This is a genomic window from Neosynechococcus sphagnicola sy1 (assembly GCF_000775285.1).
Classification (GTDB): domain Bacteria; phylum Cyanobacteriota; class Cyanobacteriia; order Neosynechococcales; family Neosynechococcaceae; genus Neosynechococcus; species Neosynechococcus sphagnicola.
In genome coordinates this window covers 1-57671 of sequence record NZ_JJML01000004.1, presented here as the reverse complement: position 1 = coordinate 57671, position 57671 = coordinate 1, and the positions used below count along the sequence as shown (strand labels likewise).

Sequence of the window (57671 nt, the reverse complement as noted above, 5' to 3'; positions counted from 1 at the left end):
AAGTGCCTTTGCCGAATTGATGATCGAGGGGACTGCTGCCCGCCCGTTCTGTTCCATGTTTCCGTAGCACTTCAAACTGTTCTGGGGTTAAAATTTTCCGCCACTCTGCTTCAGTTTTGGTGATGGAAAACGGCCCCTTTTTAGTTGTCATGGCGTTTGCCTGCCGGGACAGATGGGGAGATAACCAGGCTGAACCAACCATTGCCGCACCAGCCGTTAAGAAATGTCTTTTTTTCATGATTCACCTCGGATCATTCATGTAAATAGCATCGACTGACGCTTTGGGATCATCCACCGCTAGATGCAGTCGCTCGGCGGGGAAGTAAATAGTGTGGTAGGCATGGATAATGGCTTCCGGGGATAAATCCTCCTGATTGCGCTGGAGTGCTCTCTCTAGGGCTGTCTCAAAGGAACACTCAACCCACACGGTTAGATCATAGTGGTGGCGCAGCGATCGCTTGAGTAGAAAGATGCCTTCTAGGACAATCACATCCACATCTTGAAAATCATAGGTTTGGGTGAAGGGAGTGCCAAATTCTCCCGTCAATGTGGTTTTCAGATGAATGGATCGATGCTGCTTTAGGGGATGGATTAACTGTTGGAACAGGTCTTCAAATACAAACGCATGGTGATAAAAATGCTCTCCAGGATTTTCTGGGTTAAACCGCTGCTCTGGGAGAGCAAGCCACGGGTCAATGTTAATAGCGATCGCCTTCACACCCTGCTGATTTATTTCACTGACTAATTTTTGGGTAATGTAACCTTTTCCCGAGCCATCAATGCCACTGACAGCGACCAGCACACTTTTATCTGTGGAAATTTCGGCACGTTTGTTGAGAATTTTGAGAACCAGATCAGTCAAGTCGGTCATGTCTACCTCCTCCAGATTGGAAAAATTGCCATGGCTGCGATCGCTTGAGTAGGGTCTTAAATCAAGAATGTATGATCAACCGCGCTCCATCCTAACGGAGGAAAAAACTTGGCAGCAGGTTCATGCCATTCTCTCTATTAAGTGATCACCAACTCGGAGAGCATTGGCAATAATCGTCAATGTTGGGTTGACCGCCGCACTGGAGCGGAAGAAACTACCATCTACCACGTAGAGGTTATCTACGTCATGAGTTCGGCAGTTGAGATCCAGCACCGAGGTTTCGGGGTCGTCTCCAAACCGACAGGTGCCACACTGGTGCGCTACCCCCTGCAATGGCAACTTTTTCTTGAAATAGAAGGAACAGGGAAGAATTTGTTCGCCACAATCAATTGATTTCAAAACCTGTGTCCAGCGATGCAGCAGACGATCGTAGGCTTCGGTGTTGTTTTCGGAATATTGAAGCTGAATTGCATCGCCCTGCAAACAAACTCGATTATGAGGATCAGGTAAATCTTCCGTCGTTAACCACCAATCCACCGAGTGATTCGCCATCACCGTAAAGGCAKTTTTTTCTTGGAAGGAGATACCAGCGATCGCGGGAGATTCCATGGCAATCATGTCTGCATTAACCTTACCCAAGAGCTGCACATGACCCATCGGGTATTCAAATCCGGCCTCACCCCAATAAAAGTCATTCACCCCCATGGTTTTTTGAAACACAGTTGGATTCAGTTTTTTGCTGATGCCAATAATGGCTCCGTTTTGATGTTTCATCAAATTACGCCCCACCTGGTCGGAACGGTTTGCCAATCCATGGGGATGTTGATCATTGGCAGATCGCAATAGTAATGCCGCTGAGTTAATGGCACCACAGGCTACCACCACAATATCTGCAGAAAACTGCCGCCGTTCCCCAGCAATTTCTGCTTCCACAGCGGATACCTCTCGGCCAGACTCACTGGTGTGAAGACGCAACACCCTGGCTTCTGTGATTAATGTCAGATTATCAAAGGTCTCGGCTGGACGGATACAGGTAATATCCGCATCAGCCTTAGCATCCACCAGGCAAGGAAACCCATCGCAGGTATTGCAGCGAATACAGGCACTGAGGCGACGATTCACTTCATTGAGTTTGATGGCCAATGGGAGATAAAACGGGTGTAAGCCTTTGGCCTGAAGGGCATCATGAACTTCTTGGATGCGCGGCTCGTGGCTGATGGCGGGATGGGGATAGTCTCCCGTTCGCGGGGGGGGTCAGTGGGATCGACCCCATGCTCCCCGATGGACTGCATAGAGCTGCTCAGCCTGGGTGTAGTAGGGCTCAAAGTCACCATACCTCAGGGGCCACTCTGGGGAAATCCCCCCCTTATGAACCACCTGCGTAAAATCTCGTTCGCGCCAACGAAACAAGGCACCGCCAGTACACGTTTGGTATTGCCACCGACAAAGTAACCAACTCCCGGATGAATTTCATGACCGTTTTGATCATGCCAGACCTCCTTGGTGTGATAGCGGTCTTGTTGCACCACTGCCACTGTGTCCCAGTTGGCCTTTTCCCTGGGCAGAAACGACCCGCGCTCCAGTACCAGAATTTTCTTGCCGGTGGGGGCGAGTCGGTGGGCAAGGGTGCTGCCACCAGCCCCAGTGCCAATGATGATGATGTCGTAAGCATTGCTCGTCATGGCTGTACGTGATACCTGAATTTACCTTGAAGACAGGACGGACTCAGATTGCAGGCGATCGCCGACCTGTGATGCATTCGCTGGGATGCCCAGGGTTGGATTCACCACACCATTGGAACCAAGGAAGTTGCGATCAAAGGTCTTCCTGGGTGAGGGGTGTTGTGGTTCCTTCACCCTTCTGAATCAATACCCTCTCTGCAATTAGTGCAATTGACTCTCTAAAGTATCGACGCTGAATCCTAGGGTTGGCTAAGTAAGGGATTAATTCTGCTGAGTCTGGAATTAAGAATCGATGAGAGAAAAATGTCAGCAGAGGAGTAAAGTTTTCGTCAATTCTTAAATTTTGCTAAGAACTTCATAAGGATTTCCTCGCCAAAATATCAGGGTTCTGAGATTAACTCCTCACCCTACCATCATCTGCGAAGGTATTTCCCAAGCGAGAATACTTTCATCGGTGTTTGATTGTACATTTAAGGCATCCTGGATCACGAAGGACAACCAAGTTCCGTCAGGGTGTCATGTTTTTCCCATTAATTCACCTCCCAGTCAACTGAGAAAGGGATCGGAGAGTATTTATGAAGCTTGCAGGTAAGGTCGCTCTGGTGACAGGCAGCAGTCAAGGTATCGGGCAGGGAATTGTGCTCCGACTGGCTCAAGAAGGAGCCGATGTCGTGATTAACTACCGCTCTCACCCAGAAGGGGCAGAGGAAACACTAGCCAAGGTGCAGGCGACGGGTGGCAGTTGCTACACAGCGCTTTGTCCTCATTCTCAGGGACACACGATCCAAGCGAACTTAGGCAGTGTGGATGAGGTGAAACGACTGATTGCAGAGAGTATTGAGCACTTTGGCAAGCTGGATATCCTGGTGAATAACGCTGGGATTGAAAAACATGCTCCTTTCTGGGAAGTTGCAGAAGCAGATTATGATGCCGTGATGAATGTCAATCTCAAGGGGGTCTTTTTTGCCACCCAAGCTTTTGTACAACATCTGATTGCCACCCAGCGAACCGGAAAGATCATCAACATCAGCTCAGTTCATGAGGAACTCCCCTTCCCCAACTTCACGGCCTACTGTGTCAGTAACGGGGGGGATGAAAATGATGACTCGCAACCTGGCGGTTGAGTTGGGTGCATTAGGAATCACGATTAATAATGTGGCACCCGGAGCCATTGAGACACCTATTAATACCAAGCTATTAAACGATCCTCAGAAACTAGGTGCGCTGTTAACCAACATTCCCCTGGGGCGTCTGGGTCAACCCCAGGATGTGGCTTCCCTGGTGGCATTCCTGGCTTCCACTGATGCCGACTACGTTACAGGCAGCACCTTTTTTGTAGATGGTGGGCTGCTCTGGAATTATCAGGAACAATAGCGGTCAACCCTCTACCTCACCGCGATCGCTTGCAGTTGCAGACGATGCCATGAATTTCACCGCTAGAGAGGAAGTTGGCAATGCTCGAAGAGATCAGACAAATTCAAAACCCCCTCGTTAGAAGTGTGACGGCAGCCAGTGCAGCATTTGCCATGGCGACGATTGTCTCTGGTGCGGCAGTCGGTCTGGTCAATCCGCAAGATAGGGCGATGGTTGGGGTTTATGCCTCCTTGATTGGCTCAGGCTGTGGTGCGATCGCGGGGGTAGTTTCTGGGAAGAAAGGAAGTAAAACAGAACCTATAACAGGCGGCAATCTCAGCCAAGCCCCAACGCAGCCGCGCACCGAGGGCAAGACCTGGCAAGATTGGCGAAATTTCGTCGTCATGCGGAAGGTTAAAGAGAGTGAGGAGATTACCTCTTTTTACCTGCAGCCAGAAGATCGCGGCGTAATTCCCAACTTTCAACCAGGTCAGTTTTTAACCATCAAACTAGAGATTCCCGGACGACCTCAACCCGTCATTCGGACTTACTCCTTATCAGATTACCCTGAGCCCTGTGAATACTATCGCCTTTCGATCAAGCGGGAGCTGGCACCTAAAGGCTTAGAAGTCCCCCCTGGGGCTGCTTCTAACTTTATGCACGATCAGATTCAGGTTGGTTCTATCATTCCAGCGAAGCCCCCGAGTGGGAAATTTGTCCTCAATGTTCAGCAATCGAACCCGGTGGTGCTGATTAGCAATGGTGTGGGGATTACGCCCATGATCAGCATGGCAAGAGCCTGTAGTCGTCTCAATCCCCAACGACAGATCTGGTTTTTGCATGGAGCCCGAGATGGTCAATACCACGCATTTCGAGATCAGGTGATGGCAGTTGCCCAACAGAATGCCAACCTCCACCTGCATTTTGCCTACAGTCGCCCCCGCCCTGAGGATGCAGGTTTTTACCACAGCATGGGGTATGTCGATACGGCGTTGGTTGAGTCATTAGTGAGCAAGGATGCGGAGTTTTTCCTCTGTGGTTCTCCACCCGTTTTTGCGATCGCTGATGGAGGGGCTTAAGGGATGGGGGGTGCCTGAAAGTCGCATTTTCTTTGAAGCATTTGGACAGAGCATGAAGGCAACGCTTGAGAAGCCACCTGCTGTGCCCACCGCTGCTGTAGAAACGGTAACAGCGGAGATTACCTTTACGAAAACCAGTCAAACCCTGACCTGGAATCAGAATAGTGGCAGCATTCTGGAGTTTGCAGAAGCCCATGATCTTCATCCCGACTATAGTTGTCGCCAGGGCATCTGTGGTACTTGTATGTGCAAGATTCAGGAAGGTGCTGTTGAGTATCTACAACCCCCGACGGCGGAGATCGCGGCAGGTTCAGTGCTGATTTGTATTTCTCAACCCAAGACCGCCAAGATTGTTCTCGAACTTTAAATACCTCGCTAGTAACTAACAGCCCAGAAACATGGGTGCAAAATCATCATGACCATAAAACGCAGATTCCTATTGGGTCTTTTACTTGGATATACGTTGCTAGGGGGTTGGAACACGTCGGCTTCTGCCAATCAGCTGGCGGAGGCAACCTTTGCTGGTGGGTGTTTTTGGTGCATGGAAAAGCCCTTTGATCAGCTGCCAGGTGTCCTATCTACAACGGTTGGCTACACCGGAGGCACCACTGTCAATCCCACCTATAAGCAAGTTTCCTCCGGGACAACGGGACATGCTGAAGCTGTGCAAATAGTTTATGACCCGGCCAAAATTAGCTACGAACGGTTGCTTGATGTGTTTTGGCATAATGTTGATCCTTTGGATGCCGGAGGGCAATTTTGCGATCGCGGCAGCCAATACCGCAGCAGCATCTTTTATCACTCAGACGCACAGCGCAAGCTAGCAGAGAAATCTAAACAAGCATTAGTAACTTCGGGTCGATTTTCCCAGCCAATCGCCACCCAAATTGTCCCCGCAGGTAAGTTCTATGCTGCTGAAGGGTATCATCAAAATTTCTACCAGACAAATTCGATCAAATATAACTTTTATCGGTTTACCTGCGGTCGTGATCAGCGTCTTACCGAACGCTGGGGAAGTTCCCACTGAAGCAGAGAGCCAGCGGCAAAGTAATCCGTCTCCTGAATAGCCATAGGGTTCAGAGCAGAGGTTGCTTGAACCCTACTCAGTTCTTCCCTAGAATTAAATAGTCCTGGGCACTGAAACCAGAGACTTTTTTACATTTTAGTAGTAGAAAAAAGTTGATAAAAAGATTCAGACTTTTAGGAATGATCACCTTCTTTTGCCTGATCATTTCTTGTTCGCTAGCCCTTGCCCAGCCAAAACCTCAACCACCCCTATGGCAAGTCTATCAACAGTCCTTAAAATCAGCGAAATACGTTGACCTCACCCATACCATTACACCGACTATCCCCGTATGGACTGGTTTTGCAGCCGCTAAATTTTCGCCGACGACTGACCCTAAAACCAGCAAAATTTACACCTACTCCGCCGATGGTTTCGAGGCTACCCATTACGATCTGCCCACTGACCAGCTAGGAACGCAACTCGATCCGCCTGCCCACTGGAATCCTGACTATCCTGCCATCGACGAATTGCCACCCACATTTGCAGTGCGGCCCTTAGTGGTCATTCCGATTCAGGACAAAGTAGCGCAAGATCCCAACTATCACTTGCAAGTACAGGACATTGTGAACTGGGAAAAACAGCATGGCCGAATTCCTCAAGGTTCAGTCGTTTTTGTGCGATCCGATTGGTCGAAGGAATGGCCCAATCCAGCCCTGGCAACCCGCACGAAGTTTCCGGGTGTTTCGCTCGGGGCATTGAAATTTCTGCATCTAGAGCGGGAAATTCTGTTTCATGGACATGAACCCCTGGACACAGATAGTACTCCCACGCTGGAAGGAGAAGCCTGGTTACTCAAGAACGGTTACACCCAAGCAGAAGGCGTTGCCAACCTTGATCAAGTCCCTGAAACGGGCGCATTGGTGGTGATTGGATATCCCAAATTTCAAGGCGGTCTAGGGGGATATGCCCGCTATATTGCCATCTGTCCCCCCAGTTGGAAATATGGAGTTTCAGTCGGGCAACTACCCGAATCTCCCCTTCCTCAAGCGGCCAAACCCCTCCATTGGGATCAACAACTCGGTATGCGGGTGCGATGAGATCTACGGAGTGGATCAATGCTGTAACAATCATTCCAGGATGCAGTTCCCTCTCATCAACCTGATACGGGTCAGCGTCTGGGCTTGACCGTCAACACGGGGGTGTCACTGGGATGTTTTCTGGGGTGAGCACTGACGTGATCACCCGCCACAGCGCCTGGGCAGGGGGTTTTCTGGTTGGCACAGATATCAGAATTTGCCATGATCACCATCGTGGTGTCCTTCTCTGGCAAGTGAAACATGACGGTATTGTAGCCCGGTAGGCTGCCTGTATGTCCCAACCACCCTTGGTTGTAAACGATTCCTATCCCATACCTATAGTATTGAGTATTCGGCGGTAACGTTGCCCAGGTGAGCCGATATTGCTGCGTTGCGCTAGAAATTAGCCCTTTACCAGTGGCGATCGCCCCGGCATAAATTTTGAGATCCTCCAGGGTCGAGATCAGGTTACCCGTGCCCCAAGCCCAACTGGGGTTCCAGAAGCTAGCATCTCCTTGCTGACCGTCCAGCGTTTGTTCCGTATATCCGTGGGTATAGGGTGTGGGCAGGGTTGCTGTCGTCGGGAAAATTGTATGGCGTAGCCCTAAAGGTGTAAAAATCTGTTCCTGAAACACCTGCTGTAGCGGCTTTCTCGCCACCCGCTCCACCACCATCGCCAGCAGGACAGTGTTGGTGTTATTGTACTCCCATTTACTCCCCGGTGCAGCTTGTGGCCCATGGGTAAAGGCAATCTCAACTAGCTCACGAGGCTTCCATACCCGTGATGGATTACTTTTTAATTGATATTGGAAGTCTGGATCAAAGGTATAGGAATAAAGCCCGCTGGTCATATTCGCCAGCATCTCCAGGGTAATCTTCTCTCCGTTAGGGACGAAGGGCAGGTATTTCCCCACCGGGTCTTGAAGACTCAACTGTTGCAGCTCAGCCAATTGCAGGATAGCAGTGATCGTCGTGGTTTTGGTGACGCTGCCGATGCGAAAGTGATTGTCTAGCTGCATTGGAGTTTGCGTCCTTCGATCGCTGATGCCTTTTGCTGCCAGCCATCGGCCCTGCCCCGGCATCCACACCCCGATGATGGCACCAGGAATGTTGTCGCTGTTGAGTCTGCGATCGACCGCCTCGTTTAGCCGTCTTTGAATCTCAGGCGCAAAGTCAGCATCAGTCTGATTGCTGCTGAGACGCTGGGTTGCTTGATAGTCTTGAAAGTACAGAGAGGCTCCGACAGCGCCTAACCCCAACAGGAGCGATCGCCGATTCACTGATGCATGCATAGCTGATACCCACCCCGAGAGACTGATTGCCATTCATTGTCCCTTGGGGAAGACTGCCCAGCAAAGCTGGTGGCTTGATGAATGTGATCGCCCCAAAAGGTCGGGTGTCCTTTTCGTCTGAGCAAAGCTGATTCCCAAGTTTACTTGTTTTATCGTGATGATGGCGCGAAGCGTTGGGTTTGTGCCGTGGTAAAACGCTTAAATGGAGAAGGGTTTCTGATCACATCCTATCGAACCAGTGCAATTAAAAAAGGAGAGATTTTATGGCAGAAGTAAAAGTATTTTATGACTGTACAGGTAACACACTTGTCGTCTGATTTGGCAACCCTCAAGATGAGGTTGAAGCAGAAGAAACCGGCGACAAAGTGATTTTGATGAAAGATCAACAGGGTCAGGTGATTGGTTTTGAAAAACTCAACTTTTTACCCCCTTCTGATAGTCCTGTACGCATTGCCTTTGAAACAGTAGCTCTCTAAATCCCCAGTGTTCATGCCCGTGAGCTGAGAGGATGTTTTAAAAGTCTTTCAGGGTGTGTTTCACCACCCTAGCTACCTAGAAGCTAATACGAGAGAATCAGGGTTCCAGGGTTTGCGATCGCGCCTCTGAGTTGTATTTGAGGCTAAAGCCTACCCTTTTAAAACATCCTCTGAGGGCGACGATTAAAGTCGTCACTGCCAACCTTTTACCTTTTTACTTTTGCCTTAATGGTGATGGCGTCGCTGCTGCAAGAGTTTAAGGGCAAGGTGGATTTGATTTATATTGATCCGTCGTTCGATTTGGGCGCGGATTTTTCGATGACTGTGGCGGTTTCTCACAGTTAACATAGGAATGAACTCATGAATACTAAAGATCACCTAATCCAAGAAATTAACCAAGCACCAGAATTTTTGCTTCAGGAGGTGCTAAATTTCTTTCTGTTTCTTAAGCTCAGACTTTCTCAGAGATCTTTTTCCAATTCATCAATTAGCTCAGCGCAGACTAACCCCGAGCTATTTTTTTTAGCAGAAAGCGCAGGAAATCAGCCAGCAGCTATTCCATGATCAGACAGTAGAATTACCCGCTGATTTTGCCAAAAATCTGGATCACTTCTTGTATGGTGTACCAAAAACAGACGCATGAAAACAATATTTGCCGATAAGGGCTACTGGATTGCACTCCTTTACCCTAATGATGATTTACATAAAAATGCAACTCAATTAACCATCGAGATTATGCCCACTAAAATTGTCACTACCGAGTTGATTTTTGCTGAGTTGCTCAATGTGTTGTCGCGGCGTGGCGCACAATTTAGGCAGGCTGCTGTTCGCCTGATCGATTCTGTGCTAGAGGATCCAAAATTAGAAGTCATTCCCCAGACAACACAGTTATTTAGTGATGCGTTGCGCCTCTATGATCAACGTCCTGACCAATCATGGAGTCATACTAACTGTGCTTCATTTTGCATCATGCGGGAACAGGCAATGTTGGAAGCTCTAGCCTATGTTCGGCATTTTGAGAAAGCTGGTTTTGTTGCATTGCTGCATAATGACTAAGGAAAATTCCCCATAACTCAACGGCACCACAAAAATTGGTGGCGTATTTGAGGCCTTGCATACCCAGTTGAGATTTCAGGGCAGACGTAAATTCCTGGAAACCGTCACGCGAATCAATGACTTTCGCAATACTTACATTGCCCAACAGGAAAAAGAGCTAACCGATAGAAATATAGCTGAGCAAGAACTAAAAATTTGGATTGAGGCATTGCACATGCTTGGAAAGTAATCGAATGTACTTGCCAAGCGGGATAACAAATCGTTGGCGTAGCCTCTCCGTAGGAGTTAGGAGCCGACCTCCGAGAGGTTATCTGTGAGAGTCAGAAGTGATCTGCAGCGGATCATCTCAATCGTTGGGCGATCTCTCTCCAAATGCCGCCTGGATTCCCCAAGAAAAGTGGGATGCGCTAATGTCAGAACCACACCAGAGCTTTTTGCTGCTTTGTCCCAATTTTGTGATGGTATTGCTCTCTCCTTCAGATTCCTGGAAGCAAGGACAGGCAAAGACACAAGAATATTGAGTGCATGGTTGTCGCCTCGGCTGGCTATATAGATCTCAAGGGCAAGCGAATAGCGGTTTATCGACCTAGACAGCCCATAGAAGTGCTGACAGCCCCGGAATATCTATCAAGAGAAGAGGTCTTACCTAATTTTCTTGTGGATGTTCAGTTTCTGTCAGATGACACACACTTCACGAAGGTTAAAAGTTCTGAGGGCTGCCGACCCTGGGGAAAGTCCTATTGTTATGCCAAAGCTGCATGCACATTATGCATAAAAGTCATTAATTAGCAATATTTTGTAACCATAGATACGAATCTTTACGGCTGTCCCACCTACCTTGGCTTCATTAGGACTGCAACAAGGGTATTCGTTTCCCTGCCAGCAATCCAGCACGATTCAAAGGTAAGTCTATGGTTGGCACGGCTCCGGCGGCAGCAACACTCAACAAATTTGAAAAGCTCAAAGCCGAAAAGGATGGTTTAGCCGTCAAGGCTGAGTTGGCACAATTTGCTCAAATGGGCTGGCAAGCCATGGATGAGACCGATCGCGACCATCGACTCAAGTGGTTGGGGGTGTTTTTCCGACCCGTGACCCCCGGTAAGTTCATGCTGAGAATGCGAATTCCCAATGGAATTTTGACCAGCGGCCAGATGCGGGTGTTAGCCGAGGTGGTGCAGCGATATGGCGACGAGGGAAATGCGGACATTACCACCCGGCAAAATCTGCAATTGCGGGGGATTCGTTTAGAAGATATTCCTGATATTTTTCAGCGCTTTCAGCAGGCAGGGCTAACGAGCATGCAATCGGGGATGGATAATGTCCGCAACATTACGGGGTCACCCGTTGCTGGCATTGATGCGGACGAACTAATTGATACCCGAGGACTGATCCGCAAAGTCCAGGACATGATTACCAATAATGGGGATGGCAACCCCTCATTTACCAATCTGCCCCGCAAGTTCAATATTGCGATCGCCGGCTGCCGAGACAACTCGGTTCATGCGGAAATTAACGACCTCGCCTTTGTCCCCGCCTATAAACAGGACACCCTGGGATTCAATGTCTGGGTCGGTGGGTTTTTTCTCTGCCAAACGCTGTGATCCAGCCATTCCCATGAACGTTTGGGTAGATCCTCGAGATGTTGTGACACTCTGTGAAGCAATTCTGATTGTCTATCGTAACCATGGGCTGCGGGCGAATCGTCAGAAAGCACGACTGATGTGGCTGATTGATGAATGGGGACTGGAAAAATTCCGAGCTGCCGTTGAGCAGCATCTGGGGCATCCCTTACAAACCGCTGCTCCCAAGGACGAAATTCTTTGGGACAAGCGAGATCACATTGGCATTCATGCCCAGAAACAGCCGGGACTCAACTATGTTGGGTTACACGTGCCCGTGGGACGGCTCTATGCCGCGGATCTGTTTGATTTAGCCCGGATTGCGGAAGTCTTTGGCAGCGGCGAGATTCGCCTCACCGTTGAACAAAACGTGATTATCTCCAATGTCCCGGACTCGCGCTTGGCTCCCATGCTCAAGGAACCCTTATTACAGCGGTTCTCCGTCAGTCCCACGCCCCTCATGCGTAGTCTGGTTTCTTGCACGGGCAGTCAATTCTGCAACTTTGCCCTGACTTGAAACCCAAAAATCGTGCCTTGGCTTTGATCCAAGAGCTAGAAGCGGAACTGCATACCCCTCGTCCGGTGAGGATTCACTGGACAGGTTGCCCCAACTCCTGCGGTCAACCCCAAGTTGCTGACATCGGACTCATGGGCACCAAGACTCGCAAGGACGGTCAGACCTTGGAAGCCGTAGACATTTACATGGGAGGCAAGGTGGGCAAAGAAGCGGCCCTGGGTTCCTGTGTGATCAAGGCTGTCCCCTGTGATGAGTTGCAACCCGTGCTCCGGGATCTGCTGATCCAACACTTTGATGCCAAGCCGCGCCCCTCGACAGCAGGGGGGATAACAGGAGACTAGTCTAGCTCCAGCAGAGCGGCTCCGACCATCATCGTCATCAACCCTACTTTAAAACTCCTGAGGAACTGAGGAACTTCGATTCATGTCGCAACTCTCCCGACGCAAATTCATGATTACCGCTGGTGCAACCACTGCTGCCACCCTGCTGATCCACGGCTGTACCTCCGGCTCCAATTCCACCCCTGCTACCAGTCCTAACTCTACTCCTACAGCCTCACCCGTGGCTGGCACCGCCGATACCCCCGAAATCGCCACCGCTCGCTTAGGGTTCATTGCCCTCACCGACTCTGCCCCTCTCATCATTGCCAAGGAGAAGGGCTATTTCGAGAAATACGGCATGACAGGGGTTGAAGTCGTGAAGCAGACCTCCTGGGCCACGACCCGCGACAACCTGGAGTTGGGTTCCGAGGGATCGGGCATTGATGGGGCTCATATTCTATCCCCCATGCCCTACCTGATGGCAGAGGGCAAGATAACCAAGGGGAACAAGAAAATCCCCATGTACATCCTGGCACGGCTAAACGTCAATGGACAGGCGATTTCGGTTGCCAATACCTACAAAGATCTGAAGTTGGGTCTTAAGAGTGACCCCCCTCAAGGAATCCTTTGCCAAGGCCAAAGCCAGTGGCAAAGAGGTGAAATGTGCGGTTACCTTTCCCGGCGGCACCCACGATCTATGGATGCGCTACTGGTTGGCCGCAGGGGGGATTGTGCCCAAGCAGGATGTCGACATTATTGTGGTACCACCGCCCCAGATGGTCACCAATATGAAGGAAGGCAACATGGAAGCCTTCTGTGTCGGGGAACCCTGGAATGCCCAACTGGTAAACCAGCAACTGGGCTATACCGCCCTGACCACGGGTGAGTTATGGAACAATCATCCCGAGAAAGCCTTCGCCATGCGCGGAGAGTGGGTGGATAAGTATCCGAAAGCAGCCAAGGCGCTGTTAATGGCGATTCAAGAAGCCCAAATCTGGTGCGACAAACTGGAAAATAAGGCTGAGATGGCAGCGATTGTCTCCAAGCGGGAATGGTTCAAGGCACCCGCCAAGGATATTCTGCCTCGGGCTGAAGGGAAGTTTGACTACGGCGATGGCCGCGTGGTTGAGCATAGCCCCTACCTGATGAAGTTCTGGTCAGACAATGCCTCCTATCCCTATAAGAGTCATGATCTCTGGTTCTTAACCGAAGATATTCGCTGGGGTTATTTACCCCCTGAACTAGACACGAAAAAGCTGGTGGATACGGTTAATCGGGAAGATGTGTGGCAAGCAGCGGCGAAGGCCATCGGCCAAACGGCTGCCATTCCCAGCAGTAGCTCTCGAGGAGTGGAAACCTTCTTCGATGGGGTGAAATTTGACCCGGAGAATCCCCAAGCCTACCTCAACAGCCTCAAGATTAAGGCGATCGCCTAGCCCGATTTGCACAGCCCACCAAGAGAGAAACACCCATGACCGCAAGACTCAGCAGGGGGAACTGGTTACCTGCATTTTTCACCCAACTTCAAAAGCGACCGCAGAAAATTGTGGCTCCGCTGGTTGCCCTCGCCGTATTTTTGCTGTTGTGGCAACTGTTGTCCATGATGGGCAAAGCCACCCTCCCCGGACCGTTTCAGGTGTGGGAGGACACCCAAGAGTTAATCTTTCATCCCTTTCTCAATGAAGGTGGGGATAAAGGGCTGGGTTGGCAAACCCTGGCCAGCTTGCAACGGGTGGCCGTCGGTTATTCTCTAGCAGCGGTGGTGGGCATTGCCCTGGGGATTTTGGTGGGTGCCAGTCGCCTGATGTACGACGGTCTCGACCCCCTGTTTCAGGTGCTACGCACCGTGCCGCCCCTGGCCTGGTTGCCCATTGCCCTCGCCGTCTTCCGCAACTCTGAGCCAGCGGGACTGTTTGTGATTTTCATTACCGCCATCTGGCCGATTATTTTCAACACCGCGGTGGGGGTGCAGCAAATCCCCCAGGACTACCGCAATGTTGCCAAGGTTTTGCGCCTCTCGGGACAGGAATACTTCTTGGATATTTTGTTGCCCTCCATCGTTCCCTACATGTTTACCGGATTACGTCTGGGTATTGGGTTAGCCTGGTTGGCAATTGTTGCTGCTGAGATGCTCCGGGGGGATACGGGCATTGGCTTTTTTATCTGGAATGCCTACAACAGTAGCAATAATAGCGAGGTGATTCTGGCGCTGATCTACATTGGCGTAGTGGGCTTTTTACTGGATAAGCTGGTGGGTTTCGTGGCTAGTTTCGTTGCTGCTGAAGACAAGTAGGAGCATTCATCCATGTCTACATATGTCGAGATTGACCACGTTGATAAAGTTTTCCCCCTGCCCAAGGGCGATCGCTACATTGCCCTCAAGAATATCGATTTAAAAATCCAACGGGGAGAGTTTGTTTCCCTGATCGGGCACTCGGGCTGCGGTAAGTCCACCCTACTCAACATTCTGGCTGGTTTGGAACGCCCTTCCCAGGGCGGAGTGATTCTAGAGGGACGGCAGGTCACCCGACCTGGCCCTGATCGCATGGTGGTGTTTCAGAACTACTCCCTGCTGCCCTGGTTAACGGTCTACCAAAACATTGCCCTCGGGGTGAACAAGGTGCTGAAGCAGTTGCCTGCCGGAGAGCGACGGCTGATCATCCAGCACCACATTGATATGGTGGGGTTACGGGCTGCGGCTCACAAAAAGCCCCGAGAACTGTCAGGGGGCATGAAGCAACGGGTGGCGATCGCCCGAGCCTTGGCCCTGCGACCGAAAGTCCTGCTGTTGGACGAACCCTTTGGAGCCTTGGATGCCCTAACCCGGGGTAACCTGCAGGAACAGTTGATGCAGGTCTGCCAAGAAAGTCAGGTCACCTGTGTGATGGTCACCCACGATGTAGACGAGGCGCTGTTGCTTTCCGATCGCATTGTGATGATGACCAATGGCCCCGAAGCCCATATTGGTCAAATTTTAGAGGTGCCAATTCCCCGGCCCCGCGCCCGCATGGAGGTGGTCAACCATCCTAATTACTATGGGCTGCGGAATGAGATTATTTATTTTCTCAACCAGCAAAAGCGAGACAAGAAGCGCAGGAGTAGCCGGAAAATTGTGGCGATCGCTGGCAATGGTTTAGAGAAGGTCAACTTGGACATTGGCTTCATTCCCTTAACCGATTGTGCTCCCCTAGTGGTTGCCAAAGAAATGGGCTTTTTTCCAGAAGCACGGTCTCGCAGCCGTCAATCTCTGCCGCGAACCCAGTTGGAAAGCGATCGCCCAGGGGATTCGCAGTCAGCGTCTCGATGCAGCCCATATGGTTGCCGGGATGCCCTTGAGCATCACCCTCGGGTTAGGAGGGGAAACACCGCTGCCGATAGTCTCCGCCCTAGTGTTAGCCCGTAACGGCAACGCGATCACCCTCAGTCGCCAGCTTTACGACCAAGGGGTGAGATCCCTGAGGAGCCTCAAATCCGCCCTGATGGCTACCCCCGATCGGGTACCCACCTTTGGGGTTGTTCATCCAGATTCGATGCATAACTTGATGCTGCGCTACTGGCTGGCAGCGGGGGGAATCGACCCTGACCGGGACGTCAATTTGACCGTGATTGCCCCACCTCAGATGGTTGCCAATCTCAAGGCCGGAAATATTGATGGCTATTGCGTGGGTGAACCTTGGAACTCTCGAGCCGTGCAAGAACACTTGGGGTTTGTGGTGGCTACCGATCTGGACATCTGGCCCTCCCATCCTGAGAAAATCCTTGGACTGCGGGAAGATTGGATTCAGCAGCATCCCCAAACCCATCTTGCCCTGGTGCGGGCGTTGCTGGAAGCTTGTGAATATTGCGATGATCGCCGCCATCGCCCGGAAATTCTAGGGTTATTAGCCCAGCCTCAGTACGTGGGCGTCGATGCCCGCTACCTTGCCCCCGGTTTGCTTGACCCCTATGACACGGGCATCGGGGAGCCGATCCAGATGCTGCGTTTCAATCAGTTCTACGTCGATCACAGCACCTGTCCAGGGCGAGCCGAGGGGCTGTGGATTCTCACCCAGCTGGCCCGATGGGGCATGACCCCTTTCCCGAAAAACTGGGTGGAGATCCTGGAGCGGAACCGCCGCGTGGATCTCTACGGTGAAGCGGCTCGACAGTTGGGCTTACCCGATGCCGAACCCGACCGGGATCCCTTCCAACTTTTTGATGGAGTGGTCTTTGATCCCAACGATCCCATCGGATATCTCCAGAGTCTGCCCCTGAATCGTCCGATTCAGGTGGCCGAAATCATTCTCGATCCCCTCACTCCCGCCGCCTAAATCTGCATGACTGATTCGGCACCTTCTTCCGCCCTTCCCCCCTCTGAAGCGATGCAAACCCTTTCTCAGCTCCAGCCCTCCCCTGCTGCCCGCAACCGTGACCCCTTTCTGGTGATCGATCAGGTCTCGAAGGTTTATCCCACCGCCAACGGGCCTTTCACGGTGCTGGAAGACGTGAACCTGACGGTCTACGAAGGCGAGTTTGTCTGCGTCATTGGGCACTCAGGCTGTGGTAAAACCACCCTCCTGGATATGATTTCGGGCTTCCGGAAGCCCAGCAGTGGCGAGGTGCGTCTCCAGGGACGACGGATTACCCGACCGGGCCCCGATCGCATGGTGGTATTCCAGAACTATTCCCTACTGCCCTGGAAAACGGCGTTTGAAAATATTTATCTGGCCGTCCGAGCCGTCTATCCCGAAAAAACTACCGCCGAAAAACGCGCGATCGCTACGGAGTATCTCAACTTAGTGGGCTTGGAAGAAGCAGCCCATAAGCGCCCCAAAGCACTTTCTGGGGGGATGAAGCAACGGGTGGCGATCGCCCGTGCCCTAGCAATCTGCCCCCAGGTGCTAATTCTAGATGAACCCTTTGGAGCCTTGGATGCGATTACCAAGGAAGAACTCCAGGAAGAACTGCTGAAGATCTGGCACAACCATCAAGTCACGGTGATGATGATTACCCACGACATTGATGAAGCCCTATTTTTAGCCGATCGGATTGTGATGATGACCAATGGCCCCCAGGCCCAAATTGGGGAAATTTTGGAGATCCCCTTTCCCCGTCCCCGCGATCGCAGTCAATTGCTGGAAGACCCAGCCTATTACACCCTCCGTAACCATGCCTTAGATTTCCTCTTCAGTCGCCATGCCCTCAACCCCTAGGGTCATTCCCCACGGGTAACCCCCGTCAGCGTTGATCCCTGCCACTGCACTTTCACCTGTCGCTCCTCACCCCCCTCCTTCCCTATGTCTCAGACCTTTACGCCCCCCCTGCCCCGCTTCACGGATGGAATTCTCTGTTACTACGAGAATGTCACCACAGAAGTGCAACTAGCATCTATCGTCAACATTCCCAACTGGCATTTCCAGCGCATCGTTTTTCCCAGGGAACGGTTGCTCTTGGAGGTACCCGCCGATGCCCTCTTGGACGTTTATGGCGCCACGGAAGACAGTCAAGAGACCCTTTTAGAGCAAATTCCCTGTCAGCGCTTACAAGTGAGGGAAGAAAATCCCAGCGGAGATGGCTGGGAATCCACCCAGACGGGATGACTCAACCATGACCGTGACCCGAACCCTTTGCCCTTACTGTGGGGTTGGCTGTGGTTTAGAAGCCCTCCCTGCCCCTGGCAAGTCAACTTCCCCAGACGCTGCTTCTCATACCTGGATCGTGCGCGGCGATCGCGCCCATCCCTCCAGCCATGGCATGGTGTGTGTCAAAGGGGCAACCGTGGCGGAGTCCATGGGCAAAGACCAACTCCTCCATCCCATGCTCCGGCAGCGGTTGGATCAACCGTTTCAGCGGGTGAGTTGGGAGACTGCTCTGGAACACATCTGCGATCGCATCCGTACCGTCCAACAGACTCAGGGAGCCGATGCCCTTTGTATGTATGGCTCTGGACAATTCGTCACCGAGGACTACTACACCGCTCAAAAGCTGATGAAGGGCTGTCTCGGCACCAATAACTTTGATGCCAACTCCCGCCTGTGTATGTCCTCGGCGGTATCGGGCTATGTCCAGAGTTTTGGGGCCGATGGCCCCCCCTGCTGCTACGACGATCTGGATCTCACCGATTGTGCCTTCATTATTGGCAGCAATGCCGCAGAATGCCATCCGATTCTCTTTAATCGCCTCCGCAAGCATCACAAACGCCATCCCCACGTCAAACTCATCGTCGTCGATCCCCGTCGTACTCCAACCGCCGAGGTCGCGGATGTGCATTTGGCAATTCGTCCCGGCACCGACATTGATCTGCTCAATGGCATTGCCTATCTGCTCCTGCACTGGGGCTACGATCGCCCTGAATTTATTCAACACCACACCACAAACTTTGCTGCCTGTGCAGCGGTGGTGCAGCACTATACCCCCTGAAATCACGGCGCAGAAATGCGGCATCAGCATTGCCGATCTCGAACAAACCGCTCGCTATTCGGGGGGAATCCCAGCGAGTCCTCTCCCTCTGGTCCATGGGTATCAACCAGTCTCGGGAAGGGACTGCGAAAGTTCGCACCTTGATTAATCTGCACCTGATGACGGCGCAGATTGGTAAGCCCGGAGCGGGGCCGTTTTTCACTGACGGGCCAGCCCAATGCCATGGGGGGCGGGAAGCGGGGGGGCTGTCTCACCTCTTACCGGGTTATCGGTCGGTCAAAGATCCACAGCACCGGGCAGAAGTTGAGCAGTTTTGGGGGCTGCCCCCCGGACAAATTTCCCCCTATCCGGGGCGAACTGCCTGGGAGATGATTCTGGGTCTGGAAACGGGAGCCGTGGGCTTACTCTGGATCGCCGCCACGAATCCGGTGGTCAGTCTCCCCGATCTAGCGCGGACCAAGGCGGCGCTGCGGCAGTCTGCATTCACCATCTATCAAGAAGCCTACTATCCCACCGAAACCTCTGCCTACGCCCATGTGCTTTTGCCCGCAACCCAGTGGAGCGAGAAAACGGGAACCATGACCAACTCCGAGCGCCGCGTCACTCTCTGCCCTGCCTTTCAAGCCCCCTGCGGCGAAGATCGGGAGGATTGGGCGAGTTTTTGCCGACGTCGGACGGCGGCTCGGGTTTGGAGAGCAGTTCCCCTTTGAATCGGCAGCGGATGTCCATGCTGAGTTTGTCCAACTCACCCGTGGGCGTCCCTGCGACATGACCGGGATCAGTCACCAGCGACTACGGGAGGTCGGGCCGTTACAGTGGCCCTGTCCAGAGGGCGAACCCCTGGATTTGTCACCGAAACGTCTCTACACCGATTGCCAGTTCCAGACCCCCGATGGTCGGGCTAAATTCGCCGCCTATCACTCCCGAGGGTTGGCAGAACCCCCCGATCCGGAGTACCCCTGGGTGTTAACAACGGGTAGGCTCTACGGTCACTGGCATACCCAAACCCGCACCGGGCGTATTGATAAAATCCGGCAAATGCATCCAGCGCCCTTTATTGAAATTCATCCCCGTGATGCTGCGACCCTCCAGATTCAACCTGGGGACTTGGTAAAGGTTCAGTCTCGCCGGGGTTATGCGCAATTCCCGGCCAAGGTGACTGCGGCGATCGCCCCTGGCACTGTATTTGTGCCCATGCATTGGGGAGAACTTTGGGCTGAACAGGCGGAAGCCAATGCGCTTACCCATGCCGAGTCCTGTCCTGATTCGGGGCAACCAGAGCTGAAAGCCTGCGCCGTGCAGCTGCGATCCGCCCTGAGCTGAACCCGAGGGGTTAACTTTTCCAGACCACTAGCACCACGCCGCCCACAATTAATCCCAGTCCGAAGACACGACTGAGGGGGACGGGTTCGCGAAAGATCAGAAATCCAATCATCACCGAGAACACATAAACCAGGGCAATGGAAGGGGCGGCGACGCTAAGCTTGACCCGGGTGAGCAGCAAAATGTAGGCAAAGGCTCCCAAGCCATAGCAGGTCAGACCCGCTAGGAGTTCAGGAGTGGTGACAATACTCACGAGGTGGCTGATAATATTCGTGGAATTGACCTTTCCCAGACGTAGTGCCCCTGCCTTTAAGAAAAACTGCCCTGCCACACTCATCAGGATCGACATTAGTAATAGTGCAAGCTCTCGCAGGGTCACAAGGCAATCCTTCCATATCGCAGGTTCAGCTTTCCAGTTTACCGTTAGTTCACGGTGGTATCTCGGATAGGGGAAACTGGTATAGATGAGGAATTATTCTGACTAGCATTATGACGAGCGTCGTGAAACCTTCCTACAGCGATGAACAGATCGTGGCCTGGCTCCGGGGACTGCTGGCGATCGCCTGGGCCGATGGCAACTTCAATCCTGAAGAACAGCAGTTCATAGCCTCCCTCACCCACGGGGAACTGGCCGCCCGGACTGATTTAGAGAGATTGCAACCGATTACTGCCACCGAACTTGCCACAGCTCTAGGGCCTGAAAGCAACATCCGCGAAAACTTCTTAAGAACAGCGGTCATGGTAGCTGTGGCAGACGGCCTTTACTCCAGCCGTGAAGATCAGGTATTGCACCAGTTGGCAACGGCACTGGAACAAAAGCCAGAGGCACTGGAGGCGCTACGCCTCACCCTGTGTGTGCCGGATGAGGCAGATCCAGTGAATGCCGGAGAGGATAGCGAAAGCGCCAACCTCTTGGCTCGCCAACGCCTGGTAGCGGTAGACCCCCATGCAGACACCAAACCCGATCTGCTACATCCGGTAAGAGACTGGCTGGATCAACTGGAGATTCAGGATCCACGGGTGGCTCGTTTCCTCTGCAAGATGATCCCGTCCCAGTGTCCCTTTGAGCGAGATATCAACCTCTTCGGGCATAAAGTCGTCCATATCCCCCCCCTGTGTAAGCTGAATCCGCTCTATGAACAGCTCGTGTTTCTGCGATTCCGAGCCTTATCCTATCTGGCCGATGATTGCCAGGAAGATGTTTCAACTTACTGTTAGGAACGAGATTGCCCAGGGTCAATCCTCTAGGCGCTGAGCTGTCACCTCCACTGCCTGTACATCAATGGTTCCAGGTGGCGTCAGCCGCACAAACTGTCCTGATTCCACCTTCAGAGACTCTTGGCAATTGGGGCATTGGAATTGGGTACGGTTCAACCCCGTCAATTCAAACTGGCAGATGGGGCATTCACCTTGAACCAGATTGCGCTGGAGCCACCAACGAAACCCGAAAAAGGCTAGGACGGGAGCGATGAAAATCAAGCCCAGCAAAATCAACACAGAGTTCACCAGCCAGCCCAAGCCGACGGCTCCCAGAAGCCAGAGAATTCCGAGGAAGGTGAGCCAAAAACCCACACCGGATAGGTTGAGTTGTAATAGCTTAGTGCTATAGGGGTTCACAATCGCCTCCTGCAAAATCGATCGCTTGGGTAACCTCCATTTTGACACCCTCCCACTTCTTTGGGGGTGGGATTCCTAAACCGGATAATTTAGGTTGTTTAAATCTCTCTGGTGGTTCCTTCCAGTTCATCCAACCAGGACACCTAAATCAACCGAGAGGTAACCGATGCAACTTCTCGGTTGAGAGGATGAACGGATGTTCTGAATCTACTGAAGGACGATTTTTAGAGCATTCCAGCGTTCGTCAGCCCTAAAATAACACCCGCTCCTAACACATGGCCGAGGCTCACGGTTGCCAGAAGTTCGGGTAGGCCAAAACGCTTCCACAGTGCCGGAACTTTGCCCGGTAGGGATAGCCCTGCTTCCCCGGCGTTTTGAATGGCAAAGCGACCGACCGCGATCGCGAACAAGTTACAGCCAATCATCACCACTCCAACGCCCACGGACCAGTCAGCCAGACGACCCGTTGTATGTTGGGCAACCCCTAGTAACGTCGAGTCAAGCACGTTTTTTCTCCCGGATTTCAAACAGTAGTTACAAACACCTAGAATTATAAAAAGCACCTGGATCGGATGTGGTGCTTTGTTTTAAGAGTTAACATCCTCCGGTGCGTTGTATCGGGAGATCCAGAATGCGGGTAAAAATCTGCGGCATTACCAAACCAGACCAAGGACGGGCGATCGCCGAACTAGGAGCCACGGCACTGGGATTCATCTGTGTTCCGGGATCTCCTCGCTATGTGTCTCCCCAGCAAATTCGGGAGGTGGTCAATTGCCTGCCCCAAGGGCAAACACCAGACCGGATTGGGGTATTTGTCGATGCCAACCTGACGGTGATTTGCCAGACGGCAATTACTGCTGGACTCACCGGAATACAACTCCACGGTCAGGAGTCCCCTAATTTTTGTCAGCAATTGCGGCAGATGCTGCCTGGGATGGAACTAATTAAGGCACTGCGAGTTCAGACCTTGACAACCCTGCACCAAGGGAGTGCTTATCAAGACTGGATTGACACCCTGCTCTTGGATGCCTATCATCCCCAACGACTGGGGGGCACCGGACAGATCCTCGACTGGCAGCAGCTTCAGGATTACTCCCCGCCCCTGCCTTGGTTCTTGGCGGGCGGTCTCACCCCAGATAATGTGCTGGCAGCCTTGGGTCAGCTAAAACCCAATGGCATTGACCTCTCCAGCGGGGTAGAGCGCAGCCCTGGCGATAAGGATTTAGATCGGGTGGCGCGGCTGTTTGAGCAGTTGCGCCCATAGAGGAATGCGGTGGCCTGTCCAGCACTAGATATAAACAAACCCCCAGACATGCAGGGGGTTGTTCACAAAAAAAGTCAGGGCTGGTGGTGGTTATTCAGCCGTTACCAACTCCGTGCTACCACGGGAGCGCCGCCGCGTGATGCTATTGAAGAGCATTTGACCAATGGCTTTAACCAGATTGCCTTCTAGCTCTTGGAACATTTTCATGTTCATGCCAAAGGCGGCATTGGCTTCATCGACAATGCGATCGCAGGTTGCCTCATCAAAGGAAATATCATTCATGGCCTGACGATACTTGGCTTTGAACGCCTTCTCATCGGCGATCGCGGCAAACTCATAGAAGGCGGTTCCCTGCCCCTCGGATAAGTTCATGGCCCGTTGAGCAATCCCCTTGAGAATTTGCCCCCCCGGAGAGATCCCCTAAGTAGCGGGTATAGGAGTGGGCAATCAGCAACTCAGGCTCCGAGGCAGAGATCTCCCGAATCCGCTGCACATAAGCCTGAGCCGCCGGAGAGGGAGCGACTTGATCTCGCCAATGGGTGCCAAAGTAGAAACCTAAATCTTGCTCCAAACTAGCCTTGCGATTTAACTCGGGGAAGTAAATCTGAGACAGGATGGGGTGTTGACGATGGCGCTCCATCTCTTCTTCCATGGCCGTATAAACGAAGTAGAGATTGGCAACGAGTTTCCGATAGGAGGTTTTCTCAACGACCCCTTTGAGGAAACATTTCACAAAGCCAACATTCTCTGCCATCGTATGGGACTTTTTCGTTCCCTCACGTAACTTGGTTGCTAAATTACTGCTCATGCTAAAATTCCTGGCGCTAAAGTCAACTGCGTATAAAACCCATAATCCGCAACATCCACCTAAATTGCTACGTTAGACCGATTTGATGAGAATTTTTATTAAAATTTTTGAAGCCAAACCCCATCCCAGTCCGCAACTCCGGCAGTTGCCACCCCCTGGAGCGATCTTCAAATCAGCATCAAAGTTTGCAATTCAGTCATGCTGAGAACTTCTATGACCCCATTCCTGCCCCCTAACTCACCAGTGCCAGCAGTAATAGCACCACTCCTATCACAAGGGAAGCAATCATGCCATAAAACGAGTAGGTAATCACCCGTTGTGTGTCCTTGGCCAATTCATCCTCCGACTTCAGGGAAATCACAAACTTGCGACCAGATTCTGTGGGTCGGCGCAGGGTTAACTCCCCGGTCTCATCACTGGCGGTTGCCAAGACAAACACATTCCGACCCACGGGTAAAATCGACTCGGTGTAGCGATAGCCCAGAGTCCGACGTCCACCAGACCCCAGACTGACATTGAGGTCGATCGAGAAATTACCAAAGGAAAGACTGCCAGAACTTTGCTTGCCCTGACGAAATTCGTTCAGAATCTGGACTGTTTCAATATCGGCAGTGTCAGGACTGACCAGAATTTTGCCGGTTTTGTCCTGGACATAAAAAGGGGTGGATTGGGAGTTGCTAGCAATGGTTTCAGAACCGCGCTGAGTTTCCCGCACGGTTTTACCCTCACTGTCTTGGCGGGTGACGGTCTCTTCATACTCGCGGGTAACGTTCATGGAGTAATAGACACAGGGAGACTGCTTCAGCTCTGAGTTCAGGGGTTGATCACACTGGATCTTGCCATTGACCTTGACGTAATCTCGCCAGCTGCCCTGCCCCATTTCTTGCGCAATCTCAGCGGCAATGAGATTGAGATCGGCGATCGCCGCTGACCGAGCTAGCCGCACACTCCGCAGCTTTTCTTTGTGGTGCTTCTGAACAAAGAACAAAACAATGCCAACGACTAGCAAGATACCGCCAAAAATCCCCATACGTCCTACACCCAATAAATCGCATCAGCAGATCGACGAACTATCGATTAACTGTAAATCTCAGCACTATATTTAACTTCTCCAAGTTAAATATAGTGCTGGTCAGGCAGCATCGAACATTCACCAGGCGGTAGGTTGCCCTCCGGCAGAGCCTACTGCTGGCATTATTATCTGGCAGGTAAGGGTTGGCAAGCAGACAGCGATCGCAGGATAGATAGCAACTCATGCAGTTCATCCTGGTTCAACAACTGGTTACAGTCAGCAGCTCGATACGGATCACCGCCAACTTGAAGATGGCGTTGTCCTGCTACATCAAGCAGTTCCTTCATCCAACGTCTTCCTTCTGACTACCCCCAGAGTTTCCAGAGCATTCATCACAAGGTACTCTATCGCCGTTGGCTGCACTCTCACTCCCCACTCTCAGGCTTAATGGCCTCACGTGACTGAAGTCAAGTTGCAATTGCTTCCCAACCACGTATGCTGGTGCGTAAATTGGCCTATGTTCAATCCCACCCATGCGTGATATCAGCAGAGAGTCCATAACCTATCGTCGGTTGCTACTCTATGCCACCATTATTGGTTTTGGGGTTGGCTGGGTCGCCACCGCCTACTACTTGGCGATGGAACTAGGGTTTTGGTTGGTCGGATTGGTACTTTCCGGTGCCCCCGAACCCAATGCTCCCCAGGTGTTTACCTATGGGTGGTTGGTGACCATGGTCGGTGGGTTATTAGTGGCACTGACGGTTCGCTGGCTCGGTGCCCCGAGTTCGATGAATGAAGTGATTGATGAAATCCATCGGCAAGGGCGAGTGGATTACCGCCAAATTCCCGCGATGCTGACTACCTCTCTGATCTCAATTAGTTGTGGAAGTAGTGTGGGGCCTGAATCTCCCATTGTTGACATCAGCGGTGGCTTGGGCAGTTGGCTGGGAGAAAAGCTAAAACTACCGAACGAACAGCTGCGGATCTTGACCTTTTGTGGCGTCGGTGCGGGGTTAGGTGCCTTTTTCGGCTCCCCCGTTGGCAGTGCGCTCTTGGCGTTGGAGTTTCCCCACCGCAAGGGTTTGGAATATTACGAAGCGCTGGTTCCTACCCTGGTGGCCTCTACCTGCGGATTTATGGTTTTTCGCACCGCTACAGGTCTGACCATTGGCGGGGAGTATCTATTTCCCGCCTATCCCCAACTCCATGCGGTTGATTTTCTCTATGCCCTCTGTCTCGGCATCCTAGGCGCTGGGGTTGCGGGGTTCACCGTGGTGGTGTTTCGGGGCACGGGGTATCTAACTCAGGGACTTGCTGGCTCTCCGATCCTGCTGAATATGCTGGGAGGACTGGTAATTGGATTGATTGCCACGGTTGCTCCCCTGACGCTGTTCTTTGGTGAACCACAGATTCAAACCATGATTAATCAGGGTGCCAAGTTAGGGGTAGGAATGTTGTTGCTATCAGCCCTGGGGAAAATCCTTGCCTTTAGTGTCAGTCTCAATACGGGGTTTCGTGGTGGCTATGTGTTTAGTTTGTTCTTCATTGGGGCCGCGGTTGGCGAAGCCGTGAGTCTGCTGGTTCCGGCAATTCCGGCTACGGTTGCGGTTTCCTGCATGATGGCCGCGATCGCCATTGCCCTGCTGAGAACCCCGATCAGTATCATCTTAATTGTGGCGATTCTTTCCAGTACCACCCTGACTCCGATTATTACCATTGCAGCGTTGACAAGTTTTATCTTGACCCCTCGAGCTGCTTGCATCTCTACCCAACAGGCACGAAATTGATCAGGTTGAAATTTTTAACGACCGATCTAGAGAGGCTTCAGTCCGATCAGTAAGGCCATTTCCAGCCATTTCCAGTAGCAATCAACCTCTATAAATCCCATCTGCCGTAACCAATGCAACTGGGTTTCGACATCCAGCAGTTTGTTCGAGGGGTCTTCTGTTTCGGGGGTGTAGCCAATGCTCTCGAGAAAGTGAGCATGGAGTTTAGGGGTGGGAGATGCCACATGTTCCAGGTTGCAAAAAATTCCTCCTGGTTGTAGGCAGGCAAAAATTTCGGCATAGAGCGCCTGTTTACGGGGATGGGTGCAGTGGTGAATGGCAAAACTAGACACCACGGCATCAAATGTTCCCAAGTCTGGCAAGGGCAGGTCTAGATTGTGATCAACAATGGTCACGGTGGCATCCGCCGCAAAACGTGCCCCCACTTCTGCCAGCATCGTGGGCGAAAAATCTAAGGCCACTCCCTGGGCTTGGGGACGATCTACTTTCAGTAACGCCAGTAATCGACCATTCCCGGTTCCTAGATCAAGGATGCGCTTCACGGTTTGGGGGACGTGATCGAGGAGGACTGCTTCTCCCTCGGTGCGATGGGGAATGTTGTCCGCCCGCCGCAGATAATCGAGGGCGTGTTCAATATTAATCCACTGGTTGATCATGATGATTTTTTGGCGTTGCTTAATCCAAGTATGAATCGAAGATCTTGACAATGCCACCAGCCAGGTATAAGTGAATTTTGCGATCGCCAGAAGGAGTAGATTCATACCGCTAACCAGCAACGCCAAAAGCCAGCCTGAATAACCAGTTGGGACTGTTTTTAGATGCCCAAGGGCATGGGTTACCGGAACACACGCCGGTGAAGTCAGCCAGTTCATCGAGCAGATTTCCTCAAGAATCTGGCTTGTCGGATTAGATCTGGGGTTGAACGTCCGTCAGCGCCGAATTCCCCTAGAATCTGAACAGCAAGTGTCTGGGCGGACAACATCACCATGGAAATTCGGACAAGCACCGTTCATATCCCCAACCTGGATCTTCAGATTGAGGCGTATCTGGCTCAACCCATGGCTGCGGGAACTTATCCAGCGGTCATTGTCTTTCAGGAGGTATTTGGGGTCAATGCCCACATTCGGGAGGTGACAGAACGAATTGCCCAAGAAGGATATCTGGCGATCGCCCCGGCGATTTATCAACGCACCGCACCGGGCTTTGACGTCGGCTACAATGCCGCTGATCTGGAACTCGGTCGGTATCACAAGGATCAAACGACTGCGGCTCAATTATTGAGTGACACTACTGCCACGATTACCTATCTCCAGACCCTACCCAATTTCAAACCAGGGGCGATCGCCTGCCTGGGGTTCTGTTTTGGGGGTCATGTGGCCTACTTGGCCGCCACCCTGCCAGCCATTCGCGCCACTGCCTGCTTCTATGGAGCGGGCATCGCCACCTTTACCCCTGGGGGCGGCGCACCCACGATTACGCGCACCCCAGAGATTCAGGGAACGGTCTATGGCTTTTTTGGCACTCGCGATCCCTTAATTCCCGTAGAACAGATCGATCAAATCGAGGCCGCCCTAGCAACCCATCAGATTCCACACCAGATCTATCGGTATCCAGTGGGGCATGGATTTTTCTGTAACCAGCGACCTGATTACCATCCGGAAGCAGCAGCGGATGCCTGGATGCAGTTACAGCAGCTCTGGCGCACAGCGTTTGCTTGATAGACTACTAGGAATTCTGGGGGAGGAATCATGGATACAGCGGTGAATGCTCAGGCCGTTCTCAACCAGGTAACCCAAGTGATGGCATCAACCCCTATGGATCCCCCGATGGTGAGCTCCACTCCCAGTGACCCCGTTTCCCAGACCGTTGCCTACCAAGTCCTCCATAGCAGCCGGGGGCGAATGCGTTTGAGCATTCCGCGCCTGAAGTTAGATCCTACCTACCCGCAATCTTTACAAGCCCTCCTAGCATCTTTGGCAGGTGTGGCGGCGGTGCGCATCAATCCAGCGGCTGGCTCCGTTGTGATCAACTTCCAAGATCCAACCCTGGTTCCTGACGACTGGCTGCCCCAACTCATCGACATCATTCAGCAGGCGACGGATCCCACCGCCTCCGTTTGCAGGCTGAAGGCCGACTGGTTTGAAGTCACGGGGGCAATTACCGCCTACGAAGCCCAGCAAATCTTGGCTATTGATGACTGGGAAGCGGAACCGCCGGAAGCGATCTCCACGGCGGTGGCGACCGTCCTTTACCCGGTCAAGGTCTTGACCGATGTGCTGCTACCCCTTGAGGTGCTGCAAGCGACCCTGCGGTTGTGTGATCAGGTAACCACTCGCTGGCAGGATGATTGGGACTGGTTGCAAGCTGCGGCTGAAATCACCCATCATCACGAACTAGGCCAGAAATCCCTGGAGATCTGCGATCGCCTGACTCAGACCATTACGAACCGTGCCATCACCCTGTCCGATCTGGAGGGAGGCACCGTTGCTCTCCTAGAAACCTTTGGTGAGATGGCCGATATTCCGCTCTCGATTATTCTGGCGTTGCAAACCATCCACCAAGTGGGGTTATGTTATGGCTACAGTCCCCAAACTGCTTTAGAGCAGGAATTTGCCTGGCGAATTTTGGGGGTGAGCACCGCGATGACCCCCGAGGAAAAAAACTCAGGCGCTGCTCGCACTGCGGGATCTCCACCAGCAGCTAGATCGGCAAACCCTGGAGGATATTCTGGAAGGGGCGGTGGAAGATAACTTGGTAGAAGGCAGTATTGAAGCAATTTTCAAGCGGGCCGTCGAGAACTTGATCGAAAAATTTAGTGGCAGTTCCGTACCGATTCTGGGGATTCCCTTGGGGGTGATGGCAAATCACAGCTTTATGACAGCTGTTACCGTAGCTGCCCAGCGCGTCTTTCAATTCCGCTGGCTACGAGATCATCAACAGCTGCAGCTGATTCGTCAACCGCTACCCGGTGCAGAACTTGTATCCTAGTAGAGCGAGTTTTTGCTAAATGTTTGCATAGTGTCTATGACTTCTAAATCTGCCCGCTCCCGCGAAACTGCTGCATCGTTCTCGATGGAGGATTTTGCCAGGGCACTGGAACAGCACGATTACCATTTCCCCACTGGACAGATGGTAACTGGCAAAGTCTACAGCTACGAATCCGATGGTGCCTATGTTGATATTGGTGCTAAATCTCTGGCTTATTTGCCTGCTGCTGAGGTGGCTCTGAATCCCAACGTCAAGGTCACGGAGATCCTGCCCCTGCAATCTGAGCAGGAGTTTATGATTATTCGGGAGCAAGACGCCGAGGGTCAGGTCACCCTGTCCCGGAAGCGGATGGAAATCTTGCAGGTTTGGGAGCAGTTGAAACAAATGCAAGAAAACAACCAAACCCTGTCGGTGCGGGTTACGGGGTTAAATAAGGGCGGGGTGACCGTCGCCACCCGAGGTCTGCGGGGCTTTATTCCGCGATCGCACCTGGTAGCGCGAGAAAATCTCGAAGCCCTCAAAGGCCAAACCCTGACCGTGGGGTTCCTGGAAGTAGACTCCGAACGGGGCAAACTGGTGTTATCGCAGCGACAGGCAGCACGATCTGCCAGTGTCAGTCAGTTTGAGGTGGGTCAACTGATTGACGGCAAGGTTGCCAGCATTAAGCCCTTTGGCTTGTTTATCGACTTTGAAGGCACCACGGGACTGCTCCACATTAACCAGATCAGCAATCAGTTTGTGCGATCGCTCCCGGAGTTGTTTCAGCTGGGACAACCGCTGCAAGCCGTAATTGTAGATCGGGATGAAGCCAAAGGGCGGATCGCTCTCTCGACCAAGGTGCTAGAAAATTACCCCCGGTGAGATGATCGATGGCCGCATGGCTTTGGTCATGGCGGAAGCTGAGGAGCGTGCCAGCCGTTGGCGGCAAAAATCAGCGGCTGAATCACCAACCTAAGGGTCTACGTTCGTCAACCATGCGTTCCTATTGGAGCGCTCCCTGGCAACTGCTGTCAGCCACGGGGTCAGTCCTGAGAGCTGAAAAGGGGGCAAGTTTTTTGATCGGTGTTCAACCGCTGAAAAATGTCGTGACAGATCCCTAAGGCCAAGGCTTTCCCTCTACAGGCGAGGGGCGACAAGGTTGTCCCCAAGGCAAAATCTATGGCGGGAATCGTCAGCAAATAGGCAGTGGGTGCTGCACCGTAAAGTCGTTGGCTCAGACCTAACAGGAACTGGGGAGTGATTAGATGGGTTCTAAAGGTGGCATCCCTAGCCGCTATCAAGGATTCTACGGTGATATGGGGTGACGAGGGATGACTGACAATGGCGGCATCAATGAAGACGACCACGTCTACATCGGCGATCGCCGCTGCTAGTTCGGGTAGCAGTTGATGTACCGGCAGCGATCGCAGGTGGGGTCGTTGCCATGCTGCAACTGCTTCAGCCACCTGATAGCCGATGCCATCATCGCCTCTGAGGGTATTGCCATAGCCAATGACTAAAATTTGGGGTGGAACGGCTGTGGGTGTCATCAATTTGCAAAGCGTTCACTGACCACGTCGCCCTTCGCATTCACCAATTGCAGGTGCAGGGGCATCTGACCCGCCGCATGGGTGGAACAGGAGAGACAGGGATCAAAGCAGCGAATGCCCGCTTCAACCCGATTCAGCAATCCCTCGGAAATTTCATGACCATTGCTGGCGTTATGAATATATTCCTTGGCAATTTGGGCAACGGTTTTGTTCATCGCCAGGTTATTTTGACCCGTAGCAATAATCAGGTTCACTGCTTTGATCAGACCATCCTCATCCACCCGGTAGTGATGGAACAGGGTTCCCCGTGGGGCTTCGCTCACCCCAATCGCATGCAGTTGATTCACCCCGCCGTGGGCGCGCACGCGATGGGAAAGAATATCCGGGTCATCCATCAAGGCTTGAATGTGTTCTAAGCAGGCCAGAATCTCAATCAGGCGGGCGTAATGGTAGAGAAAAGAAGAGGTGGGTGTCCCCTGGGCGCGATCGCGGAGGTTTTGGAGTTCCTGATCCGCCCCTGGCATACCAATGCGATCGCAGACATTGAGCCGCGCCAAGGGGCCGACCCGGTAAATGCCATCGGGGTAGCCCCAGGGTTTGTAGTAGGGAAATTTGAGGTATGACCACGGTTCCACAGCTTCGCCGAGAAAGGTTTGATAGTCGTCTTCACTTAAATGATCGGCAACGATCTGCCCTTGGCTATCGGTAAAACGCAGATGACCCCCATAGTGCTCCCACTCACCCGTTGCCCCCACTAACCCCATAAATAAGGAAGGGAAGGCACCAAACAGATTCACCTCTGCTTGCAGCGGCCCATCCAGCATCCCCTTAAACAGGTCTAAGGCCAGGTGAAGGGTGGCGAAGGACTCCGGCAGTCGATCGCAAATCCATTGCCGCCCTTCCTCGGATAACGGCGATCGCACGCCACCGGGAACTGTCCAGGCGGCATGAATCTTCCGCGCCCCCAATAACTCAATGATGGTTTGACCAAATTGTCGCAGCCGAATTCCAGCTCTGGCTAAATCGGGATTGGCATCAATCAGGCCAAAGACATTGCGCTTTGCTGGATCACTGTCCCAACCCAGGAGAAAGTCCGGGCTACTGAGGTGAAAGAAGGATAGGGCGTGGGATTGGGTCAGTTGTGCTAGGTTCATCAATCGCCGCAATTTTTCTGCTGCTGGGGGAATCTGGACGGCGAGAATTTTATCTCCGGTTTTGGCAGCCGCCAGGAGATGACTGACCGGGCAGATCCCACAAATTCGAGCCGTAATCCCAGCCATTTCGGTGAAGGGGCGACCTTCACAAAATTTCTCGAAGCCACGATATTCCACCACATGGAAGCGAGCATCGGAGACTTCCCCTGCATCATCAAGAAAAATCGAGATTTTCGCATGGCCTTCAATGCGGGTCACGGGATCAATAACGACAGTTCTGGACATAATGGTTCCCCTGGGTTAAGCACGAAAAAATGTGGAGGGCAATCTGGTAAATGGCAACCATGGAAGGCTAGTAGGGGTTTGGCAATGCCAAACCCCTACTAGCCAAATTTGATCATCTCCCGCCCGACCATCAGGGGCAGTTCCCCCCGCAGTAAAGGTTCTAAGGTGGATTTAATGCGATCTGCCGAGGGCGGACATCCCGGCATAAAGATATCCACGGGCACGACTTCATGAACCGGTAACACCCGATCCAACAACTCCGGTACAATTCCTGGTTCATGGGGGAACTGCTGCCCGGTATCCGCCAGTTCTAGATAGGCGCGTCTTAACACCGAATCGGTTCCCCCCAGCATGTTTCGCATGCCGGGGACATTGGCCGTCACCGCACAATCCCCAAAGGAAATCAACAGCTTCGTGCGGTGACGCACAGCATGGATCAGTTCTAAATTGTCCTGATTGGCCACCCCCCCGTTCCACCAGACAGACATCCACCTGCTGCGGATAGATTTTAATATCCGACCCTACCGGGCTGTAGACCACGTCCACCTGTTGGGCTAAATCGATCAGCCACTCATCCAAGTCCAGAAAGGACATGTGACACCCCGAACACCCAGCCAACCACACGGTGGCAAACCTTATCTTGTCCATTGCTGCTTCTCCCGTGCGGTGGCTAAAAATTCCAGCTTGTCGCGATCGCGAACTTTTTCCCCGGTGGTCTCGCTCTTGCGGAAAATCGCCCCCGTGGGACAGGCATCCACACATTTGCCACAGGAGGTACAGGCGCTGACCTCGCCCCAGGGTTGGTTGAGTCCTGAGGTGATGTAGCAGTCTGCGCCCCGTTGCGCCACATCCCAAACATGGGCTCCCTCAATCTCATCGCAAACCCGCACACACCGGGTGCAGAGAATACAACGATTGTGGTCAATGGCAAACAAGGGATGGGACATATCCACAGGGCGATCGGGAAACCGGTAGGGGAAGCGGGAATGATCCATGCCAACTGCAACGGCGACATCTTGTAACTCACAGTTCCCATTGGCAACACAAATGGCGCAGACGTGATTGCCTTCGGCGAATAGCAACTCCACAATCATGCGGCGGTAGTCCTGGAGCTTGGGGCTTTGGGTGGAAACCTCCATCCCTTCTTCTACCTGGGTGACACAGGCGGGGAATAACCGGGGAGACCCAGCAAGCTCCACCATGCACAGGCGGCAGGCCCCCACCGCTGAAACGCCCTTGAGATAACACAGGGTGGGAATGGTAACCCCCGCTTCTGCTGCGGCTTGCAGAATGGTTGACCCTTCGGCGATCGCCACATCAATACCGTCTAGTTTCAGTGTTTTAACCGACATACCATCCTCACAAGATCTTTGAAACTGCGAGACTTCCATTCCCGTCTGTTGGGGCTTGCAACAGATCTAGGTATTCCTGTTTGAAATATTTCAGGGTACTCAGCACCGGATTCGGCGCGGTTTGCCCCAGGCCACACAAGCTCATCTCCTTGACCATGTAACTGAGAGATTCCAGTTGCGCCAGATCCGCCGCCGTAGCTTCCTGATTCATGATCTTGGTCAGCAGGGCATAGAGCTGCACTGTACCCGCCCGACAGGGAACGCACTTCCCACAGGATTCACCTCGACAAAATTCCATGTAAAAGCGGGCAATTTCCACCATGCTCGTCGAGTCATCCATGACAATCATGCCGCCGGAACCCATGATTGTTCCCAGCTTTTGCAAGGACTCATAATCCACCGGTGTATCGAAGAAGGCTGCTGGGACACAGCCACCAGAAGGGCCACCCGTTTGTACTGCCTTGACCTGGCTGCCCTCAGGAACGCCTCCGCCCATCTCCTCGACAATCTGGCGGATTGTTGTCCCCATTGGGACTTCAATCAGACCCGTATTCTGGATGTTGCCCGTCAGGGCGAAGACCTTCGTGCCTTTACTCTTGGTGGTGCCAATGCTGGCATACCAGTCCCCGCCATTGCGGATAATTGGGGCAATATTGGCAAAGGTTTCGACGTTATTAATCAGGGTGGGGCATCCCCACAACCCCGATACGGCGGGATAGGGCGGCCGGGGACGAGGATTGCCTCGCCCGCCTTGAATGGACTGCATCAACGCCGTTTCTTCCCCACAGACAAACGCACCCGCCCCAATCCGAATATCAATCTTAAAGTCAAAGGTGGAGTCAAAGATTTGGCTGCCGAGGAGTTCGTATTTTTTCGCCTGCTGAATCGCTTTTTGCAGGTGTTTGATCGCGAGGGGGTATTCGGCACGGACGTAGATAAAGCCATGGTTCGCCCCAATGGCATAGCCCGCGATCGCCATGCCTTCTAAAATCCGATGGGGATCGCTCTCTAGGACACTGCGATCCATAAATGCGCCGGGGTCCCCCTCATCGGCATTACAGACCACATATTTTTGGCCGGGGGGGCATCTTGGCAACGGTTGCCCACTTCAAACCTGTGGGATAGCCACCGCCGCCGCGACCTCTCAGCCCACTCTTTGTGACTTCCTCCAAGACTTGGGCGGGGGTGATTTCGGTGAGGGCGTGGTGTAATTGCAGATAGCCCCCCGTGGCAATATAGGCTTCAATCCGTTCTGGATCGATGTTGCCGCAGTTCTCCAGCACAATCGGCATCTGACGGGTGAGGAAGGGGTGGTTGCGATCGCCCTGATTCGCGGTGGCCGTTCCACCCTGGAGTGCAGCCACAATTGACGGAGTATCCTCCGGGGTGACTAACTCATAGAAGCTATCCGCTGGGTCTACTGCCACCAGGGGACCCCGGCCACAAAACCGCATACAGCCAACACTAGTGACTTCCACTGCTTCAGCTAGCTTTGCCGCCTGCACCGCGGCCTCTAGACCATTCTTAACGGCAGCAGCACCGGAGGAAAGACACCCAGCTGCAGTGCAACAGCGGATGCGAGTGGTTTTTTGGCGTTCTCGTTCTTTCTGGGCGATCGCATTCAGGTCGGTAATGTCCATAACGGTTTTCTAGCGTCATTGGGATAGGAGTTGAAGTCAGGGAGTGGGGTAAACCCAGAGTGACTAAAATTTCAGAACTCGAACCTTGTCAACAGCATCCTTGGGGGTTTGCTTGCCACTGACTGCCCCATCGATTACCATGGCCGGTGCAATGCCACAGGCTCCTAAGCAACGGGCGGCTAGCAGGGAAACCTGGCCATCCACAGTGGTTTCCCCCATTTGAATCCCCAGTTCCGCCTCTAAGGCTGCCACTAACTTGCTACTGCCCTTGACATGGCAGGCTGTCCCCAGGCAAACCACACAGGTGTGGACACCACTGGGTTTGAGGGTAAACAAATGGTAGAACGTGGCTACCCCATAGACACGGCTGAGGGGAAGTTGTAAGCCTCGGGCAACGTGGGTCAGGACATCCGCTTCCAGGTAGCCAAAGGATTCCTGGGCTTTGTGTAAAACCTCAATCAGCGCATCCGGGTTATGTTGATAGCGCTTCATCGCCATATCCAGAGCCTTAAAGCGGGGATCGCCGATGGCACAGGAGGTTGAAGTTGAGGCTTTGGGCTTAGCCTTAGTTATCAGGTTCTGTTGGGTTGGGGGTGCGGAGGAAGGCATCATAATTAACTAGCTGGCACAGATAGTACGGGGTAGCCATTGAATCGTCCTGTCCATAGGTTGCGATGCCTGTGGGAACGTGGACTAAATCTCTAGAGTCAGCGTCAACTTGAAGTCACAGGGACAGGGAGCGCCCCCATACTGGCTTCAACTTGGGCAATTTCCAGGTGGGTCTTAATCAAGGAATCGGGATTGAGGCTGATGGAATCAATGCCTTGTTGCACCAAGAACCGAGCAAATTCTGGATAGTCACTGGGGGCTTGGCCACAGATCCCAATTTTGCGACCTTGGGCTTTGGCGGCAGCAATCACTTGTTTTACCATCGCCAGTACCGCTTCGTTGCGTTCATCAAAGATATGCGCCACTAAAGCAGAATCCCGATCTAATCCCAGGGTCAGCTGGGTGAGGTCATTGGAGCCAATCGAGAAGCCATCAAAGACTTGGCTGAATTCTGCGGCCAGCATCACGTTACTGGGAATTTCACACATCATATAGACCTGCAAGCCGCGATCGCCCTGTTGCAATCCATTCATCGCCATTTCAGCCACAACCCGCCGCCCTTCAGCTGGGGTGCGACAAAAGGGAATCATGGGAATCACATTGGTTAACCCCATGTCTTCCCGAACCCGTTTCAGCGCTTGGCATTCCAGGGCAAAGGCTTCACGATAGGCGGGATCGTAGTAGCGGGAAGCGCCCCGCCAGCCAATCATTGGATTTTCTTCATGGGGTTCAAACTGGCGACCTCCCAGAAGGTTGGCATACTCATTGCTTTTGAAGTCCGACATCCGCACAATCACTGGATGGGGATAGAAAGCAGCGGCAATCATCCCCACTCCATGGGCCAGTTTTTCCACAAAGAAATCCGGTTTGTGGGGATACAAAGCCGTCAGCTTGGCAATTTCCTGTTTAACGGCGGGATCGGTAAGCTGATCAAACTTCAGTAAGGCTAGGGGATGGGCCTGAATCTGGTTGGCAATAATGAACTCTAACCGCGCCAAACCCACTCCATCGCAGGGAATAGCTGCTAAGCCGAGGGCTTCATCGGGATTGCCCACATTGATCAAAATCTGGGTGCGGGTGCGGGGTAACTGACTCAATTGCGTTTCAATGACTTCAAAGGGCCACAGTCCGGCATAAACCTGACCTGCTTCTCCCTCAGCACAGGAAATGGTGACATCTTGTCCAGATTGAATCAAACTGGTGGCATCGCCACAGCCGACGATCGCCGGTATCCCTAATTCTCTGGCAATGATGGCGGCGTGGCAGGTACGGCCCCCTTGGTTGGTAACGATCGCACTGGCTCTTTTCATAATTGGTTCCCAGTCCGGATCGGTTTTATTGGTCACCAACACCTCTCCGGGTCGGAAGTCAGCAATTTGATGCACATCCAAAATTATCTGGGCTGCCCCCTGTCCCATGCGTTCCCCCACCGCTCGACCTGAAACTAAAGGCGGTTGAGAAGGCTCATGCCCAGGGACAAAGCGATAGCTCCGTAAAACATTGGCGGCTTTTTGCGACTGCACCGTTTCCGGACGAGCCTGAACGATAAAGAGTTGTCCGGTTTCCCCATCCTTTGCCCACTCAATATCCATGGGGGTGTAGGTGCCCCGCACCGCTGAGTAGTGATCCTCAATCACACAGGCCCAACCAGCCAAGGTGAGAATTTCATCGTCGGTAATTGCAAACTGATGCCGTTCCGAATCCGGGACGGGGACGTTTTTGGTGAGTTTGCAGCCCCCGATGTCGTAGACCATCTTGATGGCCTTACTGCCCAAGCGTTTTCCGAGAATTGGTCGAAACCCCTGTTTGAGGGTTGGCTTAAATACAAAGAACTCATCAGGATTCACCGCCCCCTGCACCACGTTTTCACCCAATCCATAGGCAGCGGTGATCAAGGCGGCATTTTTAAACCCGGTTTCGGTATCAATTGAGAACATCACCCCAGAGGCCGCTAAGTCGGAGCGCACCATCTTTTGTACCCCCACCGAGAGGCAGACATCCAAGTGATCAAAGCCTTTAATCGTGCGATAGGAAATGGCGCGATCGGTAAAGATGGAAGCGAAACAGTTGTGACAGGCTTCTAAAACCTGCTTCACCCCATGGACATTCAAATAGGTTTCTTGCTGACCGGCAAAGCTGGCATCAGGCAAGTCCTCCGCCGTGGCACTGGAGCGCACCGCTACATCGGTGTTATATCGACACTCTTGGACGATCTGGGGATGGGTCGAGGCGAAGGTATCACCCTCGGGTAGACAGCCACCGTATAGTTCACAGAGTTTGGCATAGGCAGTGGCGATCGCTTGGTCAAGTTCCTTCGGGAAGGGGGTATGTAAAATCAGCGATCGCGCCTGTTGCCCCCGCTGCCGTAGGTTTTGCATATCCTCCACATCCAAGTGGGCAAAAATTTGCCGGAGTTGGGGCTCTAACCCCGCTTGGGCAATGAAATAGCGGTAGGCAAAGGCCGTCGTGGCAAAGCCATTGGGCACATTCACCCCTTGGGGCAGGAGTTGCTGAATCATTTCACCGAGGGAGGCGTTTTTACCTCCCACCAATGGGATATCTGCAAGACCTACTTGATCAAACCAAAGCACAAATGCTTGGGAGCGAGATGGTTCTAAAACAGGTCTGGAATCGGTGTCGATCATAATCCAGTCCTCTCCTGGGAATTGACGGTGCGATTGGCACTGATGCGGCGGGGACAACGGATGAGCGAGAACGTCTCTAAAAAACCTGAACAATCATTATTCTTATAGACCACGGTCTCAGGAAAGACTTTATACGCCCCATCAAGAAATCAACGTCGCAAAACGTATCTAAAAGGGATTCAATAAATACCTTCGCTTGAACAAAAATCGAAAGAAATAGTTAAGAAGTCAGCTCCTCAAAAGCGAAAGAATAAATAAGCTAGCTAAGGATATTTTACCCCTTGCTCTCGATGATTGAATGGATAATGCTCACTATTCATTCTTTCCTCATGATTATACAAATAATCAGCAGGAGATCCTTGCAACCCAGGAGAAGCAATCTGAGAAACTGATATTTTTCTTGATAAACAACATAAAGGTTGACAAAGTCAGCTACATCGGTTTTTTCGTCGTAATCCCTCATCTTAGAGGATTTTTTTAGGTTTTTTTGTTAAAAAATCCGTATATTTTGCCAGATCTTGGGAGGAGGATTGTACGCCTTTCTTGGAAAATCAATCAGTCAAGGTAAGTTGACCATCTCTCAGCTTCTACTCTCAACTGGGAAACATTGGAATGTGAGGCTCGAAAACTAGAGATGGAAAACGATAAAAATGTTTACATCTAACGCATCTCGAATGCTCCACGCATAGGCTAAAGCATGTGCTCTATGTGACGGATAACCGTCATGTATTTATGTCAAAATTGGAATTAGAATCAAGTTGATTTAGATCATGAATCAACAAGAAATAGAGTGATGCTATGAAAAGTGATCGAATTCTTCATTCCAAGAGTTTTAGATAGTCATTTTTGATCGGTTCTACTGTTTCACGCTACTTTGTGCCATGACAGTTACCCATTCCAATCCCCTTGATTCAGCCGCCAAGCTCTCCATCCAGGCCGATCCAGCCCACAATATCCTGCGCTACGATCGCCAGCCGCTGACCCCCTTCTTTGCGCCTAAAACCGTGGCGGTGATTGGGGCCACAGAAAAGCCAGGGAGTGTCGGTCGCACCGTACTGTGGAATTTAATTGGGAGTCCCTTTGGGGGCACGGTGTTTCCTGTGAATCCCAAATGGCACCAGGTTTTGGGCATAAAATCCTATCCGGCGATCGCCGAGATTCCAGAACCCGTTGAACTGGCGGTGATTGCTGTTCCCGCCCAGTCTGTTCCCGGCGTGATTCGAGAATGTGCCCTGGCGGGGGTGAAAGCAGCCATTATTCTCTCGGCTGGGTTTAAAGAAATTGGGGCCAGTGGTATCCAACTGGAAGCGGAGGTGCTGGCAGCGGCCCGCCAAGGCAACCTGCGGATTATTGGCCCCAACTGTTTGGGGCTGATGTGTCCCACCTCTGGCCTCAACGCCACCTTTGCCGGACGCATGGCGCGCCGTGGACATGTGGGGTTTATTAGCCAAAGTGGGGCGCTGTGTACTTCGATTCTGGACTGGAGCGATCGGGAGAATGTGGGCTTTAGTGCCTTTATCTCCATTGGCTCAATGTTGGATGTCAATTGGGGTCACTTGATTGATTACCTCGGCGATGACCCCGAAACCCACAGCATTGTGATTTACATGGAGTCCATCGGGGATGCCCGATCGTTCCTGTCCGCCGCCCGAGAAGTGGCGCTGAGTAAGCCAATTATTGTCTTAAAGGCCGGACGTACCAAGGCCGCTGCCCAAGCCGCCGCCTCCCATACGGGGGCGTTGACGGGGAGCGATGATGTCTTAGATGCCGCCTTCCGTCGCTGCGGAGTTCTGCGCGTTGATAATATCAACGATCTGTTCAATATGGCGGAAATCCTGGCCAAACAACCCCGTCCCCAGGGCAAACGCCTGACCATCCTCACCAATGCTGGGGGGCCGGGGGTGTTGGCTACCGATGCGTTGATCCGCGGGGGTGGGGAGTTGGCTCCCTTAGCAGCTGAGACGATTACCGCCCTAGACCAAATCCTGCCGCCCCACTGGAGTCACCAAAATCCGATTGATATCTTAGGGGATGCCACCCCGGAACGCTATGCCCAATCCCTGGCGATCGCCGCCCAAGATCCCAATAGTGATGGGTTGTTGGTAATTCTCACTCCCCAATCGATGACAGACCCGACCCAAACCGCTGAGCAACTCGAAGCTATTGCGGCTCAGATACCGGGAAAACCCTTGTTGGCCTGCTGGATGGGCGGTCAGGATGTGGCTCCTGGGGAATTGCTGCTGAACCAAGCGGGTATTTTTACCTTTCCCTATCCAGACACCGCCACCCAAGTCTTTAATTGGATGTGGCGTTACCACTACAGTCTGCAAGCTTTGTATGAGACCCCCGTGTTGGCGGTTAACGAGAAGTGTAGCTTCGATCAGGCCTGTCAGTTGCCGCAAACGGTTCGAAATGCTGGACGCACCCTCTTAAGTGAGTTTGAGTCGAAGCAACTCCTGGCGGTCTATGACATCCCCACCGTCCCTACCCGGATCGCCGCCTCCCAAGATGAAGCGATTGAGATCGCGGAACAACTGGGTTATCCCATCGTCCTCAAACTCCACTCCTATACCATTACCCATAAAACCGATGTCGGTGGCGTGAAACTGAACCTCGCCAATGCCGAGGCGGTGGGGATTGCCTACCAACAGATCCAAAGCGGGGTGGCGGCGGCTGACTTCCTCGGGGTGACGGTGCAACCCATGGTTTCCCTGGAGGGCTATGAACTGATTCTGGGCAGCAGTCCCGATCCCCAGTTTGGCTCGGTGTTACTATTTGGCACCGGGGGGCAGTTGGTTGAAATCTTTCAGGATCGTTCCCTGGGATTGCCGCCCTTAAATACCACCCTGGCACGGCGGATGATGGAACAAACCCGCATCTATGAAGCTCTCAAAGGGGTGAGAGGACGACACTCCGTTGACCTGGTGGCCTTAGAGCAACTCTTGGTGCGGTTCAGTCAACTGATCGCCAATCATCCAGAAATCAAGGAACTGGATATCAATCCTCTGCTGGTGAGTGAGCAGCAAATGATTGCCTTGGATGCCAGGGTGGTGCTCTATGAGGCCAGCGTTGATCTAGCGTTACTCCCCAAACCCGCCATTCGCCCCTACCCCAGTCAATACATCGCACCATGGCAAACTTCCCAAGGTCTATCGGTGACCATTCGCCCGATTCGTCCTGAGGATGAACCGCTGATGGTGCAGTTCCATCAGACCCTGTCGGAAGAAAGTGTCTACTTTCGTTACTGCCACATGATTAAGCTGCAAACCCGCGTTGCCCACGATCGCTTAACCCGAATTTGCTTTGTGGATTACGATCGCGAAATGGCCTTGGTTGTCGAAGCCCTCGATCCGGAAACAGGTGAGAAACAAGTCCTAGGGGTGGGGCGTTTAAGTAAGTTCCACGGTCGCAATGAAGCTGAGTTGGGGATTTTAGTGAGCGATCGCTACCAGCTTCAAGGCATGGGCACAGAGCTGCTGCGCCGGTTAGTCCAGGTTGGCAAGGCAGAAGGGCTGGAACGGATCACGGCAGATATCCTCCCTGACAACACCATCATGCAACGGGTCTGCACCAAGGTTGGCTTTCAACTCCAGAGATCCGCTGATCTCATCAGGGCTGAGATGGTCTGTTGATGGCTGATTTTCCGTCAGGTTTCTTCGAGGAATTTACAATGCTACCCCCAGCTTTCGCCACCCTAGATGGCAATGAAGCCGTCGCCCAGGTTGCCTATCGATTGAGCGAAGTGATTGCCATTTATCCCATTACCCCCGCCTCTCCCATGGGGGAATGGGCCGATGCCTGGGCGGCATCCCATCAACCCAACCTCTGGGGCACGGTTCCAGCGGTGTTTGAAATGCAGAGTGAAGGGGGTGCTGCCGGAGCCATTCATGGTGCTTTGCAAGCGGGGACGGTAGCCACCACCTTTACAGCCTCCCAGGGATTGTTATTAATGATCCCAAATTTGTATAAAATTGCTGGGGAATTGACAGCCGTTGTCTTCCATGTCGCTGCTCGATCGCTGGCTACCCAGGCTCTCTCCATTTTTGGGGATCACAGTGATGTCATGGCGGTGCGATCGACGGGATGTGCCCTGCTCTGCTCGGCCTCGGTGCAGGAAGCCCAAGATTTCGCCGCGATCGCCACTCTGGCCACCTTAGAATCCCGCATCCCCTTCCTGCATTTTTTTGATGGCTTCCGCACCTCCCACGAAATCCAAAAAGTGGCACTGCTAGCGGATGAGACCTTAAAAGACTTGATTCCCAGCGACTTGATCGCCGCCCATCGCGCCCGTGCCCTCACCCCCGATCACCCGGTGATTCGCGGCACCGCCCAAAACCCAGATGTATATTTCCAAGCACGAGAGGCCGTGAACGGCTATTACACTGCCTGTGCGGCGATCGTGCAACGGGCCATGGATACCTTTGCCCAGCTCACTGGCCGCCAATATCACTTGTTTGATTACCACGGCGATCCAGCGGCAGAGCGGGTGATTGTCCTCATGGGTTCGGGTTGCGAAACGGTGCATGAAACCGTAGACACCTTAATTACCCAAGGCGAGAAAGTCGGTGTCTTAAAAGTCCGACTCTATCGTCCCTTTGATGGGCAGGCCTTTGTAGCGGCTTTACCCCCGACGGTGCAGGCGATTGCTATATTGGATCGCACCAAGGAACCAGGGAGTATTGGGGAACCCCTCTACCAGGATGTGGTCACGGCTCTCATGGAATCGGAGCACCTGATCCGGCGGGTGATTGGCGGACGCTATGGTCTCTCTTCCAAGGAATTTACCCCGGCCATGGTCAAGGCTATCTATGAGCATCTGACGGTGGAGCATCCCAAACGCCATTTCACCATTGGCATTCAAGATGATGTCACCCATACCTCCCTGGCCTTTGATCCCAGCTTCTCCACCGAGTCCGATCGGGTGGTGCGCGCCCTTTTCTATGGCCTCGGCTCCGATGGCACCGTTGGTGCGAACAAAAACTCGATCAAAATCATTGGGGAAGAAACTGACAACTACGCCCAGGGCTATTTTGTCTATGACTCGAAAAAATCAGGCTCCGTCACCGTTTCCCACCTGCGCTTTGGCCCCGATTTGATTCGCTCCACCTATTTGGTGACACAGGCTAACTTTGTCGCCTGCCACCAATGGGAATTTATCGACAAGTTTGATCTACTCAGTACCGTCCAACCCCAAGCCACCTTTCTGCTCAATAGCCCCTTCAGTCCGGTAGCCACCTGGCAACACTTGCCAGATACCCTGAAGCAAGAGGTCCAAAAGCACCAGTTAAAGGTCTATACGATCAACGCCTCCCAGGTAGCGAAGGATGCGGGCATGGGGCAGCACATCAATACCGTCATGCAGGTGTGCTTCTTTGCCCTGGCCGGGGTCTTACCTCGGGAGGAGGCGATCGCCCGCATCAAACAGTCCATTCGCAAGACCTACAGCAAAAAGGGCGAATCGGTGGTGGAGATGAACCTGCGGGCAATCGATCAAACCCTGGAGCACCTTTACGAGATCCCCTATACGACCTACAGCGATGCAGCAACAACGCATCCCGAACCTGTAAAATCCTGGGTTCCAGCCACTGCTCCAGCCTTTGTGCGGGAGGTTTTGGCTCCGATCATGACCCGTCAAGGCGACCATTTACCCGTGAGCGCCTTGCCGGTAGATGGCACCTACCCTACGGGTACCTCCCAATGGGAAAAACGGTATATTGCCCAGGAGATTCCCGTCTGGGATCCTGATGTCTGTGTGCAATGTGGCAAATGCGTCATGGTCTGTCCCCACGCGGTGATTCGAGGGAAGGTGGTGACCCCTGGGGCATTGGATCAAGCTCCGGAAACCTTCAAGGCGGCTCCAGCTCGGGATCACGATTGGGCGGATTTGCAATTCACCCTGCAAGTCTCGGCAGCAGACTGCACGGGCTGTGGCATTTGTGTGGATATCTGCCCTGCAAAAAATAAGGCCGAACCCCGTAAAAAAGCGATCAATATGGCTCCCCTCCCCTCCTTGAGAGCCCCAGAAGCGGCCAATTGGGACTTCTTCTTGAACCTGCCCAACCCCGATCGGGCTGGCTTAAATTTGCACAAGATTGCCCATCAACAGATGCAGGAACCGTTGTTTGAGTTTTCGGGGGCCTGTGCCGGTTGTGGCGAAACCCCTTACATTAAACTGGCGACCCAACTGTTTGGCGATCGCATGTTGGTGGCCAATGCCACGGGTTGCTCTTCTATCTACGGGGGTAATCTGCCGACGACTCCCTGGACGCACAACGCGGCAGGGCTGGGGCCAGCCTGGTCGAATTCCCTGTTTGAAGATAATGCTGAGTTTGGTCTGGGCTTTCGGGTGGCGATCGATAAGCAAACCGAGTATGCCCAAGAGTTGCTGCAAAAGCTGACGCAGGACGACATCGCATCTGCCCCGATTCCGGTTGACCTGACAACTGCGATCTTGACGGCCACCCAAACCGATGAAGCTGATATTGTTGAGCAACGGCAACGGGTGTCGCTGCTGAAGCAGTACCTGGACAGCTGGCTAGCTCAAACTCCCGATGACGCTCTCCGCCAAAAGATCCAAGCACTTTTGGGAGTGGTCGATTATCTGGTGAAAAAGAGTGTCTGGATGATTGGTGGGGATGGCTGGGCCTATGACATTGGTTATGGCGGCTTGGATCATGTCCTAGCCAGTGGCCGCAATGTCAATATTCTGGTGTTGGATACGGAGGTTTACTCCAATACGGGGGGGCAAATGTCAAAGGCAACCCCCAGAGGGGCGGTGGCTAAGTTTGCCTCCGGGGGAAAGCCAGGACCCAAGAAAGACCTAGGCTTGATGGCGATGACCTACGGCAATGCCTATGTCGCCAGTGTGGCCATGGGGGCGCGGGATGAACATACCCTGCGGGCTTTTCTAGAAGCAGAATCCTACGATGGCCCTTCGCTGATTATTGCCTATTCCCACTGCATTGCCCACGGTATTGATATGAAAACCGGAATGCAGCACCAGAAGTCGATGGTGGAGTCAGGACGTTGGCTACTCTATCGCTACGATCCCCGTCGGACGGAGCGGGGGGAGAACCCGCTCATCGTTGACTCGCGATCGCCCAAGCTCCCGGTTGAGCAAGCGATGTACACAGAAAATCGGTTCAAGATGCTAACTCGCAGCAACCCCGCAGCAGCTAAGCGGTTGGGCAAACTGGCTCAATCGGATGTTGATACCCGTTGGCAACTGTATCAGGCTCTGGCCACCCGGTCCGTTGAAGCCAATCATCCCCATCCCCAGCAGGAAACCCCATGAACTTAACCACAACTTACCTCGGCCTGGAGTTGCGATCGCCCCTGGTGGTCGGCGCGGCGGCTCCCCTCTCGGAAGACTTGGACAATATCAAGCGGATGGAAGATGCGGGAGCGGCGGCAGTGGTGTTGCACTCCCTGTTTGAGGAGCAAATTGAGCAGGAGATGGCGGAGTTTCACCACCATTCCCTTTATGGCACCGAAAGCTTTGCCGAAGCCCTGACCTATTTCCCTGAACCGGATATTTTCCATGTTGGCCCCGATCTCTATCTGGAGCATATCCGCCGCGCCAAGGAGATGACGCAGATCCCGATCATCGCTAGCTTAAATGGGTCTAGTATCGGGGGCTGGACTTCCTATGGACGACAAATTGAGCAGGCAGGGGCCGATGCCCTGGAACTGAATATCTATGCAATTCCCACGGATGTGAATCTGAGCGGGACTGATCTGGAAGCCCAGTATTTGGAGATTCTCACGGCGGTGAAATCGGCGATCGCCATTCCCGTTGCCGTCAAACTCAGCCCTTACTTTACCAACCTGGCGAACCTGGCGCATCAATGCCAATTGCGGGGGGCCGATGCCCTGGTGTTGTTTAATCGCTTCTATCAACCTGATATTGACATTGAGACCTTAGAAGTTGTCCCCCATGTGCTGCTGAGTACGGCTCAGGAGATGCGTCTGCCCATGCGCTGGATTGCCCTGCTCTATGGTCGGGTGGCGCTTGATCTGGCAGCCAGTGGTGGCATCCATAAAGGGGAAGATGTGGTGCGAATGCTGATGGCTGGCGCTCAGGTGACCCTGCTGGTCAGTACCCTGTTACGCCATGGCATTGAGCATTTACGCACCCTCGAACAGGATCTAGAACAATGGCTAGAGGAATATGAATATCCCTCAGTACGGGCGCTTCAAGGGACGATGAGTCAGGCATCTTGTCCTACCCCGAGTGAGTTTGAGCGGGTGCAATATATGAAAGCCATCCAAACCTATCACCCCCATCTAGCCCATCGCCGATGAGAAACCGATGAAATTTTTAGCAGAATTCCGGGATGCGGATTTAGCACGGCAGTATGTGGCAGCGATCGCCCACCTCACCACTCGCCCTTGGGCGATCATGGAGGTTTGTGGCGGTCAAACCCATACCATTGTCAAATTCGGTCTGGATCAGCTACTACCAGACACTATCCGGTTGATTCATGGGCCAGGGTGCCCGGTGTGTGTCACTCCTGCCAAGATCATTGATGCCGCCCTCGCGATCGCCCGTCAACCTCAGGTGATTTTCTGCTCCTTTGGGGATATGTTACGAGTTCCCGGTTCCATCCCCGCCTGGAACGACACCGTCCCCACCGTTGCTATGGATTTGCTGGCGGTAAAAGCAGCGGGTGGAGATGTGAGAATCGTCTATTCCCCCCTGGATGCCGTGGACATCGCCCGCAATTGCCCCGATCAGGAAGTGGTGTTCTTCGCAGTTGGCTTTGAAACCACAGCTCCCGCCACAGCCATGGCCGTGTATCAGGCGCAGCAGTTGGGACTCAAGAACTTTTCATTGTTGGTTTCCCATGTCTTAGTCCCCCCCGCCATGGCAGCGCTGTTGTCTGACCCCAACTGTCAAGTCCAGGGGTTTCTTGCGGCGGGGCATGTCTGTACGGTCATGGGGTATGCAGCCTACGATGCGATCGCGACCCGTTACCAGATTCCCATCGTCGTCACGGGCTTTGAACCAGTGGATCTGTTGCAGGGAATTTATCTCTGTCTACAACAATTAGAATCGGGGCAAGCAAAGGTGGAAAATCAATACCGCCGCTCGGTGCAAAAACAGGGGAATGCGATCGCCCAACAGATGATGCAAGAAATTTTTGAAGTCATCCCCCAGCAGTGGCGCGGCTTAGGCACCATTCCCCAAAGTGGGTTGGGCCTGCGTTCGGCCTATGCGGGGTTTGATGCTTTGAAAAAAGGGCTACTGCCATTATCAAATCTCCCCACGGCTGAAACCTCGGACTGCATCAGTGGTCAGATTTTGCAGGGGATTCAGAAACCCCTGGATTGTCCAGCCTTTGCCAAAGGCTGTAAGCCAGAACATCCCCTCGGTGCGCCCATGGTGTCCTCGGAGGGAGCCTGTGCTGCCTACTATCGCTATCGCCAGCGATCGCCCTTGAGTTGTACGTGATCCCTAGCATTGCTTAGGCTAGCCCGATTTAAGGTCGTGAGTGTCGAGTAGCCGCTGCCGCATCATTTGAGTGTCAAGACGATGGGGACGGACGGCTGGATTGCCAAGCGGCATAGAAAAAAAGAATTGACATCAATCCATAGCCCACCGCCCAGGCTCCCCCAGTTCCCCATCCCAGGTCAATAACGGTATCGGCAGCAGTCCACTTAAAGGCGTGCATTAACCCCACCCAAGACAGAAACGCTGCCGCCAATGCCCAGTAAGCAGCCTGACGAAATTGCTGTTCAATAATATAGACCGTGATCGCGGCTAAAATCATGGCCGAAAAAATAAAACCCTGTTCCAGGGCAAAGGCACCGTCAATATAGGTATCACTCAGCTTAAACAGCGCTACCAGATCCGGCGAAAACGGCTGGTTAGGGGTTCCTAACCCTGCTGCCCGCAGGGAATTTTTGGCAATCAAGGCTCCCCAGCCAGCAATTCCCGGCAACAACCCCACCACAACAGCAGGGGCATGGTGGGAGGGGGTGGCGGTGAAGCTCTGGGCAACAATCACAATCCCAATCCACAACACGATCGCCATCCCTGCTTCCACCGGCACCCAATAGGTGAGCAGGGCAATGGTTCCTGTCAAGCAGAGAAGTCCCATAATGATGCCATTGAGTAGGGAATAGCCTACCCGCGCTCCCATGGTTTTCCATCCGGGATGACCAATATAAATTGTGGTCGGGAAACAAGAGCCACAGATGGCGGCAACGACGGTACCGATGCCATTCGTGGCTAAACAGGGAGCTACTGGGTAGCGATCGCCCGCTGCTTCGGCACTTTCGAGGTTTTGCAAGCTCCCCACCAGGTTAAATAACCCCATGGGCAAAATGATGCTCAGGTATTCCACCAGCGTTCCCCGTGCATCCCAGAGTTCTCCCAGCCAAACTTGTGGTACATAGACCCCAATCGGATCGAGGGCGGCCATCAGGCGAGTCGTATCCCAACTCACCAGCCCTGTTCCCCAAGCCAGTCCCATCCCCAAGAGAACCGCAAGTAACCCACCCGGAATGCCAAAGCGCACCCGCCCGAAATAGCTGAGCAGGATCACCCCTAAGGGTACCAGACCCACCACAGGATACGCATAGGTACGAAACAGAAAGCCAATGGCAATAAAGGTGAGGGCAATGCCTCCCAAGGTCGAGAGCAGAGCCGCCCGGGGTGCTAACCGTTGCAGATATTCCCCCACCCAAGCTCCCGCGAACTCGATGATCCCGGAGCCGAAACAAGCGACCAGCCCTGCTTTCCAGGCCAATTCCGCCGCTGGCTCAGGAGCCATTCCTTGGGCGATCGCCCCGAGCTTGACGGGTAACATCACCAGAAAAACCATAAGCAAACAAACTAATCGTATTAATGCCATAGGGAATCGCAGTCAAATCATCCCGTTGCTCCCGTTGTCCCTGACGATAGGCCAGCCAACTATAGTACACATTACCGACAATCAAACTCAGGGCCACTCCCGGCAAAATCCGTCCGTACACCAGAGCCGGAGAGAAACCCAGCACCGTCTGACAGAGATTAACAATTAGCAAAATTTGAATAAAGTTATCGAGGGCGAGACCGAAAAAGCCATCAATATCGTGGCGAACAAACCAGCGGGGACGAGGGGTGATTTCCATAGATGGATTTAAATGGTGAGGAGGGACAGAGAATCCGATAATTTTGGTGGATTCTGCACCGGGACAGGGTGGACAAAGATTATACTGTCTCCATGCATCCTGAATTGTGCATCTTCCGGTGTAATGCTACATCTTGCTCAGGTTACGGGAAAGGAACATACCTATCCAACCGAACTGCGGCTGCTGGCTCGCCAGATATCGGAACATAGTTGGCAACTCCTAGATGACGTTGTCTGCTCCATTGCCACAGACACGCTCAGGGATGGTTCCCTGGTTCTGCTCGATTTCTCTGAGGCAGGAGAAGTTCTGAGTCTGCAAGACGCAACTCCTTGGATTCTAGAATTGATAGAGACCTATCTGGTTAAAGGGCTGACCCCCGGTTTTTTTGCAACAGGAAGCAGAGCGAGCCGAACAGTGGCGGCAAAATCTGACCTTCCAAAGTCAGGAACTGGGTCGCCAACGCTTAGAAATTGAAGCCCGCCGGGAACAGATCCAGGAATTAGAAGAGAATCTGAAGCGAGAGCGTCAGCAGCTAGAACAGGTAGCGTCTGAGTTGAAAAAGAATGCTGGACTCTCTGCTTAGGGGACAGAGATGGAGGGGGGAGCCTTGAGCGATCGCTCCAACGCCATCGCCAGGTTTGCAGGCGGTGGGTCGGTAAACAACCTATGCTGGATAGGTGGGTTCAAGGATCTCCTGCCGCTGCCTGTATTGCTTTGAGTTGCCCGTGATGAATTCGATCTCTTCTCTCCTGAACCTGCGGTTTCAACAAGCGCTGAGGGTTGCCTTTGGGGTTGAAACCAGTCCCGTTGAGCCTCTGTTGGTATCTGCCAGCAACCCCAAGTTTGGGGATTACCAGTCCAATGTGGCCCTAGCACTGACGAAATCCTTAGGTCAGCCCCCACGGGCGATCGCCGAGCAGTTGTTACCAGCCCTTGATGTCGCGGATCTCTGTGAACTGCCCACAGTGGCCGGGGCAGGATTTATTAATCTGACATTGAAGCCGACTTATCTGGCGCAGCGTCTGACCGAGATCCTAGGGGATGAGCGTCTGGGAGTAGCTAGGGTCAACCCCCCTCAGCGGGTGATTGTGGATTTCTCCAGCCCCAATATTGCCAAAGAAATGCATGTTGGTCACCTCCGTTCCACGATCATTGGGGATGCGATCGCCCGAATTCTTGAATTCCAGGGGCATGAGGTGTTGCGTCTCAACCATGTCGGAGATTGGGGCACCCAGTTTGGAATGTTGATCACATACCTGCGAGAAGTCTATCCGGCGGCTCTGACAACCGCCGATGTTCTGGATCTCGGAGATCTGGTGGCATTTTACAAGCAGGCGAAGCAGCGATTTGACCAGGATGTAACCTTTCAAGAAACGGCTCGGCAGGAAGTGGTGCGGCTCCAATCCGGGGCAACCGATACCCTCCATGCTTGGAAATTGCTCTGTGACCAGTCTCGCCGTGAGTTTCAGATCATTTATCAGCTGCTGGATATTAGGATTACGGAGCGGGGGGAATCCTTCTATAACGCCCTCCTGCCTAGCGTGGTAGCCGACCTAGAACAGGCTGGGTTGCTGGTGGAGGATGCCGGGGCTGAATGTGTGTTTCTAGAGGGCTTTACCAACAAAGAAGGGAACCCCCAACCCTTGATTGTGCAGAAATCCGATGGGGGGTACAACTACGCCACCACAGATTTGGCTGCCCTGCGTTACCGGATTCACCAGGATCAGGCACAACGCATCATCTATGTCACCGATGTTGGCCAGTCCACTCATTTTGCTCAGTTTTTTTCAGGTGGCACAACGGGCGGGTTGGATTCCCCCAGGAGTGGAGGTGGTGCATGTGCCCTTTGGCCTCGTGTTGGGGGAAGATGGCAAGAAATTTCGGACTCGATCAGGGGATACGGTGAGGTTACAGGATCTGTTGGATCAGGCGATCGCCCGGACTCGCACCGATCTAGAAACCCGGCTGGAGGCTGAGCAGCGCCAAGAAACCCCCGACTTTATCCAGGAGGTTGCCCAGACCATTGGCATTGCGGCGGTGAAATATGCGGATCTGAGCCAGAACCGATGCAGTAACTATATTTTCAGCTATGACAAAATGCTGGCACTGCAGGGCAATACAGCTCCCTACTTGCTCTATGCCTATGTGCGCATTCAAGGCATTGGCCGTAAGGGGCAAATTAATCTACAGCAGTTGAGCAGTGATCGTCGGCTTCAGTTAGAAGACGAAACAGAGTTAGTGCTAGCCAAACATCTGCTGCAATTGACGGATACCCTGGAGCAGGTGGGTCAAGATTTGTTGCCCCATCGCCTGTGTCAATATCTGTTTGAACTCAGTCAAAAGTTTAACCAATTCTATGACCGGTGCCCGGTGTTATCCGCAGCGGAACCCCTGCAGACCTCGCGGTTGGCTCTGTGCGATCTGACGGCCCGGACCCTGAGGTTGGGTCTATCGCTACTGGGCATTCCGGTGCTGGAGCGCATGTAGACAGCCCTCGCGGTGCCCTGCGATCAGGGCGTTAGATCACAGCCTCACCGCCGCAATATCACCGCTAGACTCAACCTTCCTCACAACGCCTCGGCTGGCTAAACCCCAAAATAAAAGCATCAACCGATACCGAAGCCAGAGGAACCCATGCGTCTTACCGATGTGATTCAACCCGTCTTAGAAGCAGGCATCTTAACCACCGATGTGGAAAGTAAAATCAATCATTTGATCTGGAGCGGCTCCGCCAATGCCCAAGAGATTGCCCTTCTCCATCAATTGTTAGAAGGATTAACCTGTGGCGACATTCGCTACACGACGACAGCCATCTAAGCCTTGCTGGGGTGCAAATCCAACCAACGGCGATCGCCTAATCACGATGAAGCTGCTTCAACTCATCCTGAAGTTCTTGCACCTGTTGCCGCAACTTGTCTAAGTCCTGATTGTCGAGACCTTCTGTGTCACTGAGAATTTCAATTTTGCGGGGTTCGGTGGCAGTGGCGGTTGGTTCGGGGGAGCCTGCCTGCTGCTGTGCTTGCAACATCAGCTCTTCCACAAGGCGACGCGCCTCTTCTGTGGTCATTTCTCCCCGCCGCACCATTTCATCCACTAATTTTTGGGACTGCATCCGCACTTCTGCCAGCTTATCCCCTGCCTTCTCTGCACCCAGTGCTGCTAACCCCACACCCAGGTAAAAGGCCTTTTGGACAATATCTCCTAAGCCCATCACTGTGAACGCTCCCAGATCAAATTGCTACTACTCTCAAGGATAGGAGGAAACTGAGAAAACTGCCCAGAGCCGTTGCGATCGCTAGAGTCAGGGAGCAAATCATCGGTAGCAGCGTCTTGAGATCCAAGAGGGTGATGGAATTTCACGAAGGGGCGATCGCCCTGTCATCCCAATGTCACACCGACTCTCTACTGTAGAACTAACAGCGGGACTGTCTGCAAAATGACCCGAGGACAGACAGGAGCCCTCCCTGGGATATCCAATTGATCTGTTGGCAACGAAGGAGAATGAAGGCCGATGAAGCTGCTGAACTCTGACTTAGACCTTGCTCCAGCAAGGGAATCCTCTGACCGGCTCTCTGGCAAGATGGCAGCCTCGAAGTCTGCCTGGAGAAAGCCAAGTTTTATACATGCTATTGCCGTTGGTCGGGGCTAGCTTGGCGTTGGTGGGCGATCGCTGGCTGCCTTCCAATGCAGTTGACCCCCCCTGCGGTGGTGGCTCAAGTGCCCACAGGACGCACGGGGCTGATTGATGCGTCGGGAGGCAACTTCATTGCCACTGCGGTGGAAAAAGTGGGGCCAGCAGTGGTGCGGATCGATGCCTCCCGCACGGTGAAGACACAAGTGCCGTCCATGTTCAATGATCCCTTCTTCCGGCAGTTCTTTGGGGACGAATTCCCGTCACCTCCTAGCAGTCGAGTGGAGCGGGGAACTGGTTCTGGATTCATTATTGAAGGTAATGGGTTGATTCTCACCAATGCCCACGTGGTCGCGGGGGCTGACGCTGTGACCGTCACCCTCAAAGATGGCCGTAACTTCGAAGGGAAGGTGCTGGGGGTTGATCCCATCACCGATGTGGCGGTGGTGCGGATTCAGGCGCAGGGTTTGCCGACGGTGGCGCTGGGGAATTCCGATCAACTGAGGCCGGGGGAATGGGCGATCGCCATTGGCAATCCCCTTGGGTTAGATAACACAGTCACCGCTGGCATTATTAGTGCCACTGGCCGCAGTAGCTCCCAGGTTGGGGAGCCTGATAAGCGGATTAACTTCATCCAGACCGATGCCGCCATTAACCCTGGGAACTCTGGAGGCCCCCTCCTGAATCAACAGGGTGAAGTCGTGGGCATGAACACAGCAATTATTGGCGGTGCCCAAGGCTTAGGCTTTGCGATCCCCATCAACACAGCGCGACAAATTGCGGATCAACTGGTAGCCAAGGGACGAGTTGATCATCCCTTCTTGGGGATTCAAATGACCGCCCTCTCTCCCAATCTCAAGGAGCAAATCAACAGCAACCCGAATAGTGGGATCACGGTTCAGGAAGATCAGGGGATTTTGATTATGCGGGTGGCTCAGAACTCTCCGGCAGCGAGATCTGGGTTACGGGCTGGGGATGTGATTATCAAAATCAATGGTCGCTCTGTCACAAAGTCCGAGGAAGTTCAACAAGCGGTGGAAAAAAGTGCGGTTGGCGGCTCACTCACCATGGAAGTGCGGCGGAATGGACAGGCTGTGTCTCTGGAGGTGAAACCCGGAGCATTCCCCACTGCCCAAGCGACACCCTAACAGTCTGGCTGCAGAGACTCACGGGTTTGACTGAGATAGACCTGAGTGATCAGGACTAAGGAAACCAGTCCTTGAGCATTGGCAAACTGGGCATATAGACCGCTTAGATCAACCAGTAACTGCTCTAGGGCTGGGCCTTGTTTTGGCACATAGGACGTACTCTGCATCCGACCCAGTAAGCCCTGCCAGTCTAGGTTTTGCCAATTGGTAAACTGAGTTTGCTCCACAGCACCAAAGCGGGGATGTTGGAGTAACTGTGCCGTGGGGTTGTGACGATCCATGGCGGGATGGTGATTGGAGGCAATTTGCAACAACCGCCGATAGCTGCCGGTAAAGGGATCAGAGGGATCTAGATGATTCCAGATCAGAGCCAGTCTGCCTGAAGGTTTGAGAATTCGCTGAAATTCCCAGAGGGTAGGTTGGGGGGAAAACCAGTGGAAGGACTGGAAACAGGTCACTAAATCGAGGGACTGATAGGGCAATTCTGTCTGTTCCGCAGTTCCGGCAAAGAAAGTCACTAGGGGATGGGGGGTGGCAGCCAGCCGCATGGCCTGGTTTGGCTCGAGGGCATAGACGTGAACGCCTCGTTCGGCCAGGAGCCGTGCGGAGATACCCGTGCCTGCGCCAACATCAGCCGCCACCAAATCACTGGGTGTGAGACCCGCCAAAATTTTGTCAATGGCGGCAGCGGGATAGCTCGGTCGATAGCGGGCATAATCACTGGCGCGATCGCTGAACCGCTGCAAAGGATTCATCTGATGAAGGGAGACATCTTCGGGGTGCATAAAACCCTACCTCTCGGTGCCTAAGTGCTAGATAGATATCGGCAGCGGTAAACGCCGCTAAATTCACCTTAGTAAATTGTGGTGAGTCCCAGAGATCGGCGTTGCCTGCTCGGAGAGAATCCCTCGTCGGCTGGTTGAGTGGCGACCCAATACATCGAAGTTTAACGACGCATTTCCAGCATTAATCAGGATTTATATAAAGTTTCATTGCAGATTGCGTAAGACATTGTCCAATCAACTGACTTATCTATAGAACCACTCAAGAAAAAGGAGAAAGCAACAAAGGGGGAACGCATTTCAAGATTGGCCGTGTTCCATTGCCTCGGGCAAAATGTCTGAGGCTGAGTGTTGCGCGAAATTGAATCGGTGTTCTGCTACCCCAGAGCGATAGGGGAAATATTTCACCCTCTCAAGGTGTGCATATTTTTTATGACGGTAAAAAACTGATTTCATAACATTTATGACTGAGTATGGTCTATGACTTTGCTGTCCATTTTTTCATGGCTAAACATTATGGTAATTTCAGTTTTAAACGGCTTTACAAAAAACATATATAAAGTCTAAAAGCCTTGCCTGCAAAAGGATACAGGCTTCTTAAGCCTGATTTAATAAGCAATGCAATGCGCCTTCTTGCTTTTTTTTCAAGAAAGTGATAACTATTGAATATCTTGATCTTGTATATTTCTTTAGAATGTTACGCAATGTGCAATTTTCCCAATCCCCCTCACCCTAAATCCCTCTCCCAGAGCGGGAGAGGGACTTTGATAAAGTCTTGCTCCCCTGCTCCTATTTTGGGAGAAGGGGCTGGGGGATGAGGGCTGAGTTTAGTTGCACATCAAGTAATGTTAATTAAGGTCAACCGAGATCCTCAAAATGATTTAAGTCGTCTCGAAAAGGGTATTGGTCTAAAATGTCATCGAATGAAAATGAACAAGAGATAAAACAGTTGACTGTAAACTCTAATCACGAGTCAAGTGAAAATACAGCTGAAATGGAAATTGAACCATCATCTCCACACAAGGAAGACTATGGAAGTAGAGACAAACTATATATATATGCATCGGCCATTGAGCTAATTATTGGTATTTCATTAGTCTATATTCCAATTATCCCTTTGATTCCAATTATCCCATCAATTCTCATTGGGTCAGGGCTTGCTACGTTCGTTTATAGATTCATGGGTGGAATCAAACAAGAAGACTCATTGGCAATGGGCGGAATAAAAATTGGGGGTGCCATTGCCACCTTATTAGGTACAGCAACGATCATTAGCCAGCTACTTGATCAGCAGGTCTCTAATATGGGAGTTTTATTGACAGCGCCTGCAGGGGTCAACAAAGATGATGTATTCATATTAAGGAAAACAACCGGAGAGCTATTACCTTTAATCAAGGTTGGAAATGGGTATAGACGTGAACTAATTCTTGGCGATGCTTCTAATTTTTTAGTGGATAAAGATTTCACTAATCTAAATCCAGTAAAAAGTAGCTGTTTAGATGGAAATGGGTTATGTAAAGACAGCTTTAAGCCAGTTTTATTTAGTATTGACCCCAGATTAAAACTGCACCAAGCTGCTATTTGTGAAGAGCTTTATAACAGGCTGCAATCAATACCAATGCAGATAAAACTTGAAGATGACAATAGGATCAGTCGTGTAAGTATTACTAAAAGTCAACCCTGTGATAGCAAACCGAACGAACCAATGCGTATGTATATAGCATTTTTCACTCTTGTGAGGCGTAGTAGCAACAGTGAGTGAACCAATTTTTGAGGTTTTCCAAAGATACTTGAGAAAAAGCGTCTTCAATGGCATTAGCGAGATCGGGATAGCTGCGTGCCCCAATCGTCCGCAAAATATTTTTAATCTTTGAGAAGCAATTTTCTATCGGTGAAAAGTCTGGAGAATAGGGAGGTAAATAAATCAACTTAGCACCCACGTCCTCAATCAGCTTTCTGATCGTGTCATGGTTGTGTATCGAGTAGTTATCCATAATCACACAAGCTCCTTTCCAAAGTTTCGGAACCAGGTGGCGAGCAATGAAGGCTTCAAAGGTCAAACCATCGGTTGAACCGACGATACTTACGTTAGTGACAACGGTTTTGAGGCTGATTGCACTGATTGTAGAGACTCGTTTACCTCGCTTGCTGGGGCGCTTACCCCGTGCTCTTTTACCTTTAGGGGCACGAGCATGTAACCGGGTGAGGGCTAAATCAACCCCAAATTCATCAA

42 protein-coding genes and 12 pseudogenes (1 of these 54 running past the window's edge) are annotated in these 57671 nt (G+C 52.6%); 31 read left to right on the top strand and 23 right to left on the bottom strand.

All coding sequences use genetic code 11. The annotated features are described in order from the left end of the window. The 4 genes and pseudogenes from msrB to DO97_RS23585 all read right to left on the bottom strand — a co-directional run. Window positions 1-238, bottom strand: partial view of a peptide-methionine (R)-S-oxide reductase MsrB gene (gene msrB, locus DO97_RS02640; RefSeq protein ID WP_036530928.1) — the 5' portion only. The gene continues 257 nt to the left of window position 1, outside the view; the window shows 238 of its 495 coding nt (coding positions 1-238); it begins with the start codon at window positions 236-238; its stop codon lies off the left edge, out of view. Between the two features lie 3 nt (window positions 239-241). Further along, window positions 242-871: a uridine kinase family protein gene (locus DO97_RS02635; RefSeq protein ID WP_036530926.1), complete on the bottom strand. Its 630-nt coding sequence runs from the start codon at window positions 869-871 to the stop codon at window positions 242-244. Window positions 872-991: 120 nt separating this feature from the next. Next, window positions 992-2553: pseudogene (locus DO97_RS02630) on the bottom strand (GMC oxidoreductase). A 21-nt stretch (window positions 2554-2574) separates the two neighbouring features. Then, window positions 2575-2727 carry a hypothetical protein gene (locus DO97_RS23585; protein WP_156120400.1) on the bottom strand — a complete coding sequence of 51 codons (153 nt, stop codon included), beginning with the start codon at window positions 2725-2727 and terminating at the stop codon, window positions 2575-2577. 401 nt (window positions 2728-3128) lie between these two features. Here DO97_RS23585 and DO97_RS02625 point away from each other — a divergent pair. From DO97_RS02625 to DO97_RS02610, 5 genes and pseudogenes are all read left to right on the top strand, one after another. Then, window positions 3129-3927: pseudogene (locus DO97_RS02625) on the top strand (SDR family NAD(P)-dependent oxidoreductase). An 80-nt stretch (window positions 3928-4007) separates the two neighbouring features. After that, window positions 4008-4985, top strand: a complete 978-nt coding sequence (locus DO97_RS02620) for an FAD-binding oxidoreductase (RefSeq protein WP_239651385.1) — start codon at window positions 4008-4010, stop codon at window positions 4983-4985. Beyond that, window positions 4924-5352 carry a 2Fe-2S iron-sulfur cluster-binding protein gene (locus tag DO97_RS25710; RefSeq protein WP_239651384.1) on the top strand — a complete coding sequence of 143 codons (429 nt, stop codon included), beginning with the start codon at window positions 4924-4926 and terminating at the stop codon, window positions 5350-5352. The genes DO97_RS02620 and DO97_RS25710 overlap by 62 nt, the downstream gene beginning before the upstream one ends. 48 nt (window positions 5353-5400) lie before the next feature. Continuing rightward, the gene (gene msrA, locus DO97_RS02615; RefSeq protein ID WP_036530925.1) at window positions 5401-6012 is read left to right on the top strand and encodes a peptide-methionine (S)-S-oxide reductase MsrA; all 612 of its coding nucleotides are present in this window, start codon (window positions 5401-5403) and stop codon (window positions 6010-6012) included. Window positions 6013-6191: 179 nt separating this feature from the next. Continuing rightward, complete coding sequence (locus DO97_RS02610; RefSeq protein WP_081980593.1) at window positions 6192-7088, top strand: cyclase family protein; 897 nt, start codon at window positions 6192-6194, stop codon at window positions 7086-7088. 71 nt (window positions 7089-7159) lie between these two features. Here DO97_RS02610 and DO97_RS02605 read toward each other — a convergent pair whose 3' ends face one another. Continuing rightward, the gene (locus tag DO97_RS02605) at window positions 7160-8359 is read right to left on the bottom strand and encodes a serine hydrolase domain-containing protein (RefSeq protein WP_052128302.1); all 1200 of its coding nucleotides are present in this window, start codon (window positions 8357-8359) and stop codon (window positions 7160-7162) included. Between the two features lie 263 nt (window positions 8360-8622). Between DO97_RS02605 and DO97_RS30660 the strand changes: the two are divergent. From DO97_RS30660 to DO97_RS30640, 10 genes and pseudogenes are all read left to right on the top strand, one after another. Next, window positions 8623-8835 (top strand): annotated as a pseudogene (locus DO97_RS30660) (DUF2283 domain-containing protein). Between the two features lie 360 nt (window positions 8836-9195). Further along, complete coding sequence (locus tag DO97_RS02595) at window positions 9196-9399, top strand: hypothetical protein (protein WP_052128301.1); 204 nt, start codon at window positions 9196-9198, stop codon at window positions 9397-9399. A 75-nt stretch (window positions 9400-9474) separates the two neighbouring features. Then, the gene (locus tag DO97_RS02590) at window positions 9475-9891 is read left to right on the top strand and encodes a type II toxin-antitoxin system VapC family toxin (protein WP_036530924.1); all 417 of its coding nucleotides are present in this window, start codon (window positions 9475-9477) and stop codon (window positions 9889-9891) included. A gap of 911 nt (window positions 9892-10802) precedes the next feature. After that, window positions 10803-12368: pseudogene (locus DO97_RS30655) on the top strand (ferredoxin--nitrite reductase). A gap of 82 nt (window positions 12369-12450) precedes the next feature. Continuing rightward, window positions 12451-13783: pseudogene (locus DO97_RS30650) on the top strand (CmpA/NrtA family ABC transporter substrate-binding protein). Between the two features lie 35 nt (window positions 13784-13818). Next, complete coding sequence (gene ntrB / locus DO97_RS02575; protein WP_036530923.1) at window positions 13819-14640, top strand: nitrate ABC transporter permease; 822 nt, start codon at window positions 13819-13821, stop codon at window positions 14638-14640. 12 nt (window positions 14641-14652) lie between these two features. Beyond that, window positions 14653-16657, top strand: a pseudogene (locus DO97_RS30645) (ABC transporter ATP-binding/substrate-binding protein). A 51-nt stretch (window positions 16658-16708) separates the two neighbouring features. Further along, window positions 16709-17539: an ABC transporter ATP-binding protein gene (locus tag DO97_RS02565; protein ID WP_036530922.1), complete on the top strand. Its 831-nt coding sequence runs from the start codon at window positions 16709-16711 to the stop codon at window positions 17537-17539. An 84-nt stretch (window positions 17540-17623) separates the two neighbouring features. Then, the gene (locus DO97_RS02560) at window positions 17624-17926 is read left to right on the top strand and encodes a DUF1830 domain-containing protein (protein ID WP_036530920.1); all 303 of its coding nucleotides are present in this window, start codon (window positions 17624-17626) and stop codon (window positions 17924-17926) included. A gap of 7 nt (window positions 17927-17933) precedes the next feature. Then, window positions 17934-20069 (top strand): annotated as a pseudogene (locus tag DO97_RS30640) (molybdopterin oxidoreductase family protein). A gap of 10 nt (window positions 20070-20079) precedes the next feature. Here DO97_RS30640 and DO97_RS02550 read toward each other — a convergent pair. Next, window positions 20080-20448 carry an EamA family transporter gene (locus DO97_RS02550; protein ID WP_036530919.1) on the bottom strand — a complete coding sequence of 123 codons (369 nt, stop codon included), beginning with the start codon at window positions 20446-20448 and terminating at the stop codon, window positions 20080-20082. Window positions 20449-20558: 110 nt separating this feature from the next. On the opposite strand from DO97_RS02550, the gene DO97_RS02545 reads away from it, so the two are divergent. Further along, window positions 20559-21287 carry a Mo-dependent nitrogenase C-terminal domain-containing protein gene (locus DO97_RS02545; protein ID WP_036530917.1) on the top strand — a complete coding sequence of 243 codons (729 nt, stop codon included), beginning with the start codon at window positions 20559-20561 and terminating at the stop codon, window positions 21285-21287. 18 nt (window positions 21288-21305) lie between these two features. On the opposite strand, the gene DO97_RS02540 is transcribed toward DO97_RS02545, so the two are convergent. Together DO97_RS02540 and psaK are read right to left on the bottom strand one after the other, a co-directional pair. Beyond that, window positions 21306-21686 (bottom strand): hypothetical protein, encoded by a 381-nt coding sequence (locus DO97_RS02540; protein WP_036531015.1) that lies wholly within the window; start codon window positions 21684-21686, stop codon window positions 21306-21308. A 224-nt stretch (window positions 21687-21910) separates the two neighbouring features. Continuing rightward, on the bottom strand, window positions 21911-22192 hold the full coding sequence (psaK, locus tag DO97_RS02535) for a photosystem I reaction center subunit PsaK (RefSeq protein WP_036530916.1): 282 nt from the start codon (window positions 22190-22192) through the stop codon (window positions 21911-21913). Between the two features lie 125 nt (window positions 22193-22317). Here psaK and DO97_RS02530 point away from each other — a divergent pair, with 125 nt between their 5' ends. Next, the gene (locus DO97_RS02530; protein WP_036530914.1) at window positions 22318-22950 is read left to right on the top strand and encodes a phosphoribosylanthranilate isomerase; all 633 of its coding nucleotides are present in this window, start codon (window positions 22318-22320) and stop codon (window positions 22948-22950) included. Between the two features lie 90 nt (window positions 22951-23040). Here the strand turns inward: DO97_RS02530 and DO97_RS02525 are convergent. The 3 genes and pseudogenes from DO97_RS02525 to DO97_RS23580 all read right to left on the bottom strand — a co-directional run bounded on the left by DO97_RS02525 (window position 23041) and on the right by DO97_RS23580 (window position 25117). Beyond that, window positions 23041-23758, bottom strand: a pseudogene (locus DO97_RS02525) (biliverdin-producing heme oxygenase). Between the two features lie 232 nt (window positions 23759-23990). Continuing rightward, window positions 23991-24788 (bottom strand): E3 ubiquitin ligase family protein, encoded by a 798-nt coding sequence (locus DO97_RS02520; protein ID WP_036530912.1) that lies wholly within the window; start codon window positions 24786-24788, stop codon window positions 23991-23993. A gap of 167 nt (window positions 24789-24955) precedes the next feature. Next, window positions 24956-25117 (bottom strand): hypothetical protein, encoded by a 162-nt coding sequence (locus DO97_RS23580; protein ID WP_156120399.1) that lies wholly within the window; start codon window positions 25115-25117, stop codon window positions 24956-24958. Between the two features lie 186 nt (window positions 25118-25303). Here DO97_RS23580 and DO97_RS02515 point away from each other — a divergent pair, with 186 nt between their 5' ends. Then, window positions 25304-26557, top strand: a complete 1254-nt coding sequence (locus DO97_RS02515) for a chloride channel protein (protein ID WP_052128300.1) — start codon at window positions 25304-25306, stop codon at window positions 26555-26557. A gap of 26 nt (window positions 26558-26583) precedes the next feature. Here the strand turns inward: DO97_RS02515 and DO97_RS02510 are convergent, their stop codons facing one another. Further along, a complete protein-coding gene (locus DO97_RS02510) occupies window positions 26584-27213 on the bottom strand; it encodes a class I SAM-dependent methyltransferase (RefSeq protein WP_036531013.1) in 630 nt (209 codons plus the stop codon). Between the two features lie 330 nt (window positions 27214-27543). Here DO97_RS02510 and DO97_RS02505 point away from each other — a divergent pair, with 330 nt between their 5' ends. From DO97_RS02505 to DO97_RS02490, 4 genes are read left to right on the top strand one after another with little or no spacing between them, the layout of a single operon-like run. After that, window positions 27544-28275, top strand: coding sequence for a dienelactone hydrolase family protein (locus tag DO97_RS02505; RefSeq protein ID WP_036530909.1), 732 nt, complete (start codon window positions 27544-27546; stop codon window positions 28273-28275). A 30-nt stretch (window positions 28276-28305) separates the two neighbouring features. Next, the gene (locus DO97_RS20460; RefSeq protein WP_052128299.1) at window positions 28306-29307 is read left to right on the top strand and encodes an EcsC family protein; all 1002 of its coding nucleotides are present in this window, start codon (window positions 28306-28308) and stop codon (window positions 29305-29307) included. Beyond that, window positions 29228-29545 (top strand): EcsC family protein, encoded by a 318-nt coding sequence (locus DO97_RS02495; RefSeq protein ID WP_081980591.1) that lies wholly within the window; start codon window positions 29228-29230, stop codon window positions 29543-29545. Before DO97_RS20460 ends, DO97_RS02495 begins: the two co-directional genes overlap by 80 nt. Before the next feature lie 36 nt (window positions 29546-29581). Then, the gene (locus DO97_RS02490) at window positions 29582-30406 is read left to right on the top strand and encodes a S1 RNA-binding domain-containing protein (protein WP_239651379.1); all 825 of its coding nucleotides are present in this window, start codon (window positions 29582-29584) and stop codon (window positions 30404-30406) included. A 161-nt stretch (window positions 30407-30567) separates the two neighbouring features. Here the strand turns inward: DO97_RS02490 and DO97_RS02485 are convergent, their stop codons facing one another. From DO97_RS02485 to ppsA, 7 genes and pseudogenes are all read right to left on the bottom strand, one after another. Then, window positions 30568-31074: a hydrogenase maturation protease gene (locus tag DO97_RS02485; RefSeq protein ID WP_036530906.1), complete on the bottom strand. Its 507-nt coding sequence runs from the start codon at window positions 31072-31074 to the stop codon at window positions 30568-30570. Then, window positions 31074-32513, bottom strand: a complete 1440-nt coding sequence (locus DO97_RS02480) for a Ni/Fe hydrogenase subunit alpha (RefSeq protein WP_036530905.1) — start codon at window positions 32511-32513, stop codon at window positions 31074-31076. Before DO97_RS02480 ends, DO97_RS02485 begins: the two co-directional genes overlap by 1 nt. Window positions 32514-32611: 98 nt before the next feature. After that, window positions 32612-33161 (bottom strand): annotated as a pseudogene (locus tag DO97_RS02475) (NADH-quinone oxidoreductase subunit B family protein). Continuing rightward, window positions 33149-33865, bottom strand: a complete 717-nt coding sequence (gene hoxU / locus DO97_RS02470; RefSeq protein ID WP_036530903.1) for a bidirectional hydrogenase complex protein HoxU — start codon at window positions 33863-33865, stop codon at window positions 33149-33151. Before hoxU ends, DO97_RS02475 begins: the two are co-directional and overlap by 13 nt. Window positions 33866-33872: 7 nt before the next feature. After that, window positions 33873-35505, bottom strand: a pseudogene (locus DO97_RS30635) (NADH-ubiquinone oxidoreductase-F iron-sulfur binding region domain-containing protein). Window positions 35506-35568: 63 nt separating this feature from the next. Next, window positions 35569-36117, bottom strand: coding sequence for a bidirectional hydrogenase complex protein HoxE (hoxE, locus tag DO97_RS02460; protein WP_239651378.1), 549 nt, complete (start codon window positions 36115-36117; stop codon window positions 35569-35571). Window positions 36118-36218: 101 nt separating this feature from the next. After that, window positions 36219-38759, bottom strand: a complete 2541-nt coding sequence (gene ppsA, locus DO97_RS02455) for a phosphoenolpyruvate synthase (protein ID WP_036530901.1) — start codon at window positions 38757-38759, stop codon at window positions 36219-36221. 881 nt (window positions 38760-39640) lie between these two features. Between ppsA and DO97_RS02445 the strand changes: the two genes are divergently transcribed. From DO97_RS02445 to hypD, 4 genes are read left to right on the top strand one after another with little or no spacing between them, the layout of a single operon-like run. Next, a complete protein-coding gene (locus DO97_RS02445) occupies window positions 39641-42391 on the top strand; it encodes a bifunctional acetate--CoA ligase family protein/GNAT family N-acetyltransferase (protein ID WP_052128297.1) in 2751 nt (916 codons plus the stop codon). A gap of 38 nt (window positions 42392-42429) precedes the next feature. Beyond that, complete coding sequence (gene nifJ / locus DO97_RS02440) at window positions 42430-46053, top strand: pyruvate:ferredoxin (flavodoxin) oxidoreductase (RefSeq protein ID WP_036530898.1); 3624 nt, start codon at window positions 42430-42432, stop codon at window positions 46051-46053. Beyond that, window positions 46050-47063 carry a dihydroorotate dehydrogenase-like protein gene (locus DO97_RS02435; RefSeq protein WP_036530896.1) on the top strand — a complete coding sequence of 338 codons (1014 nt, stop codon included), beginning with the start codon at window positions 46050-46052 and terminating at the stop codon, window positions 47061-47063. Before nifJ ends, DO97_RS02435 begins: the two co-directional genes overlap by 4 nt. Before the next feature lie 7 nt (window positions 47064-47070). After that, entirely contained in the window at window positions 47071-48213 is a 1143-nt protein-coding gene (gene hypD, locus DO97_RS02430; RefSeq protein ID WP_036530889.1) for a hydrogenase formation protein HypD, read from the top strand. 73 nt (window positions 48214-48286) lie between these two features. Here the strand turns inward: hypD and DO97_RS02425 are convergent. Next, window positions 48287-49877: pseudogene (locus DO97_RS02425) on the bottom strand (NCS2 family permease). Window positions 49878-50262: 385 nt separating this feature from the next. Here DO97_RS02425 and DO97_RS25695 point away from each other — a divergent pair. From DO97_RS25695 to DO97_RS02410, 3 genes and pseudogenes are all read left to right on the top strand, one after another. Continuing rightward, window positions 50263-50460, top strand: a complete 198-nt coding sequence (locus DO97_RS25695) for a hypothetical protein (protein ID WP_239651375.1) — start codon at window positions 50263-50265, stop codon at window positions 50458-50460. 145 nt (window positions 50461-50605) lie between these two features. Then, a pseudogene (argS, locus tag DO97_RS30630) lies at window positions 50606-52364 on the top strand (arginine--tRNA ligase). Window positions 52365-52511: 147 nt separating this feature from the next. Beyond that, window positions 52512-52694, top strand: a complete 183-nt coding sequence (locus DO97_RS02410) for a hypothetical protein (protein WP_036530888.1) — start codon at window positions 52512-52514, stop codon at window positions 52692-52694. 37 nt (window positions 52695-52731) lie between these two features. Here the strand turns inward: DO97_RS02410 and DO97_RS02405 are convergent, their stop codons facing one another. Beyond that, the gene (locus tag DO97_RS02405; RefSeq protein ID WP_036530886.1) at window positions 52732-53091 is read right to left on the bottom strand and encodes a phasin family protein; all 360 of its coding nucleotides are present in this window, start codon (window positions 53089-53091) and stop codon (window positions 52732-52734) included. Between the two features lie 386 nt (window positions 53092-53477). On the opposite strand from DO97_RS02405, the gene DO97_RS02400 reads away from it, so the two are divergent. Continuing rightward, the gene (locus tag DO97_RS02400; RefSeq protein WP_476703512.1) at window positions 53478-54656 is read left to right on the top strand and encodes an HhoA/HhoB/HtrA family serine endopeptidase; all 1179 of its coding nucleotides are present in this window, start codon (window positions 53478-53480) and stop codon (window positions 54654-54656) included. Here the strand turns inward: DO97_RS02400 and DO97_RS02395 are convergent. Continuing rightward, entirely contained in the window at window positions 54653-55441 is a 789-nt protein-coding gene (locus DO97_RS02395) for a class I SAM-dependent methyltransferase (protein WP_036530884.1), read from the bottom strand. The genes DO97_RS02400 and DO97_RS02395 overlap by 4 nt on opposite strands. A 910-nt stretch (window positions 55442-56351) precedes the next feature. Here DO97_RS02395 and DO97_RS02390 point away from each other — a divergent pair. Beyond that, entirely contained in the window at window positions 56352-57200 is an 849-nt protein-coding gene (locus DO97_RS02390; protein ID WP_036530883.1) for a hypothetical protein, read from the top strand. On the opposite strand, the gene DO97_RS02385 is transcribed toward DO97_RS02390, so the two are convergent. Beyond that, window positions 57166-57671 (bottom strand): IS630 family transposase (locus DO97_RS02385; protein ID WP_036530882.1); only part of this gene is annotated, 506 nt, incomplete at its 5' end. The two genes, DO97_RS02390 and DO97_RS02385, sit on opposite strands and share 35 nt — an antisense overlap.

Excerpts from the sequence above, each read along its gene's own strand:
- DO97_RS02635 (WP_036530926.1), bottom strand. The coding sequence starts at position 871 with ATGACCGACTTGACTGATCTGGTTCTCAAAATTCTCAACAAACGTGCC.
- DO97_RS02620 (WP_239651385.1), top strand. The coding sequence starts at position 4,008 with ATGCTCGAAGAGATCAGACAAATTCAAAACCCCCTCGTTAGAAGTGTG.
- DO97_RS25710 (WP_239651384.1), top strand. The coding sequence starts at position 4,924 with ATGCGGAGTTTTTCCTCTGTGGTTCTCCACCCGTTTTTGCGATCGCTG.
- msrA (WP_036530925.1), top strand. The coding sequence starts at position 5,401 with ATGACCATAAAACGCAGATTCCTATTGGGTCTTTTACTTGGATATACG.
- DO97_RS02610 (WP_081980593.1), top strand. The coding sequence starts at position 6,192 with ATGATCACCTTCTTTTGCCTGATCATTTCTTGTTCGCTAGCCCTTGCC.
- DO97_RS02605 (WP_052128302.1), bottom strand. The coding sequence starts at position 8,359 with ATGCATGCATCAGTGAATCGGCGATCGCTCCTGTTGGGGTTAGGCGCT.
- DO97_RS02595 (WP_052128301.1), top strand. The coding sequence starts at position 9,196 with ATGAATACTAAAGATCACCTAATCCAAGAAATTAACCAAGCACCAGAA.
- DO97_RS02590 (WP_036530924.1), top strand. The coding sequence starts at position 9,475 with ATGAAAACAATATTTGCCGATAAGGGCTACTGGATTGCACTCCTTTAC.
- ntrB (WP_036530923.1), top strand. The coding sequence starts at position 13,819 with ATGACCGCAAGACTCAGCAGGGGGAACTGGTTACCTGCATTTTTCACC.
- DO97_RS02565 (WP_036530922.1), top strand. The coding sequence starts at position 16,709 with ATGCAAACCCTTTCTCAGCTCCAGCCCTCCCCTGCTGCCCGCAACCGT.
- DO97_RS02560 (WP_036530920.1), top strand. The coding sequence starts at position 17,624 with ATGTCTCAGACCTTTACGCCCCCCCTGCCCCGCTTCACGGATGGAATT.
- DO97_RS02545 (WP_036530917.1), top strand. The coding sequence starts at position 20,559 with ATGACGAGCGTCGTGAAACCTTCCTACAGCGATGAACAGATCGTGGCC.
- DO97_RS02530 (WP_036530914.1), top strand. The coding sequence starts at position 22,318 with ATGCGGGTAAAAATCTGCGGCATTACCAAACCAGACCAAGGACGGGCG.
- DO97_RS02520 (WP_036530912.1), bottom strand. The coding sequence starts at position 24,788 with ATGGGGATTTTTGGCGGTATCTTGCTAGTCGTTGGCATTGTTTTGTTC.
- DO97_RS23580 (WP_156120399.1), bottom strand. The coding sequence starts at position 25,117 with ATGAAGGAACTGCTTGATGTAGCAGGACAACGCCATCTTCAAGTTGGC.
- DO97_RS02515 (WP_052128300.1), top strand. The coding sequence starts at position 25,304 with ATGCGTGATATCAGCAGAGAGTCCATAACCTATCGTCGGTTGCTACTC.
- DO97_RS02510 (WP_036531013.1), bottom strand. The coding sequence starts at position 27,213 with ATGATCAACCAGTGGATTAATATTGAACACGCCCTCGATTATCTGCGG.
- DO97_RS02505 (WP_036530909.1), top strand. The coding sequence starts at position 27,544 with ATGGAAATTCGGACAAGCACCGTTCATATCCCCAACCTGGATCTTCAG.
- DO97_RS20460 (WP_052128299.1), top strand. The coding sequence starts at position 28,306 with ATGGATACAGCGGTGAATGCTCAGGCCGTTCTCAACCAGGTAACCCAA.
- DO97_RS02490 (WP_239651379.1), top strand. The coding sequence starts at position 29,582 with ATGACTTCTAAATCTGCCCGCTCCCGCGAAACTGCTGCATCGTTCTCG.
- DO97_RS02485 (WP_036530906.1), bottom strand. The coding sequence starts at position 31,074 with ATGACACCCACAGCCGTTCCACCCCAAATTTTAGTCATTGGCTATGGC.
- DO97_RS02480 (WP_036530905.1), bottom strand. The coding sequence starts at position 32,513 with ATGTCCAGAACTGTCGTTATTGATCCCGTGACCCGCATTGAAGGCCAT.
- hoxU (WP_036530903.1), bottom strand. The coding sequence starts at position 33,865 with ATGTCGGTTAAAACACTGAAACTAGACGGTATTGATGTGGCGATCGCC.
- hoxE (WP_239651378.1), bottom strand. The coding sequence starts at position 36,117 with ATGATGCCTTCCTCCGCACCCCCAACCCAACAGAACCTGATAACTAAG.
- ppsA (WP_036530901.1), bottom strand. The coding sequence starts at position 38,759 with ATGATCGACACCGATTCCAGACCTGTTTTAGAACCATCTCGCTCCCAA.
- DO97_RS02445 (WP_052128297.1), top strand. The coding sequence starts at position 39,641 with ATGACAGTTACCCATTCCAATCCCCTTGATTCAGCCGCCAAGCTCTCC.
- nifJ (WP_036530898.1), top strand. The coding sequence starts at position 42,430 with ATGCTACCCCCAGCTTTCGCCACCCTAGATGGCAATGAAGCCGTCGCC.
- DO97_RS02435 (WP_036530896.1), top strand. The coding sequence starts at position 46,050 with ATGAACTTAACCACAACTTACCTCGGCCTGGAGTTGCGATCGCCCCTG.
- hypD (WP_036530889.1), top strand. The coding sequence starts at position 47,071 with ATGAAATTTTTAGCAGAATTCCGGGATGCGGATTTAGCACGGCAGTAT.
- DO97_RS02410 (WP_036530888.1), top strand. The coding sequence starts at position 52,512 with ATGCGTCTTACCGATGTGATTCAACCCGTCTTAGAAGCAGGCATCTTA.
- DO97_RS02395 (WP_036530884.1), bottom strand. The coding sequence starts at position 55,441 with ATGCACCCCGAAGATGTCTCCCTTCATCAGATGAATCCTTTGCAGCGG.
- DO97_RS02390 (WP_036530883.1), top strand. The coding sequence starts at position 56,352 with ATGTCATCGAATGAAAATGAACAAGAGATAAAACAGTTGACTGTAAAC.